The 57,050-nt window shown below is 43.5% G+C and carries 57 protein-coding genes (1 of these 57 running past the window's edge); 38 read left to right on the top strand and 19 right to left on the bottom strand.

Translation table 11 applies throughout. The features are described 5' to 3' along the window. Window positions 1–454, bottom strand: partial view of a LodA/GoxA family CTQ-dependent oxidase gene (locus ACFOEK_RS19415; RefSeq protein WP_386723144.1) — the start only. 1,619 nt of this gene lie to the left of the window's left edge; the window shows 454 of its 2,073 coding nt (coding positions 1–454); it begins with the start codon at window positions 452–454; the stop codon falls past the left edge of the window. 14 nt (window positions 455–468) lie between these two features. Then, window positions 469–1,485: a ferritin-like domain-containing protein gene (locus tag ACFOEK_RS19410; RefSeq protein WP_386723143.1), complete on the bottom strand. Its 1,017-nt coding sequence runs from the start codon at window positions 1,483–1,485 to the stop codon at window positions 469–471. Window positions 1,486–1,735: 250 nt separating this feature from the next. Here ACFOEK_RS19410 and ACFOEK_RS19405 point away from each other — a divergent pair, with 250 nt between their 5' ends. Continuing rightward, window positions 1,736–2,524, top strand: a complete 789-nt coding sequence (locus ACFOEK_RS19405; protein WP_386723142.1) for a YopT-type cysteine protease domain-containing protein — start codon at window positions 1,736–1,738, stop codon at window positions 2,522–2,524. Between the two features lie 152 nt (window positions 2,525–2,676). On the opposite strand, the gene ACFOEK_RS19400 is transcribed toward ACFOEK_RS19405, so the two are convergent. From ACFOEK_RS19400 to ACFOEK_RS19360, 9 genes are all read right to left on the bottom strand, one after another. After that, a complete protein-coding gene (locus ACFOEK_RS19400; RefSeq protein WP_386723141.1) occupies window positions 2,677–4,356 on the bottom strand; it encodes a serine hydrolase domain-containing protein in 1,680 nt (559 codons plus the stop codon). Continuing rightward, window positions 4,353–6,185 (bottom strand): hypothetical protein, encoded by a 1,833-nt coding sequence (locus ACFOEK_RS19395; RefSeq protein WP_386723140.1) that lies wholly within the window; start codon window positions 6,183–6,185, stop codon window positions 4,353–4,355. The genes ACFOEK_RS19400 and ACFOEK_RS19395 overlap by 4 nt, the downstream gene beginning before the upstream one ends. 172 nt (window positions 6,186–6,357) lie before the next feature. Then, window positions 6,358–7,101: a hypothetical protein gene (locus tag ACFOEK_RS19390; protein WP_386723139.1), complete on the bottom strand. Its 744-nt coding sequence runs from the start codon at window positions 7,099–7,101 to the stop codon at window positions 6,358–6,360. 27 nt (window positions 7,102–7,128) lie between these two features. Further along, window positions 7,129–8,721 carry a hypothetical protein gene (locus ACFOEK_RS19385; protein ID WP_386723138.1) on the bottom strand — a complete coding sequence of 531 codons (1,593 nt, stop codon included), beginning with the start codon at window positions 8,719–8,721 and terminating at the stop codon, window positions 7,129–7,131. Between the two features lie 57 nt (window positions 8,722–8,778). Continuing rightward, the gene (locus tag ACFOEK_RS19380; protein ID WP_386723137.1) at window positions 8,779–10,245 is read right to left on the bottom strand and encodes a cytochrome P450; all 1,467 of its coding nucleotides are present in this window, start codon (window positions 10,243–10,245) and stop codon (window positions 8,779–8,781) included. Between the two features lie 56 nt (window positions 10,246–10,301). Next, window positions 10,302–10,832 (bottom strand): hypothetical protein, encoded by a 531-nt coding sequence (locus tag ACFOEK_RS19375; RefSeq protein ID WP_386723136.1) that lies wholly within the window; start codon window positions 10,830–10,832, stop codon window positions 10,302–10,304. A 283-nt stretch (window positions 10,833–11,115) separates the two neighbouring features. After that, window positions 11,116–11,862: a substrate-binding periplasmic protein gene (locus ACFOEK_RS19370; protein ID WP_386723135.1), complete on the bottom strand. Its 747-nt coding sequence runs from the start codon at window positions 11,860–11,862 to the stop codon at window positions 11,116–11,118. 227 nt (window positions 11,863–12,089) lie between these two features. Next, window positions 12,090–12,416: an AzlD family protein gene (locus ACFOEK_RS19365; protein ID WP_386723134.1), complete on the bottom strand. Its 327-nt coding sequence runs from the start codon at window positions 12,414–12,416 to the stop codon at window positions 12,090–12,092. Continuing rightward, on the bottom strand, window positions 12,409–13,227 hold the full coding sequence (locus ACFOEK_RS19360) for an AzlC family ABC transporter permease (protein WP_386723133.1): 819 nt from the start codon (window positions 13,225–13,227) through the stop codon (window positions 12,409–12,411). The genes ACFOEK_RS19365 and ACFOEK_RS19360 overlap by 8 nt, the downstream gene beginning before the upstream one ends. A 136-nt stretch (window positions 13,228–13,363) precedes the next feature. Here ACFOEK_RS19360 and ACFOEK_RS19355 point away from each other — a divergent pair, with 136 nt between their 5' ends. After that, window positions 13,364–13,828 carry an Lrp/AsnC family transcriptional regulator gene (locus ACFOEK_RS19355; RefSeq protein WP_386723132.1) on the top strand — a complete coding sequence of 155 codons (465 nt, stop codon included), beginning with the start codon at window positions 13,364–13,366 and terminating at the stop codon, window positions 13,826–13,828. Between the two features lie 20 nt (window positions 13,829–13,848). Here ACFOEK_RS19355 and ACFOEK_RS19350 read toward each other — a convergent pair whose 3' ends face one another. Beyond that, a complete protein-coding gene (locus ACFOEK_RS19350; RefSeq protein WP_386723131.1) occupies window positions 13,849–14,238 on the bottom strand; it encodes a hypothetical protein in 390 nt (129 codons plus the stop codon). Between the two features lie 250 nt (window positions 14,239–14,488). On the opposite strand from ACFOEK_RS19350, the gene sigZ reads away from it, so the two are divergent. The 7 genes from sigZ to ACFOEK_RS19315 all read left to right on the top strand — a co-directional run bounded on the left by sigZ (window position 14,489) and on the right by ACFOEK_RS19315 (window position 22,645). Beyond that, window positions 14,489–15,031, top strand: a complete 543-nt coding sequence (sigZ, locus tag ACFOEK_RS19345; RefSeq protein ID WP_386723130.1) for an RNA polymerase sigma factor SigZ — start codon at window positions 14,489–14,491, stop codon at window positions 15,029–15,031. Between the two features lie 262 nt (window positions 15,032–15,293). Beyond that, complete coding sequence (locus ACFOEK_RS19340; RefSeq protein WP_386723129.1) at window positions 15,294–17,099, top strand: ABC transporter ATP-binding protein; 1,806 nt, start codon at window positions 15,294–15,296, stop codon at window positions 17,097–17,099. Continuing rightward, window positions 17,092–18,918, top strand: coding sequence for an ABC transporter ATP-binding protein (locus ACFOEK_RS19335; protein ID WP_386723128.1), 1,827 nt, complete (start codon window positions 17,092–17,094; stop codon window positions 18,916–18,918). The genes ACFOEK_RS19340 and ACFOEK_RS19335 overlap by 8 nt, the downstream gene beginning before the upstream one ends. Window positions 18,919–18,975: 57 nt before the next feature. Beyond that, complete coding sequence (locus ACFOEK_RS19330; protein ID WP_386723127.1) at window positions 18,976–20,442, top strand: glutathione synthase; 1,467 nt, start codon at window positions 18,976–18,978, stop codon at window positions 20,440–20,442. After that, a complete protein-coding gene (gene soxC, locus ACFOEK_RS19325; protein WP_386723126.1) occupies window positions 20,429–21,787 on the top strand; it encodes a sulfite dehydrogenase in 1,359 nt (452 codons plus the stop codon). The genes ACFOEK_RS19330 and soxC overlap by 14 nt, the downstream gene beginning before the upstream one ends. Then, window positions 21,780–22,361 (top strand): c-type cytochrome, encoded by a 582-nt coding sequence (locus ACFOEK_RS19320; protein WP_386723125.1) that lies wholly within the window; start codon window positions 21,780–21,782, stop codon window positions 22,359–22,361. The genes soxC and ACFOEK_RS19320 overlap by 8 nt, the downstream gene beginning before the upstream one ends. A gap of 89 nt (window positions 22,362–22,450) precedes the next feature. Further along, entirely contained in the window at window positions 22,451–22,645 is a 195-nt protein-coding gene (locus ACFOEK_RS19315) for a hypothetical protein (protein WP_386723124.1), read from the top strand. Window positions 22,646–22,741: 96 nt separating this feature from the next. Here the strand turns inward: ACFOEK_RS19315 and ACFOEK_RS19310 are convergent, their stop codons facing one another. Continuing rightward, entirely contained in the window at window positions 22,742–23,308 is a 567-nt protein-coding gene (locus tag ACFOEK_RS19310; RefSeq protein ID WP_386723123.1) for a bacteriohemerythrin, read from the bottom strand. Window positions 23,309–23,945: 637 nt separating this feature from the next. Here ACFOEK_RS19310 and ACFOEK_RS19305 point away from each other — a divergent pair. From ACFOEK_RS19305 to ACFOEK_RS19295, 3 genes are all read left to right on the top strand, one after another. Then, the gene (locus tag ACFOEK_RS19305) at window positions 23,946–25,574 is read left to right on the top strand and encodes a cytochrome D1 domain-containing protein (RefSeq protein ID WP_386723122.1); all 1,629 of its coding nucleotides are present in this window, start codon (window positions 23,946–23,948) and stop codon (window positions 25,572–25,574) included. Window positions 25,575–25,785: 211 nt separating this feature from the next. After that, a complete protein-coding gene (locus ACFOEK_RS19300; RefSeq protein ID WP_386723121.1) occupies window positions 25,786–27,636 on the top strand; it encodes a NapC/NirT family cytochrome c in 1,851 nt (616 codons plus the stop codon). Between the two features lie 224 nt (window positions 27,637–27,860). Beyond that, window positions 27,861–28,178, top strand: coding sequence for a plastocyanin/azurin family copper-binding protein (locus ACFOEK_RS19295; protein WP_386723120.1), 318 nt, complete (start codon window positions 27,861–27,863; stop codon window positions 28,176–28,178). A gap of 83 nt (window positions 28,179–28,261) precedes the next feature. Here ACFOEK_RS19295 and ACFOEK_RS19290 read toward each other — a convergent pair whose 3' ends face one another. Further along, entirely contained in the window at window positions 28,262–29,452 is a 1,191-nt protein-coding gene (locus ACFOEK_RS19290; protein WP_386723119.1) for an MFS transporter, read from the bottom strand. A gap of 144 nt (window positions 29,453–29,596) precedes the next feature. Here ACFOEK_RS19290 and ACFOEK_RS19285 point away from each other — a divergent pair, with 144 nt between their 5' ends. After that, a complete protein-coding gene (locus tag ACFOEK_RS19285) occupies window positions 29,597–30,478 on the top strand; it encodes a LysR substrate-binding domain-containing protein (protein WP_386723118.1) in 882 nt (293 codons plus the stop codon). Window positions 30,479–30,762: 284 nt separating this feature from the next. Here ACFOEK_RS19285 and ACFOEK_RS19280 read toward each other — a convergent pair whose 3' ends face one another. Together ACFOEK_RS19280 and ACFOEK_RS19275 are read right to left on the bottom strand one after the other, a co-directional pair. Next, a complete protein-coding gene (locus ACFOEK_RS19280) occupies window positions 30,763–31,368 on the bottom strand; it encodes a nitroreductase family protein (protein WP_386723117.1) in 606 nt (201 codons plus the stop codon). Between the two features lie 215 nt (window positions 31,369–31,583). Beyond that, entirely contained in the window at window positions 31,584–32,492 is a 909-nt protein-coding gene (locus tag ACFOEK_RS19275) for a LysR family transcriptional regulator (protein WP_386723116.1), read from the bottom strand. A 163-nt stretch (window positions 32,493–32,655) separates the two neighbouring features. Here ACFOEK_RS19275 and ACFOEK_RS19270 point away from each other — a divergent pair, with 163 nt between their 5' ends. The 5 genes from ACFOEK_RS19270 to ACFOEK_RS19250 all read left to right on the top strand — a co-directional run bounded on the left by ACFOEK_RS19270 (window position 32,656) and on the right by ACFOEK_RS19250 (window position 37,552). Next, the gene (locus ACFOEK_RS19270; protein ID WP_386723115.1) at window positions 32,656–33,618 is read left to right on the top strand and encodes a DMT family transporter; all 963 of its coding nucleotides are present in this window, start codon (window positions 32,656–32,658) and stop codon (window positions 33,616–33,618) included. Between the two features lie 75 nt (window positions 33,619–33,693). Then, window positions 33,694–34,647 carry a DUF808 domain-containing protein gene (locus ACFOEK_RS19265; RefSeq protein WP_386723114.1) on the top strand — a complete coding sequence of 318 codons (954 nt, stop codon included), beginning with the start codon at window positions 33,694–33,696 and terminating at the stop codon, window positions 34,645–34,647. Between the two features lie 87 nt (window positions 34,648–34,734). Then, a complete protein-coding gene (locus tag ACFOEK_RS19260) occupies window positions 34,735–35,826 on the top strand; it encodes a DUF2157 domain-containing protein (RefSeq protein WP_386723113.1) in 1,092 nt (363 codons plus the stop codon). Continuing rightward, window positions 35,823–36,965, top strand: a complete 1,143-nt coding sequence (locus ACFOEK_RS19255; protein WP_386723112.1) for a DUF4401 domain-containing protein — start codon at window positions 35,823–35,825, stop codon at window positions 36,963–36,965. The genes ACFOEK_RS19260 and ACFOEK_RS19255 overlap by 4 nt, the downstream gene beginning before the upstream one ends. Then, window positions 36,965–37,552 carry a GDYXXLXY domain-containing protein gene (locus tag ACFOEK_RS19250; protein ID WP_386723111.1) on the top strand — a complete coding sequence of 196 codons (588 nt, stop codon included), beginning with the start codon at window positions 36,965–36,967 and terminating at the stop codon, window positions 37,550–37,552. Before ACFOEK_RS19255 ends, ACFOEK_RS19250 begins: the two co-directional genes overlap by 1 nt. 20 nt (window positions 37,553–37,572) lie before the next feature. On the opposite strand, the gene ACFOEK_RS19245 is transcribed toward ACFOEK_RS19250, so the two are convergent. Continuing rightward, on the bottom strand, window positions 37,573–38,385 hold the full coding sequence (locus tag ACFOEK_RS19245; protein WP_386723110.1) for a DUF1223 domain-containing protein: 813 nt from the start codon (window positions 38,383–38,385) through the stop codon (window positions 37,573–37,575). A gap of 471 nt (window positions 38,386–38,856) precedes the next feature. Here ACFOEK_RS19245 and ACFOEK_RS19240 point away from each other — a divergent pair, with 471 nt between their 5' ends. The 5 genes from ACFOEK_RS19240 to ACFOEK_RS19220 all read left to right on the top strand — a co-directional run bounded on the left by ACFOEK_RS19240 (window position 38,857) and on the right by ACFOEK_RS19220 (window position 41,773). Beyond that, window positions 38,857–39,453 carry a glutathione S-transferase family protein gene (locus ACFOEK_RS19240; protein ID WP_386723109.1) on the top strand — a complete coding sequence of 199 codons (597 nt, stop codon included), beginning with the start codon at window positions 38,857–38,859 and terminating at the stop codon, window positions 39,451–39,453. 12 nt (window positions 39,454–39,465) lie between these two features. Next, on the top strand, window positions 39,466–40,230 hold the full coding sequence (locus ACFOEK_RS19235; protein ID WP_386723108.1) for a fructosamine kinase family protein: 765 nt from the start codon (window positions 39,466–39,468) through the stop codon (window positions 40,228–40,230). A 16-nt stretch (window positions 40,231–40,246) separates the two neighbouring features. After that, entirely contained in the window at window positions 40,247–40,564 is a 318-nt protein-coding gene (locus tag ACFOEK_RS19230; RefSeq protein ID WP_386723107.1) for a cupin domain-containing protein, read from the top strand. A 109-nt stretch (window positions 40,565–40,673) separates the two neighbouring features. Beyond that, complete coding sequence (locus ACFOEK_RS19225) at window positions 40,674–40,886, top strand: DUF1289 domain-containing protein (protein ID WP_386723106.1); 213 nt, start codon at window positions 40,674–40,676, stop codon at window positions 40,884–40,886. Between the two features lie 185 nt (window positions 40,887–41,071). Beyond that, on the top strand, window positions 41,072–41,773 hold the full coding sequence (locus ACFOEK_RS19220) for an MOSC domain-containing protein (protein WP_386723105.1): 702 nt from the start codon (window positions 41,072–41,074) through the stop codon (window positions 41,771–41,773). Window positions 41,774–41,804: 31 nt separating this feature from the next. Here the strand turns inward: ACFOEK_RS19220 and ACFOEK_RS19215 are convergent, their stop codons facing one another. Further along, complete coding sequence (locus ACFOEK_RS19215; RefSeq protein ID WP_386723104.1) at window positions 41,805–42,254, bottom strand: hypothetical protein; 450 nt, start codon at window positions 42,252–42,254, stop codon at window positions 41,805–41,807. A gap of 73 nt (window positions 42,255–42,327) precedes the next feature. Next, on the bottom strand, window positions 42,328–43,272 hold the full coding sequence (locus ACFOEK_RS19210) for a carbon-nitrogen hydrolase family protein (protein WP_386723103.1): 945 nt from the start codon (window positions 43,270–43,272) through the stop codon (window positions 42,328–42,330). Window positions 43,273–43,458: 186 nt separating this feature from the next. On the opposite strand from ACFOEK_RS19210, the gene ACFOEK_RS19205 reads away from it, so the two are divergent. From ACFOEK_RS19205 to ACFOEK_RS19135, 15 genes are all read left to right on the top strand, one after another. After that, on the top strand, window positions 43,459–44,193 hold the full coding sequence (locus ACFOEK_RS19205) for an AraC family transcriptional regulator (RefSeq protein WP_386723102.1): 735 nt from the start codon (window positions 43,459–43,461) through the stop codon (window positions 44,191–44,193). 148 nt (window positions 44,194–44,341) lie between these two features. After that, on the top strand, window positions 44,342–44,989 hold the full coding sequence (locus ACFOEK_RS19200; RefSeq protein ID WP_386723101.1) for a class I SAM-dependent methyltransferase: 648 nt from the start codon (window positions 44,342–44,344) through the stop codon (window positions 44,987–44,989). Window positions 44,990–45,351: 362 nt separating this feature from the next. Then, window positions 45,352–45,768 (top strand): GIY-YIG nuclease family protein, encoded by a 417-nt coding sequence (locus ACFOEK_RS19195; protein WP_386723100.1) that lies wholly within the window; start codon window positions 45,352–45,354, stop codon window positions 45,766–45,768. 111 nt (window positions 45,769–45,879) lie between these two features. Then, window positions 45,880–47,568, top strand: coding sequence for a hypothetical protein (locus tag ACFOEK_RS19190; RefSeq protein WP_386723099.1), 1,689 nt, complete (start codon window positions 45,880–45,882; stop codon window positions 47,566–47,568). A 67-nt stretch (window positions 47,569–47,635) separates the two neighbouring features. Continuing rightward, complete coding sequence (locus ACFOEK_RS19185; protein ID WP_386723098.1) at window positions 47,636–48,643, top strand: hypothetical protein; 1,008 nt, start codon at window positions 47,636–47,638, stop codon at window positions 48,641–48,643. Window positions 48,644–48,662: 19 nt separating this feature from the next. Next, window positions 48,663–48,980: a hypothetical protein gene (locus ACFOEK_RS19180; RefSeq protein ID WP_386723097.1), complete on the top strand. Its 318-nt coding sequence runs from the start codon at window positions 48,663–48,665 to the stop codon at window positions 48,978–48,980. A 7-nt stretch (window positions 48,981–48,987) separates the two neighbouring features. Continuing rightward, a complete protein-coding gene (locus tag ACFOEK_RS19175) occupies window positions 48,988–49,443 on the top strand; it encodes a hypothetical protein (RefSeq protein ID WP_386723096.1) in 456 nt (151 codons plus the stop codon). 725 nt (window positions 49,444–50,168) lie between these two features. Next, window positions 50,169–50,453, top strand: coding sequence for a hypothetical protein (locus ACFOEK_RS19170; protein ID WP_386723095.1), 285 nt, complete (start codon window positions 50,169–50,171; stop codon window positions 50,451–50,453). Window positions 50,454–50,475: 22 nt separating this feature from the next. Next, window positions 50,476–50,859, top strand: a complete 384-nt coding sequence (locus ACFOEK_RS19165) for a hypothetical protein (RefSeq protein WP_386723094.1) — start codon at window positions 50,476–50,478, stop codon at window positions 50,857–50,859. A 693-nt stretch (window positions 50,860–51,552) separates the two neighbouring features. Beyond that, a complete protein-coding gene (locus ACFOEK_RS19160; RefSeq protein ID WP_386723093.1) occupies window positions 51,553–52,251 on the top strand; it encodes a hypothetical protein in 699 nt (232 codons plus the stop codon). 59 nt (window positions 52,252–52,310) lie between these two features. Beyond that, entirely contained in the window at window positions 52,311–52,739 is a 429-nt protein-coding gene (locus tag ACFOEK_RS19155; protein ID WP_386723092.1) for a hypothetical protein, read from the top strand. 329 nt (window positions 52,740–53,068) lie between these two features. Further along, entirely contained in the window at window positions 53,069–54,772 is a 1,704-nt protein-coding gene (locus ACFOEK_RS19150; RefSeq protein WP_386723091.1) for a protein adenylyltransferase SelO, read from the top strand. 523 nt (window positions 54,773–55,295) lie between these two features. Beyond that, window positions 55,296–55,715 (top strand): helix-turn-helix domain-containing protein, encoded by a 420-nt coding sequence (locus tag ACFOEK_RS19145; protein WP_386723090.1) that lies wholly within the window; start codon window positions 55,296–55,298, stop codon window positions 55,713–55,715. Window positions 55,716–55,786: 71 nt separating this feature from the next. Continuing rightward, entirely contained in the window at window positions 55,787–56,206 is a 420-nt protein-coding gene (locus tag ACFOEK_RS19140; protein ID WP_386723089.1) for a VOC family protein, read from the top strand. Window positions 56,207–56,355: 149 nt separating this feature from the next. Further along, window positions 56,356–56,553 carry a hypothetical protein gene (locus tag ACFOEK_RS19135; RefSeq protein ID WP_386723088.1) on the top strand — a complete coding sequence of 66 codons (198 nt, stop codon included), beginning with the start codon at window positions 56,356–56,358 and terminating at the stop codon, window positions 56,551–56,553. The last annotated feature ends 497 nt before the right edge of the window (window positions 56,554–57,050 follow it).

The following is a 57,050-nucleotide window of genomic DNA, read 5'->3' as shown; positions in this document are numbered from 1 at the left end:
TGCCGTGTACTTCCGGGTTGCGCATTTGCGGTACTTGATTGTTCGCGTAGGCTTCGATGCCTTTGTTGTTTACTACGTTGTAGGCAGCGGCCTTTTTATTAGCCAAGTGACTCGACCAGATGAGATCGGTTACAGTTCGACCATCGGCCAGTTTGGTTCCTATCACGATTTCAGTACCAGCACTGTTCGGGTAGACGTCTTCACCATCAATGTCATAAGCGTAAATGCGAAAGCGAGCGGCCTGCTTCTTCAGATTGCCTTCTTCGTCTCGTAAATCGTTACTGGTTACGGGATCGTTTTCTGTACCTTTTTTAATTGGAAGACCTCCTGTCACTGATGTGCCTTCTTGCGGAAGACCTGCACTGGTTTCAGGAGAAAGAATGTAGTCTTCACTGGTTCCGAAACGTGCAAAGTTGACGCTCGGATGGACTCTGAATACGGTTTTGTTCGTCATGATTGAATCATCCCTTAACGCTGATTGGAGCCGGTGACGGCTTCACTGAGCTCGCTATTACTGAATTGGGGTGTTACGCCATGTTCCCAACAGTTTCGAATAGCACCGCCCACGCTGGCCATAATCGGGAAGAAATTGTCCGGGTTTTCTCCCTTAAATAGCTCTTCAAGTAATGTTGTGAGTTGGCCAAACTGCTTTACTAAAATCTTCTGCAATTGGATGTCTTCCGGGGTGTAATCGCAGGGAGGTTTAGTCGTGTAGGTTTCAGGCAGCTTGTTGCCATCCTGTCCACCGGCGTCTTTAATTTGATTAAATTTCACAAAGTGATCGTCGTTTGGCTCGGTATCATCCGCAGTATTTTGGAACACCTTAGGGACGGTCGGGTCTTTCTTACATTGGCCTTCGCCCTGATCGGTGATCAGATCTATGAGTAGTGAGACTTGGTCAAAACCGGAAGCGCCTGATTCCGTAACCGTCATATTCGGCATGTTGCGATAGAAAGCTGAGAAGAAATTGACTTGTCTAACGCCGCCTTTGATGTGATTTTTCATCAAGCAAGCACCAAATCGAAGGGCATCATAAAACGCCCCAATGGTGCCGTATTCATTAATCACTGTTTGAAAGACGATCTCTGCTGGGGTCGTCCCAAATTCAGGCAGCTCCACTAAACACATTCCATTGACTCGCAGTAGATCCAGAGGGCCAATCTCTGCGGTATAAGGCATGTAGGGTTCGGTTTCTGAACTTGGATCAAGCGCAAAGTTTAAATGAGGGATTTTAGTTCCACTGTAGACAGGTGGCGTTATCTTTGGGGAAAGTCCAAAGGCGTTGGCCATATTTGCCGCGCATTGCAGGTGCAGCATTTCCTGATTAATGATGGTTCGTATGAGTTGGTAAGCGTCGGTATCACGGTCTTTGATTGAGTACATGGCAGACATGTAAAACGGAATTGTCCATAACTCTAGATCCACTGCGGCTTGCAAGTGTTCATGGAGATGCTCCATGGCCCAATCTGATTGTTTTAGTTTCATGAGGTTCCATCTTCTTCTGGGTGGGTGAAAGCTGTGATCACGTATAGGGTGTTTCTTATTTGAGCTACTTCCTGTGTTTAGAGGTTCCCTAGATTTATAGACAAGCCTAGACGCAATAAAAATTACGCCGGATTACAGAGGGAGAATTCCTACTAAGGTCAGCACTGGTGTAAGCGCCTGTAATTGTTGAGTGAATGTTTGAGAGGTAGTTTTAAGGGTACGAGTCGTTGAAATAGATTGAGGTATATCTATGCGTGCCAGTCGTTTTTCGCAATTAGCAAGGAATTTTGGCGTACAGCAAGCCAGGGTGTTTTCCCAAAAAGCTTGGCGAGAAGAAGAATATGTGTGGGACCCAGGAAAACTATGTGCAGGGTTGTGCCACGCCTGGTTGCAGGAAAAAATTCACGGACGGTGCTTATTGGATGAAATTGAACAGCAGCGGCACGAGATTCATTATGCGAATTTGCTTGATGAAATACATCGTGTACAGGAGCACAGTTATTACCCCGTCTTTCCTGAAGGCTATGCGCCTTGCCTGGACGATTTGAGGCTCTTTGAATCAAAGTACGGCACCGATGATTGGCTGTCGATACAGTGTTTAGTGAATGCACATTATCAGGGAGATTATGTGCTTTATGATCTTTCACAAACTTACGACTACGACAAAGCGGACATTAAACAATTTGAACGCATGCCTCAGTTAATTAGCTGGCCTCAGCCCCCTAATGAATCTGCTCTGTTAATGGTTCTTAGATACAGTAATCAGGGCCGACAAAGAGGGCATCGATTCAGTGTTTATTTTGATTCCGATGCTCGATACCACTTTTTTGATCCCAATGCAGGGGAAGTTATTGAATCTGATAAACAACGATTCTTTTGCTGGCTAAATGCCTTTTTTGAAGAAGCAAAATATTCAAAGAAACACGCGTTAAATGGGGAGCCGTTTCTTACTTTGTATCAACTTCATGGCGTGTCAGCGAAGGCTGAAATGGATTCATACCTTTCGTTCAAGGTGTGTTCAGAAATCTCTGCGGTTTAAGGCAAACGCTTGATTACATGAGGTCGTGTGCTTTTCAGCCATGTATATACAGGATTCAGAGCTTACGGAATTCAGAGTAGGTCTTTAGGCGTGTTGTAAGGGATGAGAGCAATTAAATATGTCCACTTCAAACAGTGGCTAGTGGTTAGTGACTAATGGCAAGCACCTTGGAGTTCGAGCTCATCTTCTTTAGATGAAATACATCGACTGGAGGGTTCCTTCCTGAACACCATACCATTCATGATGAATGCAAAAATTTCGTTAGTATCGGGTGCTTGTAGAAATTGAACGGATTCATAACGGCAAGGGCCGGACTTTTGTCTAAAACAGAGCGGGGTTTTAGGAACCAATAAGGTTTCATACACGACGCCATAACTTAGGTAGAGACTGTTGCTTCTAAGAATGACTTCTACCTTTCCAAACGACTCATAATGGTAATAGCCGGTGAGCTCTTTAAAGTGTTGTTCAGAATCACTTATTTGTGACTCTGTTAGTCCTGAAGCTTTTAGCCTTGTATCGTTCGTTACTGAGACTGAGTCATTGAACTGCTGCTTAAACTCGTCATTTCCAAGCTTAAGTTTGAACTTGTTTTTCTTAGAACCGCTGATTCGAAGCATCTGGTTTTGGCTGTACTGATCCAATAAATAATAACAATTTGCAGAATGGGGGTAGAGGTTGATCCTATGGTTTCCCAGCGTTAATTTGGGTATTGAATCGTCATCGCCTTTTAGCTCAGCTTTGTCGCCCTGTTGATTAAAGGCGGTGATATTTAGCTTGGGGAGTTGATACCCAAAGTTGGGTACATCATCACCGAGTAAATGATGGCAGATCTGAAAGAGCATATCTTTCAGTTCGCTGTTGCAGGTTCCGTGATTACACAGAGCGATACCAGTGAGTTTGATCTCGGGAAGTAGAAAGATAAAACCTGAGAACCCAGAACTGCTACCAGGAAAGAAGTAAAATGTTTTGCCATCTATGATTTCGGCAAAGAGTCCGAAACAACTGAACTTGTTGCGAGCTTTTTGTTTTCCAGCTTTAGGTTGCTGCAAGCTAAGCATCAGCTTATGAACTTTTTGTATTCTCCCTTCATAGGTACTACTCAAAGAAACTAGGCTTTTGAGCCAATTCAGATAGTCCTGTGTGTTGGAAATCATACCACCGGCACTTACAGGTAAAGGTGTGTAAGGGCATACCGTGGAAGGCGTATTTAAGTCTGGGCAACCAAATCGCCAACCCTTCCAATAGCCTGTAGACAACTTTTTGTGTGCGACAGACGTTTCAGAAAGTGAAGAATTTAGCATCCGGTGTGGTTTGAAAACGGTTTGATCAAGATATATTTCAGGCGGAACACCGGTCACTTTTTCTATGATTTTACCCAGTAAGAAATACCCCCAGTTGGAGTACTTATAGTCTTCACCTGCATTAAACAGCCGCTTTGATTGTTGAATCTTATTTAACACCTCGTTGTCAGACTGGGCCTGAAGTGGGTAATCCCCTCGAACCATGCCTGAGCTATGACAGAGCAAATGGCTAATAGTGACATTCTGATAATCTGGGGTATTTTTTAGCTTGTCTATGTAATCAGAGGTGGGGTCATCAAGATGTACTAGCCCTTGTTCTGAAAGCATTAAAATGGCGTACGCTATGATGGGTTTTGTTAAACATCCAACCCGAAAAAGGTGATCTTCCGTCATGGGTATCTGAGAAGTCAGATCACTGACGCCTAATGTGTGTTCAAAGATTTCTGAATTTCCCAGCGCAATACGAATACTTACCCCGGGTATCCGGCGAATACGCATTCGTTGTTCAAGCTCGGAAATTAAATGCCTCACAGTAAGGCTTCCTCTTTAATCGCAGTTTGAACTGGTGTTGTATCAAATAAACTGAGGCTTTCAACAGCTGCAAGATACGCGGTGATGGCGTGTTGATCTCTGTCGTTGCGTAGTTGAAATGAGGTTAATGTCCCGGATATTCCCCCTACGGATTTAGTCGGGTCTAGCACTAAAAAGGCTTCTTCTTTCTTGATCTGAAGTCGTCGTAAGAAGGCTAAACCTTTCAGTGCTGATTTTCGATACCGTTCTACATGGCCTCTATCTTTCCTTAGGGCGGCCAGTTCCGTGGCTCGGATGATTGCTTCAATATAGCAAGATGAAACGCTGTGGGGCGGTTTATCATTAGGAAAGCCACCGACAAACTCGGGAATGTCGGTGTTGTCTTCGTCATATTGGTGGCGAATGATCCAATCCGTTTGGTCGTAAACAAAATTGGCAACATCATGAAACAGTAGTTTGTGATTTTGAGTGATTGCATGTAGCTCTGGTTGATGAAGCATAAGGTTGTAAAACTTGACCCAAGCGCTGACTTGCCAGAGCACAAACGCCGTATCCGGTGTTTTGCTGAAATGTGCGCGATAGTACTTGAAAGATCGAACGATCACCTCAGCAATATCCGCTCGAAACCCGTGTTCCAGCTCATAACATAAGGCCAATAGTGCTTCGCCGGGGAAATAGTTCTGAGAAGAAAGCTTAAACCGAGGCACCATTGAAAATTCGGTAGGCACATAAGTGAAGAAGGCGCCATCTGACCTCTGCATGAATAGTACGGTTTCAATTAATGCCTCTCGTTCTTTTGCGTAACGGGTATAAAAATCACCAAATTGGAGTGCGAGCAGGGTGAGAGCAGTCGTTCCTAATTTGCCGGTATGACTGTTAAGCCCAAAGGCTTCTTGAGGGATGTAAATCCCATTTGGGATATAAGGTGTGGTTTTACTTAGATACAGCAAATAGCGTAAACACGCATTGGCACTGGCAGCAAAAGGTTCACTGTTGTGAGTATGCTTCAGCTTATTGGAGAGCATGGAAATTGAAAATGCAGTGCCAGCCAGTCTGACTACGTTGTAGTTTTCATTGCTTTGAAGGTTTTTCCATGCTTGGTAGGAATAGAGATAGGTGCCATCCACCGCTTGAGTATTGATAAGGCGTGTACCGCACTCAATTGCTGCATCCAACATCGAGTGGGTTGATAGTTTTTCGAAATACTCCAGGCGATGCCGTGTAAGTGTTTGCGGATTTTCAAACGATGCTGTTGAATTTGCGTGCCCGACAAAGTGTCGCCACTGGGTTTCAAGCAGCGAGGTTTGGCTATCTTCAAAAATGGAGCGGTCGAGACTAACACGTTCGAGTAAAGCCTCAATTTGTTGGCCTAGCGTCTTTAACTGTTTTTGAATGATTTGAGCGGGTAAGAGATCAAATGCATTGTCAGCCGTTTTGATTCGAAGGCCATGTTTATATTCATTGAGACTATTCTCTGCACCGAACACATAAGGTTTTTGGATTGTTATTTCAGATTCTTTGATGGCGACTTCAATGCTTAACTGATCTATCTCGCTTCTAACAAGTTGACCATCAACACAAGAGACATCAAGGGCAAAAATGGTGGCCTGATAAACTGCTTTATGAAGTGATGTTTGATGTATAACGCCTGTTGAGCGAGGGCTTCCCTTTACCCATAACTGAACATACACGTCATAGAGTGTGTCATCGGTTTCTTGAAATTGATCAAAGAGATGAATGATGTTGTCTGGTTGAAGCAGTAGGCGGTCTTCAAGTGCTTTCTTGGCCGGTAATAAAACAGTTTTGAATTTACTGGAGATACAGCTCATTTATCAGTCCTATATGAATCAATTCTTTAGACATCACTTAACGTCTTGCTGATTTTTCCTTCAATGAATGGATGAGCTCAAAGTCCGGAGTCACTACAACAAAACGATTGAATGACTCGCGGAACTTTGGCTCTTAGTCTTGGCTCTTAGGCTTGCTTTTTAGCCATGGTACTTAGGTTGGAAATTTAAAGTTGCCCGCTGAAACAACGACGGCTGAGCCACAAATGAATGGCGGTGTTCCCAAACCAGACACTGTGTACGTTTCCATGTGTTCGGCCATATCAAGTACTGTATCTAGCTTCACTAGATCCATTTCTAAAGACTGTTTACTGCTCGAAGGCCACTTTTTGTTAAAAGCTGCGGACTTGGATACAAGATCTGCGTTCTTTTGTAACGCAGTTTGCGCTTCAATGATCATGCCTAATTGAGCATGAGCCACATCGCTCGGACTGCCTACGAAATCTGCCTTCTTCATTCGATCGACAAGCTTCTGCCAAGGCTGTTTCTTGCCTTTTGGCGAATCTTTAAGATCCTTAATCCAGCCTGCAATCTGGGTTTGAATTTTCTTAATGACTTCCGCCGTTAACGTGAATAGGATGGCGTTTTTGATGGTTTCTGGCGTACCGCCACCCGGCGACGGATTATCATCGTCGTCGTCATCGTCGTCATCGTCGTCATCGTCGTCATCGTCATCGTCATCGTCGTCATCGCCTTCGATCTTCCAGATGGTGGAGTCAGCGTTATACAGTGCTTCACTGTTAGATTGAGTGGAACCCTGTTCGAGCATGAACAGCAGTTCGTCTTGATCTAGCTCGGTGAGCACAGCGAGTAAGTCGATGCCTGATGCCGTATCCATGGTAGGTAATAACACGCCAGGAATTGGTGATGGGGTGAGTGAATCATTCCGTATTAACATTGTTTTCTCCATTGCGTTGTTGAACTTCTAGGCACTCGTAATTGAGCGGTGGTTGTGTATGGCAGGGCCAAATCGTTCTTGAAGGAGGGTTAATAGGGCCTCACCAAGTTTGCGATTCTTTGCAAATCTTCGTTTTGCTTTCTCTTCATTTTCAATATCTGGAAGGCTGTAGTCTTTGTCTCCATTCATTCTGAAGTGGCGATTGGCTTCCCAGAAGACATAGCTTCCATCCGGTTTCTTTGCATAATCCAACGCGGTGATTTCAGAACCGCTGGCAAGACCCGCGTTTACAAGTAATTCCGGTTGGGGTTCACCTGACGTTAAAAATTCGTGATTGGCTTGTTTTGAATCTTCAAAGGCTTCTTTAGATGCAAAATTCACAAGCCAGTGATTGCTGATCGTGAGGTGCCTTAACAGCAGCTGATCTCCAATCACATAAGCACGTCGCTTCTGGTATTGGTGCTGTTGATCTGAGACATCAATGAACTCAACGGCGAGATTGGGTTGCGGCCATACACGAGTGCCGCTAGGTGCATTCAGAAATTCGCAGCGTATTCTGTTGATGAGTTTTGTTGCTTCTTGAGCGCAATGAACCAGATGCATTTGCTGACCTCGGTGAACGCCATCCACTCGAAGAATCAAAGGGTAGTTGAGTTTGATGTCTTTAACCTGAGTAAACTTTTGGAAACTCGGGCAGGGGATACCCGCAAAGCGTAGATTCTCAAGCACTGTGGAATGTCTGCTATCCCACCCTTTGATGATGCTATTGATAACCGGAATGTTCTTTCCTATACAGGCTTTTTCAACAGCCATTGCATGGTGAACATAATCATTGCGTCTGTGCCGATAGCTCCAGAAAATTACACCTTTGGTTACGGCTGAATCGAGTACGAGAGTTTTATCCCAAGGTTGTTTGGTTAACCAACTGAAGCCACTGTTTTCTAGTGCCCAAACGAGCTGTTTGGACGAATTGAACTCGAGAAACTCTGCGATGTTCTCATGTGGCGTAATGACAAGGATATCTGGTGCTTTAGAGATATCGGCAATCGTCGAATGATCACTGGTAAGTTGTTGTGAGTGGTTTGTTTTTGTGTCTTCCGGTGAGATCAAGGATAACAAGGTTGACGCAATCCCACTGAAAGGAGGCATTATACGGCGACAGACGGTCCAGATTTCACAATAACGGCATAGTTCAGCCCAGCTCATTCGCTGTGTGTTCGCTAAGCCTTTTTTTAATAAATTATGATGCTGCTTCTTCCAACGCTGTTGCCAATGCAGCGTGTTTTGGGCTTGTTCTGCATTCTGAAGGCGCAACTTCATCCAAGTTTGGATTAGGTGTCTGCACTGTTGATCCGACCATTCTGGATGCTTGTTCATTAGCCGGCTAAGCATGCCCCAAAGATCGGCGTCGTCTGAATTAATCCAGGTTTTAGCGATGGTTTTAGCCTGCTCGATATTTCCATATTTAAAGAAGCTAAACTCTTTAATTTGCTCATGAGTAAATTCGTTGCTTGGTGATGAAAGTAAGGTTTCAACTAAGTGTGCTGTCGCTGGTGAAATAATGCCGTTTACACCAGGATGGCAGTCACATAACCAGTTAATTTTCTCCGAAATCTTCATGGCGTATATCCTTATATGTCTTACCAACGTCGTCTGGGCACAGATCTAAATTAATTCTTACGTGGGCCTTTTTATATTTGTCGTTCTCTTGTGATTTACTGCGCTCTCGCGATTAGCACGCAGTTGTTGGACGTTATCTTTATGCTTAGCTAATCGGTTCTGATCGCTACTGTAGGGGCACCTTTGTACCTCTTGTGTGTTGCTCATTGTATTGCTCATGGTATTGACCGTTGGCTCATCCATTGAGGGGGTGGATCGAGCCTCGGCGTGAGGCCAAGAAAAGCAAATTCTGTCGTCAATGGGGAAGGACACCAGACGGCCACTGGCGCCTTCAGGCAGCCCCATATAGTCAGCTTCGAAATCTTTAGGTAGAGACAAAGTGAGAGCGGTTTTCTCCGAACATACATACTTGAGCACTTCTACGAGCAACCTCATTGAGTACAACCGACCAACACAAGAACGTTTACTCATTCCGAAAGGTAAAAATTTACAGCCACCTGCGGAACCTGGGTTTAAGAATCGTTCAGGTTTGAATTGGTCTGCGTCTTCCCATATATCTTCATTTCTGTGCAAGCCATAGACGGTGACCATAAAGTCCGTAGCTTCCTGATTTGAGGTTTTGCTTTTTTCGCTCCAAATCCCTTTTTCTTCATAACCAAATTGACGAAACGGAGGGTATAAACGAAGTACCTCATTTACGAAATGTTTAGCAAACCCCTCGTTGAGTTGTATGCTTCTGATGTATTCAGGCCTTGCAGCCAGGCAGAGCAACATGGACGTTAGGGCGGATGACAGGGCAAATGCTGAAACCAAAGTGCTGGTTATTTCACCTCGAAATTGCTCTGATGTGATTCGTTTGCTGGTTTTTAAATCCAATAATGTGGCGTACCAGCTGTTGGGTTTAGCCGTAGAGAAATCGAAGACCATTTGTTCCAGTGTTTGAGCAATTTTTCGGGTGTAGTGATCGCCTTTAAAAAATACCCAGTTAACCAAGGTTCTCATTGGCCCGAAACCGGGTAACTGTAAGCCAAAGGCATACATGATTCCGTCCAAATGCATTGGACGGGTACCAGGTTTGAATTCAATGGTGTTGATGTAATCGTGCAATGGCGTGAGGACGTTAACGCCTAATAGATTGGAAAGTAGGCTGATATATACCTCTCGAATCATCTCACCGGATAACGGCATGCATTCAGTTGTGTCGACAGGCTCTTTTGCCTTGAAGACCTGATCAACCAGTTTCTTTGCCATATCGGGATAGCATTCTGGAGCAGGCATTCGCTCTAAGAACAAAGCTCTTAGAAAGTGAGCATGCTCATCGTGACTTACCACGATTGAATTATTGCTTAGGTGAAACCGAGTCAGCATGTCCATGGACAGTTGCGAGCGCGTGAACTTCTTGCCCTTGAGATAGGCGCGGACTCTCTGCGGATCCGAGCTGTACTCAATTCGGTTTCTTAACCAGGGCACACTGTAAACGTGTTCACTGCCTTTCCACAGAAATTTGTCTATGAGCGGTATCATCAGCAATACTTCCTCAATCCATTAATACGAAGAATGTTTAGAAGATTGAATCTCGATTAAATATCGAGAACTTCAGCATGCTTTCTTTTGGCAAAGCCAAGACGAACCGATTGGTAAGACAACCCGGCAAAGAAGGCTGCTTTAAGTAATGCGTAACGTACAGAGTAAGGAAGCCAGCTTTTACCTATGCCTTTTAGGCCGTAGTCATAGACTTCGTTAACCAGTTCGACATCTTTATAAGTTGCGGCTTTTTGGTTGATGAGAGTTGCCGTTGCAAAGGTATAGAGTTCTTTTGCAAGCTCATGCTCACCTTTTTTCAGTAAGGCTGTGATTTTGCTCATGTGATCACGCCAGAACGCGTGCCACTCTTCGTTGGTTGAACGTTCAACTATGACTGGCGCGACCTTGTAATAGAGAGCCACGGCTGCCTGATCTTTCTCACTGTTCATTTTCTCATCGCGGAGCTGACGAGCTAATTCAAGCGGTTCGCAATTGTCGGGTAAACCTAGGGCATCGACGGTAGCCGTTGTCAGAAAACAAGCGTTGGCATGGTTTGGCTTTTTTGGGTTTGTTTTTTTATCGCTCATTATATTTCTCCTGTTCGTCCATTTGATTTGGAGTTATTGGCTAAACAACGAAAGGTAACTTCATCGGAGCGGGTATAAGGTGTTGCAAACCGATGCTGTTTACGTTGCTTGAAACCGCTTTGAGTAAGCTTATGAAGAAATCTGAAAATTGTTATTACGCCCAATTACATGCACATTCTTCGAGTTATGAATGCAGTTAGAGGTATTGGAATTAAGAAGAGGCGAGATTAGGAAAAACAGGAAGTGTAAGGTTTTGATAGAACAATAAAGGAGAATAACTAGATTAATCCACGTTAGATATTTTTAGGATTTCATTATAGCGGCCAGAGGCTTTGAGCTTGGAGAAGCCGGACTCGAATGCACGCATATATTTTTCCGAATCTTTGGCCTGTTTGCTGAACAGTATGTGGTAAATGTCAGTCGTGTAGGGTTCTGGGTGATTAGTAAACTGTTCCGCATCTTCAGGGCTGAACATCGATTTTATCATTGCGTAACCGACGCGTTTTGATGCGCCGTAGACTTCAATCCGGCCTTGGAGAATCATTTTAAAATTCAACTCTTCGTAGGGCACTACTTCGGCTGGGATCTCTAATCTTTTGTATATTTCTTGGTTTTTATAGCCCAAGGTTACGCCGACTCTATACTTCTTTAGGTTTGTAAGGGTTGCCCATTCAAAGTCCGTGTCTTTCAGATGAAAGTAGACCGATGGGTCCTTCAAAATTGGGCTGGGATTGATGTTGAAGTCTTCTTCCCGGCTTCTTAGGTGAGTCCAGGGAAAGGTGCCGATATACCTGCCTTTCTTCGTGTAACCATAACTTCGTTTCCAGGGGAAATAACTATACTTAACTTGTATTCCTTCCAGTGCATAAGCTTCGGAAACAATTTTTTCTAACGGTGAACTAGGGTCTTTTTTGGATATGTAAGGAGCCCATTCACCCACAGCAAACTCAACGACATCTGCATGTACCGGTAACATAAAGAAATACAGGCAAGTGAAACAGCATAAGATACGTTTGATGAGCTGGGGCATACGAGGCTTTTTTATCTAATAATCAAATACTAGGATGTTATTTTTACATCATAGTATATAGATTTACGCTGCTCGTATATTGATTGCGTCACTTACTGATAAGTATGTCTACAAAGGCGCATTGGTTTGTTTGTGCGTTAGTTTGTCAGTGCGACGGTAGTCGCACTTAAATGATTGATAATATGAGTATATGGGGCAGTAAGAGCACACTGGTCGTCTATCTATCTTTACAGCACCTGACGAAGCAGTCCGGTTGAGACGACGCCTATAATCACTGTCGGCAATAAACTCAGTCGCATCGCGGCTATCAGAGTAATCATTAGTGCCAGTAAATCGGAGGGGCGATCCGACACGAATGAAGGTGCGATAACAGAGATCAACACACAACCGGGTACGTTTTCCAATACTGCCATCAGCTTAGGGTTCAGCGTTCGGTTATGAACCAGTGCGAATCCTAAGACGCGGGTTAAGTAAGTCGTCAGAGCCATCAATAAGATGGTTACCAGAGTTAATGAATCAATGCTGAAGGCATTGGTCGGCAATGCATCACTCATGAGTTGTTACCTGAGCCGTTTGTTCAGCTTTGTTTACTTGATAAATCGAAAACAGCAATCCTGAGATAGCCCCTGCAGCTACATACCATGCGCCAGGAATCAGCAAATAGGTAAGGGCAGCGACCACTAAACTGACAAACCAAGGGCGACAAGCTGAAACACCTTTCCACATGCCTTTCAGCAATACCAGAAACACTGCCGTAAATGCCATGTCGAAGCCAAACTGATCCAAGTCGCCTAAAGCTGGGCCAAGCGCTACCCCCACGGTAGTAAAAATCAACCAGGTTAGATACAAGCCACTTGCTGTACCTAGGTAATAAGGAAAACTGATTCGGGATTGTCCTTTCTTCTTGGCATCGGCAAGCGCCATAGCCCAGCTTTCATCGCACATCAGAAAGAGGCTTGGGAAGGCTTGCTTTCTGCTGAGGTGTTTCATGTAGGGAGCCAAGGCTGCGCCCATTAAAATATGACGGCTGTTCACCAACATCGACATGGTCACGATTAAGAGAATGTGTGGTGGTGAAGTCCATAACCCCATGGCGGTAAATTCAGAGCCGCCGCCAAAGTTCAGACCTGTCATAAGAGGCACTTCTAGAAGGCTTAAACCTTTCGAGCTGGCTTGTGCACCAAGAACCAAAGCTACCGGTACAAAGCCAATCATGACGGGAATCGCGGCTATCAATCCTCTAATGTACTCTCGTTGTTTAATCGCATTTTTTGACGGGTCGTTACTTGGAGTAAAGTCGCCAGTTAGCGTTTCAGGAGCAAGCGCTTCTGGTGTAAAAGGTAGCGTAGCAGTCTCTGTATTCATGACAGTGCACTTATCAAAAGGGTTAAGTTGAAGTGTGAATTATCTGCTAAAGAGAATAGAATTGGCTTGCTTTGTTGCTTTTATAATTAAATAAATTGAAACTAAATTACTAAAATTAACTTTTATTTGGAATCTAATGCTAATGAAGTTGGATGCGATAGATCGACGTATTTTAAGAGCACTACAAAAAGATGGGCGTATTCAAAATAATGATCTGGCCAAGGAGGTTGGTTTGTCTCCTTCGCCCTGTTTGCGGCGTGTGCGGATACTGGAAGACAGTGGCGTGATTGAGCGCTATGTCGCTTTATTAAATGCCAGCAAAGTGAATAAAGGGTTAACCGTGTTTACTCGGGTGTGGTTGAAAGCTCAGGATCTGGACAGTGTTGACTACTTTGCTGAAGAAATTAAGCAATTTCCACAAGTGGTGGAATGTCACTTGATGGCTGGCGATTGTGATTTCTTTTTACGTGTTGTGGCTGCCGATATTGATGATTATCGACGATTCCAGGTTGAGCACTTAACCCGCATTAAAGGAGTTCAGAGTGTGAAGAGTGAGATTCCTATGCAGAAGATTAAATTGACATCTGAGCTTCCGGTCTAAATCTACAGCACGTCTGTTGTTCAAACAGACGATGCTTGTTTTGGAAGTACAGCACTGAGCCCTTTTTCAAAAGGTATGAAAGCAGCAATGAAGAACATGATGGCTGTCACCGTAATACCGACATAACCTTCCACTAAATAACCGTCGATGTTCGCAAGTATTCCTTGCTCATAAAGTAATTTTTCGATCAGGCATATTCCAATGCCTAATCCTAAGAGCGTGTATTTATTGGCATGTCCCTTGGCGCCTAACAGTCGTGCTAACCCGTAGCCCATGACAGGGAAGAACGACCAGATCAAAAACACAATCACTGAAAAGACAATGGTTAGAAAAGGAATACCTGAGGTGTAGATGACCTTCACGACCGAGTAAGTGTTGGCTAATAAGAATCCCAGATAAAGATAGAGCATAGTTCCTCTCTCAACAATTAAACCTGTTAACGCCAAAATTCAGGACTGACTCTTATCTTATGGTTTGTTGCGTATTAGGTATGAATCTAAGTCAATAAACTATGCTGTTTTATAAAGAATCGCAGCTTCATTGGTGTAACTTGGTGAAGAATGATCAAGAGAAGATATTACAAAATATTTTTGCGTCTTTTCTGTGTTTTATACGTCTAGCTATGAATACCTGAGTAATTTTTTAAATAGGGCGTTTCAAATGCTTTCTGAGTGGCAAGATCACAAAACCCATCTTCGGAATTATGTTAGCAAACGAATAGATGATGTTGATGCGATAGATGACATCCTTCAAGAAGTCTATATCAAGGCGAGCACCAATTTACACAAGTTGCAGTCCAAGGGAAGTATCAAAAGCTGGCTGTTTCGAATCGCGCATAACACCATTATTGATTTTTATAGAATGCGTCAACCTTATGATGAACTTTCTGATGACTTGATTGCTGAAGAAGATAATGGTGCTCATGCTCGTAAAGAACTGGCGGAATGTTTGCGTCCATTAATTGATAATATGCCAGATAAATATGGCGTTCCTTTGCGTATGGCGGAGCTAGAAGGTATATCTCAACAAGAAATAGCAGATCGGCTTGGTATATCCCTTTCTGGTGCCAAAAGCAGGGTTCAACGAAGCCGTGTAAAATTTCGTGAGCAATTAATGGCTTGTTGTGATTTTGAAATCGGACAAGATGGTGTAATAGGGTATACACCTAAAGATCCTACTAAATCTCCTAAATGTCCTTCTTAAACTCATTGCATTGTTTTTTCTAGGCACTCTGTTCTGAGAGTGCCTTTTCACTTTCTCATAGTTAATTTAATTCAACTTTTTTGCGTCTTTTTCTTTATATGCCCGTCTTTCATTTGTAAACGGAGGTTTGTGGTGTAGGCAAATGAACACGTGTGGATTGAACTTGGATGAATCTGAAGATAGTTCTTTTTGTCAAGTAAGGAGGAACTTAAAAACTCTCTGTTTAGAGAGCAGCAGTTAGTAATAACCTAATGAGTTAGTGATGAGTATTCTTTGGAAGTTGCGTTCATATATTAAGCAGTTTGCACGTCAATACATAACGGCCATTCTAGTCTTACAGATCGTTGCATTGTTAAACCTGATACCTTCATGGCTGATTGGGCGCATTGTAGACAGCATCAGTAATGGTGAGCTAAATGGTGTGTATTTAGGTGTCCATTTGGTTGGGATATTAATGGCTGCTTTAACAATGTACGGGTTGCGCTACGTTTGGCAAAGTAAGCTATATGGCGCATCAGTTGCCATTTCTTGTGTTATACGCCGAGAACTGTTTCAAAAGTTTTCTTCCTTATCCCCCTCATTCTACTCACACCACAGCACAGGGGATATGATGGCTCATGCTACTAATGATCTGAATGCAGTTGAAGAAGCAACAGGCATAGGAATCATGACTTTAGTTGATTCTCTTATTGCCGGATTGACCGTGATATTAGGGATGATCTTTGTAGTTAGTGGTCAATTGACTATTGTTGCTCTGTTGCCATTTCCGCTGTTGATTTATTTCACTCATCGGTATGGCTCTAAGTTAAATTATGCCTTTTCAGGCGCACAGGCTAGTTTCTCTAATTTGAATGAAGAAGCTCGGGAAACCGTTGCCGGAATTCGTGCTGTGCGTTCTCATGGAATTGCAGCGCGCCAGGAGAAACGTTTCTCTCGAGTGCTTGAGGAATCTCTGAAAACTAATCTGTCCGTAGCCAAGGTAGATGCTGCCTTTGCTCCAACAATTCAGCTTGTGTATGGCTTATCTTTTGCGATCACACTTGCTTATGGAGCATGGTTAGTTGAACAGTCCAGCATTTCTGTCGGCCTGTTTACTACTTTCACTCTTTACCTTGCACAATTATTAGGCCCTTTTCTTCAGTTTGGGTGGCAATTCAATGTCTTTCAGCGTGGGAGCACATCATGGCAACGATTAGAAACTCTTTTTTCTGAAAAAGAAGATATAAAGGACGGTGAGATAACGTTGCCAGATTCTTCTGAAACTAACCTCAACATTAAGATCTCTTCATTTCGTCATTACTTATCTGATCATTACGCATTACAAGATATCGATCTTGCTATTCCTCAAGGAGCCTTGATTGGAATAACCGGTCCGACTGGTAGTGGTAAAAGTACATTACTGAAACTGCTGATGAGGCAATATCCTCTTAATAGCACGTCGAGTGTTACTGTAGGTGGGTATGATATTAAAACCATTACTCTGGATTCCTGGCGTAAAAAAGTTTCGTGGGTGCCTCAAAAGCCATACCTGTTTTCAGGAACGATTGCAGAAAACATAGCTTTAGCAAAGCCTGATGCCTGTGATTCAGAAATTGAGTTCGTAGCTGAAATGGCATCAATCAAATCTGAAGTTGAACGGATGCCTGATGGCTTTAAAACAAGATTAAGTGAAGGTGGTTCCAATCTGTCTGGAGGCCAACGTCAAAGAATTGCATTAGCACGAGCTTTGCTTTCGGATGCAGAAATTTTGCTATTGGATGATCCGTTCAGTGCGCTTGATATGAGAACAGAGCTTAATGTGCGTAAGAACTTGAAAACGCATTTTCAGGCTAAGACCTTAATTTTGGTGTCTCAACGCTTATCTAATCTAAGCGATGCAGATCTTATTGTTGTACTTGATCAAGGCGTTATTTCAGAACAGGGAAGTCATCAAACACTGGTTGCCAGTGAAGGTTGGTATTCAATGGTATATCAACGGCAGAGTAAGTTATCCAAGGAGACATCAAATCAAAGAATAAGCCGTCAAGATAAAGCAACAGCGTTACAAAGGGATGAAAGCCATGCCTAGAAAAGTGCGCATTTCGTCCAGTGAAACAGAAAAGAAGCGGTCTTTGATTTCTCGGTTATTTACCTATTCTTTGCCTCATAAAAGTTGCTTTGTTTCAGCGTTCTTTATGTTATTTGTTGCTGTTGTATCAGAGATGGCAATTCCGTGGTTAGCTAAGGTGATTTTAGATGAAGTTATCGTTCCTCAAAAATTTGATTGGGCTCAACTATTAGGGTTGATAGGTGCTATTTTTGCGTTCTATTGCATTGCATCATGCTTTAGTTATTGGCAGGCGGTTACTTTCCGGCACAGTGCATTATTAGTGGTAAATGACATTCGAAAAGAGCTATTTAGCCACGTCTTAAATTTCCCAATAAAGACATTTGACAGACAGCCTGCTGGTAAGCTGGTTTCCAATATTACAAACGACACAGAATCTATGAGAGACATGTTTGTCTCAACATTTCCAGCCATGGTACAGGGAAGTTTACGCATAATAGCGATCTTTATAGCGATTGCTCTTCTTGACTGGCGATTGATGCTGCTAAGTTTAGCCCTGATTCCTCTTCTACTCATAATAATGCATTTATATCGCCGAATATCGATGCCAATTTTTGATGGGGTTCGAGTTCAAGTAAGTCGAATCAATAGTCAGCTTAATGAATATCTACAAGGGATGGACTTAATACAGGCTTTTCGTCGGGAGGCGTCTTTTCAAGAGCGGTTTGAGAAAGAGAATCGCAGATGGCTTAAGTTCAGATCCAAAGCAATATCAATTGATAGCCTTATGCTGATACCCCTGACTCGATTAGTGGCTACGTTTACTGCTGCTGTAATTGTCGCATGGTTCGCGGTTGAGTCTTTTCACTCAGTCATCGAAGTTGGTACTTTGTTCGCTTTTCTTAGTTATATAGAGCGCTTCTTTGACCCATTTCGACAATTGTCTATGGAGCTTCGAAAGCTACAGGTGGCTACGGTCGGATCGAAACGTGTTTTTGAATTGCTGGACTCAGAGTCAGACCATGAAAAGCACCTCCAATTACCTGTTGAACTGGAGAATTCTCGGAACATCGAATTTCGAAATATTTACTTCAGTTATGATGAGGGAACCCCTGTCCTTAAAAATGTGAATTTTGTAGCCAAAGGTGGTGAATTTACTGCAATTGTTGGCCCTTCAGGTAGTGGTAAAAGTTCCTTAGTAAACCTATTGATGCGTTTTTATGAACCGCAATCCGGAGAAATTCTCATAGGCGGTCAATCACTTTATTCAATCCCTGATATTCAGCTTAGAGAATTAGTTGGGTTGGTATCTCAAGATCCGATCATCTTCAGTGGTTCTATTCTGGAAAACATCGATTTATCAAATCATGTATCGGATTTAAAAACTGCGAGTTATGCCGCGCAGCAGGTCCAGGCAAATCAGTTTATTGAAAAACTAAAAGGTGGTTATAACCACACGCCTGGCCACTCTGGCACGTCCTTGTCGATTGGTGAAAAACAATTGGTGGCGTTAGCAAGAGCACTTTCTCATGATCCTGATATTTTTCTATTGGATGAAGCAACAGCCAACATTGATAGCGAAACTGAAGAGTCAGTTAAACGGGCTATTGAGAAATTTAAAGACGGCAGAACAGTGGTATGTGTGGCTCATAGGCTCTCAACTATTCGAAATGCAGATCAAATTTTAGTTATGAACAAAGGTCAAATTGTTCAAAGGGGGACTCATGATGAGTTAGTTACTCAGATGGGTAATTACAGAGATTTATATCTTGCTCAAAAGGAGCAGGAAGAAAATGTACTTCTCGATAGCTCATTTGGTCTATCCACCTCCACAGTATGAATCCTTAGTTCAAGATAAACACTTAGTTATACCCGCGAATGATTTGAGAGAGATGTAATGACAAATTTTCAGAATGCGCGAATCCCACAGCAAGTAATTGAAGACATCTGCGAATGGACAATCATGCATGGTGTTGCATTCCGCCAAACAGATAATTCAGCGAGGCATTGTCCCTTCAGTATTGCTCCTGTGGCAATTGAAAAGATGACCTTTGACCATTTGAAGAAAGTAACCCCCGTTATAACTCAGTTGATCAGTAATATTTCAGAGGATCATGACTTTTTGCAGGCGTCTTTAAGTGCTGTAGCCAAATCCGATCCGTTTTTTGGGCGCTTAATGGAGCTTCATCAGCAAGTCCATGGAGTCGCTGAAAACAGAATTCCATCAATAAGAAAGCCACTATTAATCATGCGTACTGACTTTATGGATGACCGTCGACAAGGTGCAAAGATTATTGAATTTAACGGTATAGCGGCGGGAATGGCACCTTTTGGTCAACGAGCAACAGAGCTTCATCGCTACATTCAGGATCAGTGGCCGGAAATTTATCAGCATCTGTTGGAAAATAAGGCATCTGTACCTTCGGAAAATCAGGGTTTAAGACAGCTCGCAATTGGTATTGCAACAGCTGCGAGAAAAGTTAGAGAAGACTTTAAGGAACCCGGAAAACCAATCTTTCTTATGGTTGTGCAAAAGAATGAAGACAATGTGTATGACCAGCACATATTAGAAAGTGAGTTACGAACCATCGGAATCACTACAGTCAGACGGACATTTGATGAACTAAGCACACAACTTTCTACCGGAGAGAATTCTCGACTCATTCTTAAGGGGGTAGGTGGAGTTGATGTTGTATATCTTCGCGCTGGCTATCAATACTCGGATTACTGGGCGCCAGAATTAGATGACCTAATATGTTGCCAAACACTTAGCCAGACGAGAATGTTCATTGAACAGCATCATGTTGCTATGAATGCCACGATTAGTCAGCAACTGGCTACCAGTAAAACAATGCAAATGCTACTAACCATCATGCCGCCAGAGCAATTCGAACGTTGGGGATTAGATTTGGATGAAGCACAACTCGTAAAGAGTGTTTTGGCGGATATGAAGCCAATCAATGCAGATACAATTCATTGGTTTGATGAGGAAGCTGTGAAAGAGGAATGGGTGCTAAAAAACCAAGGGGAAGGTGGCGGCCATTGTATATTCGGTGAAGACATCACTGAAAAATTGAAACAGCTTAGCCCTGATGAGTATGGAGCCTGGGCCTTGATGGAACGTTTATACCCTCATGAACGTGAGATCCCGACGATAGCTGTGCGTGAAAGTCACCAGACTCAAATTGATGATCTGGTTAGTGAAATTGGTTTGTTCACCGTGTTTTATCTTGGTCAGCCTGTTACTGAATTTGATGGATATGCAGGTTACTTAATTCGGAGTAAACCCGCGAGTGAAAACGAAGGTGGTATTCACAGTGGCAAGGGGATTTTAGATTCTCTGGTGTTGGTTGATTCTCTTTGATATTGCCGCAACAGAAATTTTTTCTAACAAACAAGCACTGATTTTTGATCTTCTGGGGGAGACGAAAGTGAATAAGTTAAGTGAACAAGTTGAAGTCGCAAACGGTGGATTGGTAGAACGACGAAAGTTTCTAAAAAGTGGAGCAACTTTTTTATCTGTATTGGCTGCCTCATCTGCTAGTTCTGCCGCTCAAACGGACGTATTTGACGATCATCCAAAGCATATGAAAATACCTGGAGTTGCTAGTGAACTTTATGGTGAACCTTCGAAATATGAATCCCATGTGAAGCGCCTTCCTGAACATGTATATGGATCGTCAATCATAACTGCTGCATTTACACCTATAGATCAACTTAATGGAATCATTACGCCGGCTGGCCTTCATTTTGTGGTGCATCACAATGGAATTCCAGATATCGAGCCCAGTGATCATGAGTTTAAAATTCATGGTTTAGTTCATAAGCCGCTTAAGTGGTCGGTTGAATCATTGCTTAATTATCCAATGGTTAGCCGAGTTCATTTTTTGGAGTGTGCAGGTAATTCTGGCCCTAATGTCATCGCGGATGCTCCGATGGATATGACATGTGGTCAAATTCATGGACAGATCTCAGGTTCTTTATGGACTGGTGTGCCTTTAAAATATTTACTAGATGAAGTTGGAATAAAACCTAATGGAAAGTGGGCTATGTGTGAAGGCGCAGACTCAGGTAATCACGTACGTAATATCCCGCTTCAGAAGCTCTATGATGATGCCATTATTGCTTTGTATCAAAACGGTGAAAGAATTCGTCCGGATCAAGGATACCCTATGAGGCTGTTTGTTCCTGGTTATGAAGGAAATATGAACGTTAAATGGCTCCATAGAATGGAAATATCGGATATTCCTTCACAAAGTAAGGATGAACAATCTTTATACGCCGATATAACGGCTGATGAACGAGTAAAGCAATACAGTTTTAATATGGAGGTTAAGTCTGTTATTACCAAACCTTCTGGGAAGCAACAACTTCCTATGTCGGGTTTTTATGAAATCTCTGGATTTGCTTGGTCTGGGCGAGGAAAAGTCCAAAAAGTAGAAGTTTCTGCTGACGGAGGTAAAACCTGGGCGTTGGCTCACTTAGAAGGGCCGATAATGAGTAAGTCTTTAACTCGATTCACCATACCCTGGCGTTGGAATGGCCAGAAAGCGATTATCTTAAGTCGTGCTATGGATGAATATGGCAATACACAGCCTACAAGACAAGAGTGGGTTTCTCGATATGCACGGTATTCACATGGTCACAATAACTCGATTAATGCTTGGCTAGTTTCAAATAACGGAAGAGTGAGTAATTTTTATGTTTAAGTTAAAGCTGGGGCTGAGCTTTTTAAATTTGTTACTCATGTTTTCTTCACAAACTTATGCTTTTGATGAGATTCAGACGAACAGTGGTAAGACGCTGGAGCAGAAGGAAATTGATAGTTGGTCAATAACTGTTTATCCGAATGGTCGTAACCTTCCAGAGGGAAGTGGTAATGCACTTCAAGGTGAAAGGATATATCAAGATAAATGTCTTATGTGCCACGGTCCTAATGGAGAGCAAGGTGTAGCTCCGCGCTTAGCGGGCGAATTGGGCTATCCAGAGTGGAGTAATCATCCCTTGCTTGCACTAACTGTGGGCGCATGGCCTCATGCAACGAGCATTTTTGATTATATAAGGAGGGCCATGCCTCATCAGTCACCTAAGACATTATCAAATTCAGACGTCTACGCCTTGACGGCATATATATTAAGCTTGAATGATCTGATTGAGAAAAGTACTGAGATGAATCGTGAAACGCTTTCTAATATCGTTATGCCCTATAAAACCAAGTCATACAATGCTTGGGAGGTAGAGGAACAAGGTAGATTGAATGTTATTGAGCCTCCTCAAGAATAGAGAAACGCTTAGAGTCTCTTAACAATGAAATCAGTGAACTTCGTAATCAACAGCAAATTGTTGTCAGTCTGTTAGGTAAAGACTCTCTCTTGCGATCCACTAAAACCATGAGCAAAGATCAATGGGTCGAGATTCTTAAAGCCTGTGGCATGACAGAAGATGATATGCACCGTTGGCACATTGAATTCGAACGTAGTTTACCTGAAGCGCATACGGATTTTCTTGAATCGTTGGGGATTGATGATGAGGAAGTAGCGAGGATCAAAGCGTGGTCGAAAGAGTAATTTGGTCTGGGAGCTTCCTTTATCTGCGGGCTTCCTTTAGTTGTAGTGTTGTTCTAGTAGAGGCTCTAGGGAGCCTCTACAGAGTCACAATGGTATTCAACTAATCCCATTCTGATTCAGATGTTTGCTGTATTGCTTATCCGTACCATTGATGTGATTCAACAGCCAATGAGTGAGAAACTCACTGACTTCGTTTAACGAGTCATGGCCTTCGCGTTTGTATTTTTCAACGAAGCTCTCGACCTGGCTGATCATGGTCTGGTGCTGGCGTTTGTGGTTTTCGAGATCCGGGTAGCCGGTTTCTTCCATGTATTTCTCTTCACGTTCAAAGTGGAATTTGGTGTAAGCCACCAGTTCTTCTAACGCTTGGCGTTCAAACTCTGCTTCTGTGTAGTAGTCATACGCTGTTTTGAATTGGTTTAGCAGAGAGATCAACTTCTTGTGGTCGTTGTCGAGGACTTTGACGCCAACACTGTAGTCTTCTTTCCAGACGATGGCGGGCTTCTGGTTCAGTCGTCGGTAGAGCACAGGTGCCAGAATCAACACCAGTAAAAGAATCCACGGAATGGGATTGTTCAGTCCGATCAGGAATCCCAAGCCAATGGCTACGATGATTAAGCCTATCATGCTGGCTACTATTAATGCGCTAAGTCTTTTGTTCATCTCGCTACCCACTTTTATATAGTCTTGCTGAAGAGATTCTTTCCGAATTCGTTTTTTGCTAAAAGCTGTGCTTTTAATAGGTAATTCCACTGTATCTGAGTTGTAATGAGTTATTGCTGATCTGGCTCAAATCGGGCTCCTTCTATCTTTGGCAAAGTACCTTCTTTTCCAGCCCTTAACGTCATTCAGAACTTTCTTTTTAAGTACATTGCTCGTTTTCTCACCAGATCTTTTTTCCGAAGTTGGGTTATGAAATCTTGAACCAAACGCAGAGAAAAGCCGAGTAAAACGCTCAGCTTTTTACTTGATCATTGAGCTAGGTCAATTCGATTCTGATTAAATTAATCGGTTTTTTCTCTATTGATCGAAGTCATTATTTTCTTTCGCATTTCCTTCCATAGTTCACCCAAGCAATCACCGCTGAACACGTCGTTCAGCAATTGCTTTACTGATGATCTCAGTGGTTTAGGTTTTTGAATTTGTTCTTCATAAGTTAAGAGAAAAGCAAGCGGGAATCTAAATGGTTGGGCTGATCAGAACAGAGAATCACCTACAGGAAACAGCCGGAACAGACCTTGAATACGAAGCTGATGAAACCTGTAGAGTGCACCTTGAAAGCACTGGGGAGAAGTGTCCTATGAAAAAGCTTAAGTTTGGATTGTCAGCAATCGGTTTAGCTGTGGGTATGGCAGCAACGGGTATCAGTTTACCTGTTGTAGCAGGCGGCCCATCGTTATCCGAGAAAGACTTTGAAGAGGCTAATCTAATGTACTTCCAGCGTTGTGCTGGTTGTCATGGTGTTCTAAGGAAGGGGGCGACAGGTAAAAACCTTGAACCTAAAAACATGCTGAAGAAGGGTCAGGCTCGTCTTGAAAAGATCATCTCCTATGGTACTGAAGGTGGGATGAACAACTTTGACGATATCTTCACCAAAGATCAGATTTCTAAAATCGCCACCTATATCCAGATGGACCCACCGGTACCGCCTGAAATGTCTCTGGATCAAATGAAAAAGCTAACCAAGCAGTTTGTTCCGCTAAAAGATTATCCGACCAAGCCTTTGCATGGTCGCAACTGGGAAAACTTCTTTGTTGTGATCGAACGTGATGCGGGTAAAGCTGCCATCGTTGATGGTGATACCAAAGAGGTAATCGACCACATCGATACAGGTTATGCAGTTCACGTAATTAAAGGTACTGAGCACCATAAGAAAGATCATGCGAAAGATGTTGGCCGTTTCTGGTACACCATTGGTCGTGATGGCAAGGTAAACAAGATCGACCTATGGCAGAAGCCTGGCAAGATGTTGGTTGCTGAAACTCAGATGGCCTATGACGCACGTGATATTGCAGTATCAGGTGATGGTAAATATGTCATTGCGGGTGGTTACTGGCCAGCGCACTTCGTAATCATGGATGCTGAAACGCTTGAACCGTTGAAAGTGGTTTCTACTCGTGGTTACAACACCAAAGGTGAGTTCATCAACGAAGCCCGTGTTGCTGCTATCTATACCGCACCAAACGAATCTGCGTTCATCGTGGCGGTTAAAGAAACAGGTAAGATGTTGCAGGTTGATTACTCAGACCTTGATAACTTAACCATCACTGCCATTGAATCTGCAGAGTTCTTACATGATGGCTTCTTCGATCCATCTGGTCGTTACTTCCAGATTGCTGCTAACGCATCGAACAAGATGGTAGTCGTTGATACCAAAGACGCCAAACTTGAGCAGATGATTGATGTAGACAAGCTTCCTCACCCTGGCCCTGGTGCTAACTGGATTGATGAAGAATGTGGCCCTGTAGGCGGTACAACGCACTTAGGTGTAGGTCTGGTGTCTGTTTGGGGTAATGACCCAATCAATCATCCTGATCAAGCGTGGAAACTTTGCTACGAAGTTGAAACGGACGGTGCCGGTGTATTCATTCGTACTCATGAGAAATCTGATTACGTTTGGGCGGATCAGTTGAAACATCCAGAGCCAGAAGTTCAACAGTCTGTACAAGTCTTCGATAAGAAAACACGTGAAATTGTGAAAACGATTCGCGTAACGGAAGATGAAGGTAAAGCTGCACTTCATATGGAGTTCAACCAAGACGGTACAGAGGTTTGGGTATCAGTCTGGAACCGTGCGGATGCGAAGAACCCAACAGGTGAAATCGTGGTTTACGATGCGAAAACTCTGAAAGAGAAAACTCGCATTAAAGGCCTGACTACACCAACTGGTAAGTTCAACGTGTTCAACCGTGCGAACCACAAAACTTAATCATCAATTTGATTAATGAAATAGAAGCAAAGCTAGTGCTTCGGAGGAGAGCGGGAAACCGCTCTCCGGAGACTGAGTAATTCTTGTTTAGTCGATGAGTAGTTTGCGTAGTCTCCTTCCTTCCATAAAAAGCACATTAAGAAATACGCAGGAAAGGGCAATTAAAAAATTATAAGCCCTGCTTGGATTCACCCTGGTTAGCGAGTTCACTATGAAAGAACAAAATTCAGCTGAAGAGATCCTACATAAACCGGGTTTAATGAAACGTCGACTCATTCTCGGTACCACCATTGGTGGTGCAGTAGCCTTCTTTATCGTCGGCATCATCTTCTGGGGCGGTTTTAACACGGCCATGGAAGCCACTAATACATTGGAATTCTGCATCGGCTGCCATGAAATGGAAGCCAACGTTTACCAGGAATACACCCCGACGATTCACTACTCGAACCGTACAGGTGTTCGTGCTGGTTGTCCGGATTGTCACGTTCCAAGGCCATGGATTCATAAGATTGTCCGCAAGATTCAAGCGTCTAAAGAAGTGTTCTCTTGGCTAACCGGTAAAATCGACACCAAAGAAGAATTTGAAGAACATCGTTTAACCATGGCGAAAAGTGTGTGGAAAGCGATGAAAGAAACCGACTCTCGTGAATGCCGTAACTGTCACACTATTGAGTCTATGAACCCTGAATATCAGAAACCACGTGCTCGTAAGCAACATATGAATGCGTTTAAAGAAGGTCAAACCTGTATTGATTGCCACAAAGGCATTGCGCATAACAACGTACGTCATATGTTAACGGATGAAGAGCTGGAAACGCTTGAAAAGCCGAATCCTGAATATGTGCGTGAAGTTCCTCAGATGTACATCGATGGCTTAGCTCGTATTGAAGAGAAAGAAGCCATAGAAGCTGAGGAAGAACAGAAGGCTAAACAAGCCGCGAAAGAGAAAGAGCAGAAACGCATTGACAGTGCAGTAGCTGACGCGCTGGACAGCTATAAAGCGGAACTGGAAGCTAAGGCAGCAGCACAAGCTCCTAAATTACTGAAAACTTCTGCGAATCCTCAAGCAAAATCTGCGGCTAAGAAAGCTGAAAAAGCATCAAGCATCAATGTGAATTGGTCTAAAGCTGGCAACCGAGAAATCACGCTATTCTACCCAGGTCAAACCTCGATTGAGTGGATTCAAAACGGTCGTGATCATGGTGGTGCTCGTCCTTTCGTAAAAGGTGGTGATCGCTGTGTAACTTGTCACGACAAAGAAACAGCCGACATGGGCGCGAAGATTGTCAGTGGTGAGAAAGCGGAAGAAACCCCCATTCCTGGTAAGCGTGGCAGCATTGCAGTGAATGTTGACGCAACGCATGATGACGAGTTCTTATACATGCGCTTTAGCTGGGAAAACGGTGAACATGCGCCTGTGCCTTTCGTTGATGGCGGTAAGATGGATCCAGAAAACCCAATGAAATTGGCCTTGATGTTGTCTACGGATGATGTGGAGTTTGCTGATCGTGCCGGTTGCTGGGGAACGTGTCACCATGATGCTCGTGGCATGCCGGATGCGCCAGAAAAAGATGCCTTGGCCGTGAGTGAGTTTGCAAGCCAGATCAACTTAGGTGAAGGGGTTACTAAGTACCTGAAAGAAAGCCGTACCAAGCTTGAGATCAAAGGTCGTCGCGGTAAGAAACGTGGTGGCTGGGACAAACTTAAGTCTGCGGATGAAATCAAAGCTGAACAAGATGCTGGTAAGTACATGGACATCGTTCGCTACAAATCAGGTAAGAATGTTGTAGAAGATGGCCATATCATGGCGGATCGTACTATGACTGGCGGTCAAGGTGCAGAGTTTGATGCCAAGCTGAAAAACGGTACTTGGACTGTGCTTGTGAAGCGTAAGCTGAAGTCTGATAAACCTGGAGACATCTCTCTTGAGAAAGGCAAAGTCTACAACTTCGGGTTTGCAATTCATGATGACTATTCAAACTCTCGCTTCCACCATGTCTCACTAGGCTACAAGCTGGGTATTGGTAACAGCGATGCAGACATTAATGCTGAGAAACAATAAACAGGTATATTCGTAAGAGAGACGGCCAAGGCGATCAGAAGAATAATTCCGGTCCCTTGGCCACAGAATCGCAGAGCACCAATCGGATTGGTATTTACTTTTCAGGTAAGCGTTGAAACGTAATATTTTTAGGGATTTTTTCTTTAATTAAATATAAAGAGACACTTGGTTTTATGATCAAGTGTCATTTTTTGTTTAAGGACTTTTATATTTAAGGAGAGCCTATGAAAGTCTTTGGTATTTTGGCTGGTTTGATTTTTTTATCTCAAAGCCTGGCCGCAGAAACTCACCATGTAGAAATCATAAAATATCAATTCATTCCGCAGCACATTGAGGTAAAGCCCGGTGATACCGTGGTGTGGACGAATAAAGAGAAACGCCAATATCACAGTGTATGGTTCAAACGCTTGAACCCTGAAGAACCTGAGTACTTCTTTCCTGATGAAACCTATACGATGACGTTTAATGAGGCTGGAACCTTTGACTACGAATGCGGACCACACCCGGAAATGAAGGGGTCAGTGAAGGTAAGACATCAGTAGCATTTATTCATAAAGACAGAACAAAACGCACTTCTACTGCATGAGGCAGTAGAAGTGTTGAATTTTACTATTGAGCTTAATATTTAGGCTGCTTCTGTTACTTGTGATTGAGACGCCGTTTGCTTATCAAGTAGGCCACTGAAACGTGTCAAAGCAAATGCAAGTAAGACGACAATTCCGCCAACCCAAGGGGTATTTATTAGACTGGATTGCTCAACAATTAAGCCTCCAGCCCAAGCGCCGAAAGCAATTCCTACGTTGAATGCAGCAATGTTGAGGCCTGATGCAACGTCGACTGCGTTAGGTGTGTAGGTTTCGGCAAGTTTAACAACGTATACCTGTAGACCCGGTACGTTACCAAACGCGAATGCACCCCAAATTAAAATAGTGGCTACCGCTGTAATTGGGTTAACTGCAGTAATACTGAACGTAACCAGAATGACTGCGAGGCCAAAGAAAATCACGCTTAGAGCTTTAATTGGGCCTATGCGATCAGCCATCTTGCCTCCTATGATATTCCCAGTTGCAACAGAGATTCCGTACACCAACATGATGATGCCAATGGTATTGGATTCGAATCCAGTTACTTCTTCCAAAATAGATGCCAGAAATGTAAAGGCAATGAAGGTTCCGCCGTAGCCCAGTGCTGTGATCAGGTACACAAGAACCAGTCTAGGGTTTGTTAGTACAGCCAGTTGTTCAGTCAGTTTAGTGGGCTTTGGCTTTTTTAAGTTATTTGGCACTAAGAATGCGCTGCCAATCATTGCGATGAATCCTAACGTGGCAACTGTAAGAAAGGTGGCTTCCCAGCCAAAAATTTGACCAATATAGGTGCCTATCGGTACGCCTGTTACCAAGGCAACGGTCAGGCCGGTAAACATGAACGCAATAGCACTGGCCGCCTTCTCTTGGGGCACTAAACTTGTAGCAATCGTTGATCCAATAGAGAAGAAAACACCGTGGGCAAGACCCGTCAAAATACGTGCTATAACCAGAGTTTCATAGTTTGGTGCTTGCCACGCGAGCAAGTTGCCAGCCACAAACAGTGACATGACGGATAATAGAACCAGTTTTCGATTCCAGGTTCCTGTCAACGCAGTCAACACCGGCGCTCCGATTGCAACACCGAGCGCGTATAAGCTAACAAGTAAGCCCGCAGAAGGCAGAGTTACGTTTAGATCCTGAGCCATCGTCGGTAATAAACCAACAATAACAAATTCTGTGGTTCCAATAGCAAATGCACTGAGAGCAAGTGCGATTAATGCAATAGGCATAGGGGCTCCTACAAGACAATATTAATGATGCTCTTAGAAAGCCACTGGGTGGCCTTTCTTTGATGGGCAAATTATTGTTAGATATACCTTTGTGATAAATATGGGTTATTGAAAATAACTTTTGTAAAAAGTGGTGGTAATTTGTTGAAATGTCGATCAGATGATTTGGAACTGCTGTTAGCTGTGGTGGATTGTGGCGGTTTCTCTGCAGCGGCAGACAGTCTTGGGATTCAAGTAGCGCGGGTGTCTCGAGCGGTTAATAAAGTTGAGAAACAGCTGTCAGTTACCTTGCTTAACAGAACGACACGTCGAATCGAGTTGACCGCAGAAGGGCGGACGTTTGTAGACAATGTTCGTTTAGGACTTCAGCAGATTCAGCAGGCGGAAGACGATGTTATCAATCGGGGGGCTTTACCGGAGGGGCGTTTAAGAGTCGATGCGGCCAGTCCATTCATTTTTCATCAATTGATCCCTTTGATTGAATCGTTTAAGGCTATGTATCCTGCTATTGAGTTAGAGCTAAGTTCAAATGAGGTCTTCGTGGACTTAATTGAAAAAAAGACAGATTTAGCCATTCGAATCGGCAAGTTAGAAGACTCCACTCTACATGCCCGTGCCTTGGGGCGAAGCCCTCTATATGTAGTGGCTTCTCCTGCTTATTTAGCTAAACGTGGGCTTCCTGATTCTCCGCAGGCATTGAACCAGCACGACATAATCGGCTTTTCCGGTCAGGAATCTCTTAACAAGTGGCCATTGAAAGCTATTGAATCTCTAACGCCAACGCTGGCTGCAACCAATGGAGAGTCGATTAGGCAGCTTACTTTGGCAGGAAACGGAATTGCTTGTCTTTCAAATTTTATGATTCAGCAGGATCTTGAAGAAGGGCGATTGGTTTCCGTGCTTGACGATTTCCGTATAGGAAATACGGATCGAGAATTGATTAATGCCGTCTATTATAAAACTTCCTCTGTAGCTCGACGTATCTCTGCTTTTATTGATTTTATTCAACCTAGGCTGACATTGTGATGGGGGGATAACCCGTAAAATTTGACTATTACTCTATTAAGTCATCGCGATGTTGATACTCTTGACTGCATTAATTGCTTAGATAATTGTTTTGAAAAAGCCCCTTATTAACAAGGAAACACCATGTACCACTTAACTATTGGAAAGAGGTATTGGAAAGGTCAGGAGAACAATAAGGGGCGAAAGCGGTGTGGTTCAGCCCAAAGAAGCAGGGCTGAACCGCGAGTTAGCACTTTGTGAAAACTAGTGTTTAGTGAACATTAGTACTCAGTAAAAATTAGTACTTAGTGAAAGCGGTTTTCAAACAACAACTCTTCCAGTGGAAGCTGACCACCACGAGGATTCGCCGGTGCCGCAGCCTTGCCGATTGCAATCATTAAACCGATCACATGATTCTCTGGCAGACGAATAATGTCTGCCATGGCATCTGCATCAAAACCAATCATTGGGTTGGTGTCGTAACCCATCCCTTTGGCTGCCAACATCATGGTTTGTGCGGCCATGCCTACGGTGCGGAAGGCTTCTTCACGCTGTAGTTGTGGTTTACCTTCGTAGAAGTTTTTCATCATGGGTAGCAACATGTCTTGCGCTTCTTTCGACGCATCGGCCCAGTAGCGCTCTGGGCGATCTTTCCAGGCATCCACATCCGCACAGATGATGATAACTTCAGAGGCATCACCGACCGGTCTTTGGCCCCAGGCGGCGTCTTGAACTTTTAAGCGGGTTTCGCGATCAGTAATGCGAACAAAACGCCAGTGCTGAACGTTGTACGAGGTCGGTGTCAGGATGACGGCTTCCATCAGCTTTTTGAATTCAGCATCGCTCATGACCGCTTCGGTATCAAATTCTTTGATTGAACGACGTTTTTCGATTGCATCAAATAGTTCCATGTTCATTTCTCCACTTAGGTGACTGAGATTAAAAGTTGTTTTAACTATGACGAATCTCAGTCTTGGTTTGTGACGTTTGGTTCGATTTGAGATGCAGTGTATGTCGTTTCTTTGCGTGTGATAATCCTGTTAAATGGAAAACATTTGTTGAGAAAAAGTTGACAGTGGTGCTTCGGTTAGAATTATGCCAACTTAAGAGTAGGGGTATGACTAGGTCATACGTTGTCCCAGTAGGGAATATCGCCACCAAAATTCTCGCTCATAAAATCCATAAAGGCTCTTACTTTTGCGGGCAAGAACTGGCGTTCCGGATAAACTGCATACATGATCTTTCCTGGCATCTCGTATTCAGGGAATAGCTTAACCAGACGTCCTTCTTTGATCTCTGGATTTGCAGCAAAGGTAGGGAGTCGACCAATGCCAACGCCTTGAATCATTGCCTCTCGCAGCGCTTCACTGTTGTTTACCTGATAATTACCAGAGATTTCGATGGCTCGGGTTGTGTTGTCTTTAATGAAATACCACTCGCGCACGTCTTGCGAGTAAGAAAATGCTAAGCAATTGTGCTGTTTAAGTTCTTCCAATCGTTTCGGCATACCGAATTCTTCTATATAGGAGGGCGATGCACACAATACATTCTTTAAATGGGTGAGTTTCCTGGCAACCAAGGTGGAATCTTTCAAATCTCCAAGCCGCAGTGCCATGTCAAAGCCACTGCCAATCAAGTCGGTAAACTCGTCGTCCATCACCAGTTCGAGATTGATCTTAGGATAACGTCTTAAAAACTCGGGGATCACAGGCGCGACATAGAGTCGTCCAAAGGACATAGGAATGCTGATTCTCAGGCGTCCTTGAGGTACACCTTGAAGTTGTGCGACAGCGTCTTCTGCATCTTGTGCTGCTTGGCTGGCGATTCTGGCGTGTTGGTAAAAGTGTTCACCGGCTTCCGTCAAACTGAGTTTTCGAGTGGTTCGATGCAATAGCTTCACGCCAAGATGCTCTTCTAATTGGGTAATTCGTTTACTCACGGCAGATTTTGAAATGCCGAGTTTCTTTGCAGCCGGGGAAAACCCGCCGGTTTCTATTACAGTGACAAATACAGGGTAGGCGCCAAAACTTTCCATGATTGAGAGATCCTGATTACGACGAATATTGGTTATGACAAATATTGCATGATGAATAGTTAACTTTTGGTTAACAGTGTTTGTTCTATTTTACGGATTATGGAAATAAAGGAAACAGAGTAGGCTTATGCAAAATACGACAAATCACTGAAGTGAGGAAGTAATGCAAACGCTTATAAAGGACTCGATACAGGCAGAATCAGAGAATGATCTTCCGATGTCAGAGTCTAAAACGACCGATTCAAACTTTTATGTTCATGCCCTAATGGTGTTGGTGATCGTGCTGGTCGCCACATCCTTTCCAATTGGCGAAGCCATCACTCACGGGTTACCGCCTGATGTGATGATGATGTTGAGGTTCTTTTCTGCGGCGCTGTTATTCGCGCCGTATGTGTTTTTCAAGCATGGTTTCGCACTTCCGCCAATTAAATCGCTGCTTGGATACAGTTTCCTGAGTATACCGCTGGTGACCTGTTTCTGGACCATGTTCGAAGCATTACGCTATACCTCAGCGGTTAATACGGGCGCGATTTACACGATAGTACCAGCGATTACGGCTGTATTCGCTTTCCTTTTTAATAAGGAAAAGGTCAGTGTTCGCCGAAGTATCGGTCTGGTACTTGGAACTGTTGGTGCGCTTTGGATTGTCTTTCGTGGGGATGTTCAGGCGCTTCTAGGGCTTGAACTGAATTACGGCGATTTGATCTTCATGTTCGGTGTGACCTGCATGAGTTTTTACAGCTCAATGATCAAGCGTGTCTACAAAGGCGAACCTATGGTAGTGATGACGTTTTGGGTGATATTAACCGGTGGTTTGTGGTTGCTGATGTTATCCGCGAGTACGTTGAGCAGCATCGAATGGACTGCTGTGGAGCCAAGCGTCTATGCCGGTGTATTGTACTTAGCTATCTTTACGACGTTAGCGACTTTTTTCTTGATCCAATTCGGCACTGTAAAATTAGGGCCAACCAAGGTGGCCGCGTATGGCTTTCTGAACCCCATCTTCGTGTTGATTATGACGGCGGTGATTGGAACTAATGCGTTTGAGTGGTCTTACGTGCCGGGCGTGCTGCTGGTGTTGCTTGCCATGCGATTCATTCAAACGGATAAAGGTGTGAAGACTTAACCTGTCTGACACTGGGAATCACAAAAAAATCCTGTATGCTTTCAGCTCGTTTTTGGAAGATTACAAGGATAGATGATGGCCGGTACAAGCCTGTTAACCTTAATTGATGACATCGCCACTTTATTAGATGATGTGGCTGTGATGTCGAAAGTGGCAGCAAAGAAAACGGCAGGGGTATTAGGAGATGACCTTGCCGTTAACGCTGAGCAAGTCAGTGGAGTAAAGGCCGATAGGGAATTACCTGTGGTCTGGGCAGTTGCCAAAGGGTCGTTTAAGAATAAATTCATCTTGGTTCCTGCTGCATTGGCAATCAGTGCTTTTATCCCTTGGCTGATTACCCCGTTACTTCTACTGGGTGCCTGTTTCTTGTGTTACGAAGGCACAGAGAAAGTGTTGCACTGGTTGTTTCCTCATAAGGAAGAAGATAAGAAAACACACGATGAACTGGTCAATGCCGTTAGCCATAAAGAAGTTGATATGGTGGCCTTTGAACAGAAAAAAATTAAAGGCGCGATTCGAACTGATTTTATTCTTTCCGCAGAAATTGTGGTCATTGCGTTGGGTACCGTTCAAGCGGTCAGTATTCAAATGCAGGCGCTTGTAGTGTCTACCATTGCCTTGTTAATTACGTTTGGTGTGTATGGCTTAGTTGCCGCCATTGTTAAATTAGACGATGCAGGTCTATTCCTGTTGGATAAAAGCGAGCAGCCAGGTGGCAGTAAAATACTAGGCTTATTAGGAAAAGGCTTGTTGAGCTTTGCACCTAAACTCATGAAAACATTAACGATCGTTGGTACTGTGGCTATGTTCCTTGTGGGCGGTGGAATTTTCACTCACGGTGTGCCTTTCCTTCATCACTTCACCGAAGAATCTTCAGCGGCATTCGAACATTTACCTTCCATGGGCTATATCTTAGGGGAAGTAACGCCTATCTTTATCAATCTTGGTGTTGGTATCGTGGTTGGTTTAGTGGTGCTTGGTGTTGTGCATACGGTTCAAAAAGTCAGAGCCCCAAAGACAGCTAACTAAGGTTGATTGAAGTTAAGGTTGATTGAAGTTAACGAATCAACGCTGAAAGATTGAAGCCAATACTGCCATTCTGAAAAGGAGTTTTAGATGAGTCCGCAGGTACAGAAAGACAAGGAGCGTCTTCATTTACGTGCACATTTATTAGAATTCGTCGAAGAAAGTAAGATACCAAAGCATAAGGTCGATCAGGCCATTCAGGTATCCAGTCTTCGGGCGGATGCCAATACTTGGTTTCAGTTCACAGATAAGCTACTGCTCATTTTAGGTGGTTTAGCGCTTAGCTTTGCTCTGCTTTTCTTCATTGCTTACAACTGGCAAGAGCTGGGACGTTTTGCCAAGTTCGCTTTAATTGAAGTGGCGGTTATTTTAGGCTCCGTCGCTTTTATTGCTAGAAAGTCCAAAGATCTGGTTGCCAAGATTGCCTTACTCTGTGGTGCTATGTCGTTAGGCGTTTTAATGGCCTATTACGGCCAGACCTATCAGACAGGGGCGGATGCTTGGGAGCTTTTCTTTAATTGGGCGCTACTCATTACACCATGGGTCTTGATTGCTCGCTTTTCTGTCCTTTGGCTGCTCTGGCTGGGGCTCTTCAATCTCTCGTTGGTGCTCTATCACCAAACCTTTGGATCTCTGTTTTGGACGTTATTTCGTGCAAATGACCTTCTTTGGTTGCTGTTCGGATTCAATCTTCTGGCATGGTGCTTGTGGGAATACATGCAGCCCAAGCTAAGTTGGTTGGATGACGACTGGTCTCGGCGGGTTGTTGCGACCGTAACTGGCTTTTGCATCACTTGGTTGTCGATTGATGCCGTGATTCGCCCCTTTGGCTTAACCGGCTTCTGGGTGTGGTTAGTCTGGTGTGTCGGTGTGATGTTGTTCTACCAATACAAAAAGAAAGATCTCTATATGCTGGCGGGTGGTTGTTTGTCCGCGATTTCTGTCATTCTCGCTACCTTGATTGAAAATGTGTTCGAATTCGATGAAGCCGGAAGTTATTTGCTTACCTCCGTCACCATGATTGGTTTGGGTGCGGGGTCAGCAATGTGGCTAAGAAGTGTGCATAGCCGCTGGTTAGCTGAAGCATTAACTGAAAAACGAGCTGAAGAAAAAGCTACTGTTGGTGATTCACAGAAGACGCAGTCAAAACAGGATCAATCAAACGATGGAGGTGAGTCATGAACCATCACATCCAAGAACGAATCGACCTTTGGAAGCGCTTATCTGATCAGAACCTTACCGAAGGCGAGTTAAGCGAGCTACCGAACCAAATCAGCCCGTGGTATGTGAAAACTCTGATGGCCTTTTCTGGCTGGTTGGCTGCGCTATTTTTGTTAGGCTTTATAGGCGTTGGTTTTGAGTTTATTATCGAAAACTCAATGATTTCCTTCTTTGTCGGTAGCGGCATGATTGCTCTAGCCATGGTCATGCTGGCCCACATAGAAATAGAACGTCGTACTCACCGAGTTTCTAAACATGAGTTCCAGGAGCACTTAGCTTTAGCCATCAGTTTGGCTGGGCAGTGCTTGGTTGCTTTTGCCATTTTTGATCTTTTTGATAACCAATTCGGCTGGAAAATGTTTGCCTGGATTGCCTTTGGTGGTGTGCAGGCCTTTTTGGCAGTAATCATGCCTAATTATCTTCATCGTCTTTTATCTGCGCTGGCGGCAGTGATTTTATGGTATTTGGCGTGTGTTCTTCGAGGGGCGGAAGTCCGAGGATTTGAATATCTATTGGTGCCTGCCTTTTTGTTCATCGTGTGTTGGCTATGGATGAACGAATTTAAGTTCACCCAGCACATCCGTAAAGTAGAGCCGATTGCCTATGGCATTACCTTGGCTTTGGTGTATATCAAAGGCATGCTGATGTTCTCACAGCATCGTGTGGTGTGGTACTCAAGATCTTCAGACGTGGAGAGCATTGCAAGCCTGTGGGCCGGAGAACTGCTAACCAGCTTTGTATTGCTGTATGTGGTGTTCAAGCTAGTTAAATCTGCAGGTTTTGATGAAACCTCTCGTCAAATGATAGCGGCCATTGTGGGCTGTGTGCTTGTGGCTGTTGTGTCGTTGGAAAGTTATGGCTTTAGCTTAGGTGTTCTGATTCTGTTGGTGGGGTTCTACTGTGGGAATCGATTGTTGATGGCGCTGGGCATCGTTTCATTGCTGTTCTATATCTCGTCCTACTACTACTTCTTGGAAGTCAGTCTGTTATATAAGTCGCTCAGTTTGTTTTTGATTGGCTGTGTTCTGTTGGCGGGCCGTTGGTTCATGCATCGAGCCTTTTCCGACATAGAGCCTGTGCAAAGTGGGGAGGGCAAATAATGACGCATTCCGAAAATGGTCATACGAACAACAAACTCTCTACTGGCTGGGGCTTCGATTGGTCAAGGCGTACGAACCTAATCGCCTTGGCAGGTTTAGTAATCAGTTTGATGTTGGTTAATGTTTCGATCTATCAAAAAGAGCAGCATATCGCTCATGGTAAACCCGTGTTATTAGAATTGGCGCCGGTTGATCCTCGTTCGTTGATGCAGGGCGATTATATGGCGCTGCGCTTTGCGCTTGAAAACGAGATTTATAATCATCACCCTCGCGACGAAGAAGACAGAATCCAATGGGGAAACAATCTTAAACCTGGCGATGGTATGGTTGTGGTTGAGCTGGACGAAAACGGAGTAGGAATCTTCAACGCTCTTTACGACGGTCAAGCCTTAACAGAGAATCAAGTATTGATGAAATACCGCATCCGCAATGATCGTGTGAAGTTTGCGACCAATGCGTTTTTTTTCGAAGAGGGTCAAGCAGAGGTCTTTGAGATTGCAGAATACGGTCAATTTCGCGTAGACGATAACGGAGAGTTATTGTTGGTCGCGATGTTTGATAAAGACTTTCAAAAGCTAGGGAAGTGACTCTAACCTCTCATTTCAATTTATAGGTTCCCTGATTCAATCCAACCTCCAACGGCTTGGATCGGGCTAGGGTCATTCTTCTCTGACACCCAAACTGCAACCGCATAGCGTTCTGCTTCATGCTTACTTGTATCGGGTAAGGAAATAGACGTGATGCCCTTACTGATGCTCGTGGATGTGGTTGTGGATGTGTAATCGGTTGTTTGCTCTTCAGATTGGCTTTGTAAAAAAAGCGGCTGGCGGTCATAACCCAGAACCACAAAGTCCTGAACAAAGGTTTTGCCTCTGTTTTCACCGCGTTTAATGTAGTCCTCCAAGCCAAAGCCCATGACCACTAAATTGGCCATTAAGGCGTCTGATGTTCCTGAATTATTCGTAAATGTGATTGTGATTCGATCCGATTTTTTTAGATTGTCAGGGAATTCGATGGACAAAATACCTGCATTACTTAAGCTTTCGGCGGTGATGCCTCTGCGATAGAACCAGCCATTCCAACCTTTACCGTTTACGATAAACCCTGGTGTGGCTACTGTTCGGCTGTGCCCTAAGCTTTGATAGCGTCTTTGCCGTGCAGAAAAGAGGGGATTGGAGTAGTGATCTTTCCAGCCCAAATAATCCCAATAATCCACACGAAAATTAATGGGGATGAGTTTGTCCCAAAGTTTGTCGTCTTCAGTGAAACCTGAAATCCATTTCTCTGCCGGTGGGCAGCTACTGCAGCCTTGGGAGGTGTATAGTTCCAGCATGACCGTTTGATGGTTTGAACTGGTCAGGGTTTGCCCTTGTGCAAACAAGGAAAGCAGGAGTAGGGATAAGAAAAAACCGAATCGCATGGGGCAACCTTTTGTTTTCTTCACTCGTCATTGTGAAAAGTGAAACAGGGTGTAAGTGAATATTAGGGAACCTCTGAACAAGTCCGTTCTAGCTCAGCGGGCGCTAGAAGCCTTGTCAGCCCGAAAACGTCAAAACAAGGCGAGCTTCGTAGAGAATGTCTAGACCTTCAGTCCGAGACCTTTTCAAGAAGTTCAACACATAACGTGGTTACCAGTTATAACGTTTTTAAAGCCCCGCCCTTCGGGGCCTTAAGAGAAATGCCTCTTTTTTGTTGCGGCTTTTTGACGTAACCCTTCGGGTCGAACCCGTTAGCCTTCAAAACCGCGCCTCAAATAGACATTTCTTTTATAGGCCTGAGCAGAGAGAGACTTGTTCAGAGGTTCCCTAGGTATTTAAACGATTCTGGCTGTACTTTGACTGCAAAAAGATGCAAATTCAGCGTTCTGGTTTCGAGACTATGAGGGAAGTTGATGAAGATTTACGGAGATATCCAGTCGGGCAATTGCTACAAAATTAAATTACTGGTTGAGCTACTAGGGCTTAACTATGAATGGGTGTCGGTTGATATTCTGGCGGGTGAAACCCAAACTGCAGAGTTTCTGGCGAAAAACCCGAACGGTAAGATTCCTTTGTTGGAATTGGACGATGGCCGTTGTCTTTCCGAATCCAATGCCATTCTCAATTATCTGGCGGAAGGCACTGACTTCATGCCGGATGATCTTTTTCAGAAAGCCAAGGTGCAGGAGTGGCAATTCTTCGAACAATACAGTCACGAGCCTTTCATTGCCGTAGCACGTTTTATTAATAAATATCTCGGTATGCCTGAAGATCGCAAAGCCGATTATGAGAGCAAACAGGAAGGGGGTCATAAAGCGCTGCAAGTGATGGAGAAACAGTTATCTTCGACTCCGTTTGTAGTTGGCGATTCCATGACCACGGCGGATGTGTCTCTTTACGGCTATACCCATGTGGCAGATGAGGGTGGCTTCGATTTATCGCAATACCCGGCCATTGAAGCCTGGATTAAACGTATTCAACAATTGCCAGACTATGTCGGGATGGCATAGGGCTGCTTTCTCATGACAGCCTGTTTCACAAAGGAAAACACCAGTGGTTTTAAGAATGCCTTGATTATCGAAGCTCGGGGGCTAGAACTTCTGCGATCAACGCTGGTTTCTTCTGGCATTCAGGAGCTAAAAGTACCTGAAGTTCAAAGTGTTAATGAACAGACATTAACTATTGAATGCATTCTTTCGTCCACGGCTTCTCCTTCTCAAATGGCCCAGTTCGGTCGAGGGCTGGCTAAGCTCCACAAAGTTGAACAAATGGCTTTTGGTTTGGCGTACGACAATTACATTGGATTAAACCCTCAGAAGAATGAAGTCACGGATAACTGGGGGCAATTCTTTGTCGACCAACGTTTGGGTTATCAGGTTTCATTAATCCACAAGGCTCCAATTCGGGATGCGTTTCAGTCGACTCTGGAACAAGTTAAAGAACCGTTGATTGCATTTCTGAATGAGCATTGTGCTCACCCTAGTTTGGTTCATGGCGACTTATGGTCAGGCAATGCTTTGTTTGATCAAACGGATTGTTGGCTGATCGACCCAGCGGCTTACGTAGCGGATCGGGAGGTGGATCTGGCGATGACGGAATTATTCGGCGGCTTTACTGCTGATTTTTACCGGGCCTATGACGCTGAATACCCAAGATCAAAAGCGTACGCCTCAAAGAAGATCATCTACAACCTCTATCACTATCTCAATCATTACAATCTCTTTGGTGGTTCGTATTTGAGTGATTGCCGTCATGGGTTTGAATGGCTGGAATCGACCTTTCGATAAGCGAGCAAAAACACATATGAAGAACATGTTTCAGAACATTCCGAACGATCTTAGCTCAGAAGTTTTCGAGGATCTCATTAAGCATAACGATGTTCGTATTGAACGCATAATCTCGAAAGGGCACAGCTCGCCAGATCAAGGTTGGTATGATCAAGAAGAACATGAGTGGGTGATGGTGCTACAAGGGGCTGGAACGTTAGAGTTTGAAGATGGAAGCACTCAAACCCTTAAAGCGGGTGATTATCTCAATATTCCAGCTCATACAAAACATAAGGTCAGTTGGACCGATCCAGATCAAATCACCATTTGGTTGGCCGTTTTTTATCGAGATTAAATGACTGTGATCCGTTTCTCGCACGTGGTTTATCGAGATTGGTGCTGATTCAACTATCTTTAAAGTAGAGCGAAGTCTTCCTTACACAACTCACAAGAAGTAATGCTTTATGAAAAGCGGCCATGCTGAGTTATCTATTCCATCGCCTTGCGTTCGAAACTGTTGTTTGGATGGACAAGACGTTTGTATCGGTTGCTTTCGAACTTACGAAGAAATTCTTGAATGGTCGGGTGCTTCTGAACAACGAAAGCAAGAGATTCTAGCAAGGGCGTCTGAACGACGTTTGCATCATAAGCCTTATCCTTGGGCATCAAAGCAATGATCTGTGTAGAGCTATTGGTCGAGAAGTTCATGGTCTGAGAAATACAGGCCCACCTTCTGTACCGATCAAATAGCTAAGAATTGTGTCTTTTTTCTCTAGGAACTTTTTGGATAATGCCTTCTCTGACGTAACACTCGTTACTTTATTCAGAAATTCCCTCGGGCTTCAGAAAGGACGCTTCACTTATGGACAAGCAATCGTTATCAACCACCATCTCTCACGTTTTTGTCGGTAAGGTTCGTGCCTTTGGCCCTAAAGAACAAACCAGTGCCATTAATAAAACTTTGGTTTTAGGCGCTGTTAAGGTCCATTCATTAGGATTGGAAGGGGATGAACAGGCGGATTTACGTGTTCACGGCGGCGTGGAGAAAGCCATTCATTATTACCCAGCAGAACATTATCAAAAACTTCAGGAGACATTCCCGCATATTGAATTTAATGCAGGTAGCTTTGGTGAGAACTTATCATCGGTAGGCATCACTGAAAAAGAAGTGTGTCTGGGCGATATTTTTCAATTAGGTTCGGCCAAAGTTCAACTATCTCAAGGGCGTCAGCCGTGTTGGAAGCTGAATCATAAGTTCGGTGAGAAAACGATGGCCAAGACAGTGCAGTCGCTCGGTGTCATCGGTTGGTACTATCGCGTATTGGAAGACGGTGTTGTTAAAGCAGGGGATAGCCTAACCTTGTTGGAACGCCCATGCCCAGAAGCCAATCTTGATCGGATTTTTAATGTACTCCACCGAGATACCCTGAACTTTGATGAACTAGAGGCCTTAGCACCGTTGGAAATTATCCCTGAAAATTGGCGTCGAACCTTTGAGAAACGTCTGGCAAAGCGAGAGGTCGAGGATTCGAGTAAGCGACTTGAAGGGCCGCTTAACTCATAGACGTTGCCGGTTGATATTGTCTAAACATTCTCTAAACAAGAGCCGCCATCACCGCAATCATCACGTAGCCAAAGCCAATGGTGGTTGGTAGGAAGGCGGCGCAGACAATGATTTTCCCAACCAGGGTGTCGCTTTGACCGGCTTTTGGGTTGATGGATTTCAGTAAGAAACCAAACGGGTTATAGATAGCCCCAAAGCACAACAAACCGATGATGGCTTTAGGAATATCCAGCTGTAAGTGCACAATACTGAAATAGGCCACACCTAACAGCGCCGTCATGATGGTGTAATCCACGTGCGAACGAATCAAATGTTGTGGTGCTTTGAACACCTTCTTGAGCGACTTAACACCGCCGTAGTAGATCAAAGTGGCAATCCAGGCCTCCACCAAAGAAATAACCAGAATCAACGCTGCCGTGAATAAAATCCAGGTGTTGGATATTTCAGAAAAACTAACGCTGGGTAGATTCGATTCAACCATTCAATGTGCTTCCTTTTACTGTTTTACGTACTTTTTGAATAAGTGCTTTTAATGAATTTGTTTAAGGTGCTTTTTAGGTTCTTTTTATATATTTGTGATAATAACGTCGACCCAATAGGCCGTGATAATGCCAGGAAAACGCAGGAATTAATCCTCGTTTTCTTAACCAGTAACGGGTTGGTGTAGGTTCTGAAGCGGTAACTGATCCCAGTGTTATATCCGTAACTACAAAACCTTCGCCTTCTTCCGCTGTTCGTAACGCCAGAATCTCACCGTTTGCATCAATGATTGCCGTGTTGCCTTCCATCTTGCCTTGATAGCGTAATGGTAAACCTGGCATTGGGCATTCAAAGCTGTTGCAGTGGGCCGCATGAAGTATCGGGACTCCGATGAGTCGTGCGGTGTCTTGGACGCATTGAATGCTGTTTTGCCTGTTTGCGTTTTCCATTCCAGAGGTTAACCAACGGGGCCAATTATTAGGAATACTCCACCAGTTCGAACCGCCCATGAGTAGATCAATCTTGCCTTTGAGTCGGTTTGACGTGGCCGTTCTCATAAACTCCCAACACACGGCGCTGCCGACTCGGATCTCATCTACACGTCCTAACTCTCCGGTGTCTGAGGCATCACCGCCTTCATAGAGTGTGCTTTCCCACATGGTGGGCAGATCTTTGTCATGCACGCCGATCAAGCGACCACGGCTGAAACAGAAATAACGGTTCCGAACGCTGTCTTTTGACACTCGACATAGCAAAGAACCGCCAATGACGATGGACAGTTCCTCCGACAAGATTTGAAGGAAACGGACGCTTTGGCCATTGGGCTCTTCAATGGTTTGTTCTAGTTCTGGCTTCCAACAGAAGCCGGTATTAAAAAACTCGGGGAGGGCAATCCACTTGGCACCTTGATCATGTGCCTGCAAAACCAGCTGTCGGCACCGCTCAAGGTTTCGTGGTACATTGCCTATGTCTGTATCAAGTTGCACGGCGGCAACTCTAAGAGTTTGAGGTGTCGGCATGGGTATTCTTCTTATCAGTTAGACACGTTGTTCTTATTCATTAGACGTGTTGTGCTTATGAGTTAGAGATGATGTTAAGCGCAGGGAAGTCTATCAAGCCGGGCGACCGTCAATCTTGTAAGATTAGGCTACTCGTACTTTATATATTCACTTAGTTCGAGTTAACCATCGTATGGATTACCTTGTATGAATAAAATTCTTCACATTCGACCAGAGCACGCGGTTTTTATGGGCGACTTTGGGTTTGCGTCCAAGCATCGTCATGGGGCTTTGGTGCTGCTGATTGGCATGTCAGGGCCATTTCGTGTTCAGATCTCAGGTGAACCAGTGATGACCTGCCGAAGTGCTTTGATTGATGCCAATGTTGAACATACGGTGGATTGCCAGAGTGAGCACCTCGCGACGTTGTATTTTGAGCTCTCTTCACCTTTGGGGCGAGCCTTAAAGCATACCTTTCTGGATGACGCATCAGCGGCATTTGACGTCGTGAAAGCGACTTACTTTAACCAGCGGATTGAACGCAGACTGTTGGCTGCAGATTTGCCATCGTTACTTTGCAAGCCGTTGGAATTTCCAAGTGTTGATGTGGATTCACGGATTATCCATTGTTTATCCATGATGCAGGATTCAATGTACCTTGAGTCTTCTCAAACCGATGTGGCCGACATGATAGGGGTGTCCAACTCCCGATTGAATCATTTATTCAAACAAAGCGTGGGGATTCCGTTTCGGCACTATAAATTATGGTCAAAGCTGTCGTTGTTTATGCACGACTACCATGCAACAGAAAGCCTCACGGATTCTGCGCTGAACTCCGGCTTCTCGGATGCCTCTCATCTCAGCAACAGTTACCGAAAGGTGTTTGGTATCACTCCATCTAAAGTGTTAACGGACTTAGACGAATTCGTCATCTCCAAATAGTTTATTTATTCCCATGTTGTGCATATTCATCCTTTGGATGGGTTGTCTTTGTTCTACAGTTTTTATAGCCTAATTCTTCTCAAGCGGGATGGGATAAGATCAGTCCGCGATTGAACATGATAAAAACAACAAAAATGAAAGAGATGCCATGGCAGACAAGTATAAATACATAGGGCCTTTGTACGATTTTCTAAGCACCATTTATGGTGGTGAATCGATTCATAACTGCAAACGAGCAATGCTTTGCGAAGAGCATGTTAAACCCGGCGATAAAGTCTTAATTGCAGGTGCCGGGCACGGTAAAGACGCCATTCGCGCAGCAGAAATAGGCGCAGAAGTGACGGTGGTTGATCTTTCCAAAACCATGCTTGAAAAACTTCAGAAAGCTTTTGATAAACACCCGAAAGATCTCAAAGTAAACGTCGTACATGCTGATATCTTGAAGTTTGAAGAATACGACAAATACGACATGGTCATAGCTAACTTCTTCCTTAACGTCTTCTACAAAGACACCATGCTCAACTTCATGGATCACCTGATCAAACTGACCAAACAAGGTGGCAAGTTTGTAGTAGGGGACTTCGCCTTCCCGAAAGGCAATGTCATCAGCCGAACCATCCAAAAAGGCTACTGGTACATCGCGGCGATCATCTTCTACTTCGCCTCCGACAATGCCGTTCATGAAATCTACAACTACCCGGAACTAATGAAAGAGCGTGGCTTGGATATCACCGATGCTCGCCACTTCCGTTATCTGGGCATGAACTGCTATACCTCAGTGTTGGGTGTGAAGTAGCAGAGAAATAATCCGACCTAGAAGTCTACGTAAAAGATAACTGCATAGATCCCAGCTTCGGCTGGGATTTTTTGTTTTGGGGGGATAGGAGAAACGTCCTGATCACCGACTTGGAGTCGCATTTTGGCCTAGCTTGATTATAACTTATTGAAATTAAACAGGGCTTTTGGTTTTTTGACGCTTTTTGGGAATACTTAAATCAAACGCAATAGACGCATTTTGGGAAAATAGACCAAATGATTGCGTGTTAAGCTGTTGTTTTAATAGTGAATACGTCGGAGAATGGTTCGCAAAATTGGAAAAACTGATCTGCGTCCATAGGGACGCAGAATTCGCTGTTATGTGATATTGGAGTCTCGTGAATGAAAGAAGGGTATGTTTATATATTAAGAGATCCGATGAATAACAACGTAATAAAGGTCGGGTTTAGCATTAATCCATTTAAACGTGTGAAGCAGTTGTATAACACGAGTACCCCGCTCCCTCTAAATATCTACCAAATATGGTGGGTTCGAGATATGAGGCTGGCCGAAAAAGCTGCTCATGAATGCCTTCGTGGACATAGAATTAATGACAGGCGTGAATTTTTTGAAATTGCTCCGTCAGAGCACTTTGACGAGTATGAGTCGAGGGATTATGACTTAAGCTGTGTTTATCTCGATACACTGATTGAAATCATAGAAGAGGGGTTTAGCTACATGAATCTTGAGTTCATGTCGGTTGATATACGTAAGCTCTATCAACTTTACCTTGATCAGGGAAACCTGTCTCTTGACTAGCCAAAAAACACATAACAAGGCCAGGTACAGCGACGGCTTTTTCGTTGCGGCTTCGCCTCCACTACAAAGCCGCGCGTGCTGGTAGCGTTAGCCGCCCGAAAATTTATCATCATGTCAAAGCAATCTGAAAATTTAAAAATCGGACTTCTGGATAATGGATCTCATTCATTAAAAAGAGGTTTTGAAATGTGGACACAGTGGGAAGAAAGCGAAGATGCTTGGCTTTTAAAAGAAGCCGTTATTTGGGTCCATCACGGTATAGAACTGGTTTTAAAACAGCTATTAGTTCAAACAAATGAGTTCTTGGTATTCCAGGATGTAAATAAAGCGGTTGAAAGGCTCGGAATTCTTAGAAAGAAGCGCGGAATGAAAAATGCGGGTGTTCTGGAACTATTTGACCATGATGAAAAGGTTATGTCAGTAGGTTTTAGAAGCTTAATCGAACGCGCAGCAATAACCTTGTCAATCAGTGAGCTTGAAGAAGGTGGGGTATTAAGATCGAAGATTGATCGTTTGACTCGGTATAGAAACAAAATTGTCCATTTCTCTCTAGAGTTGGACGTGATAGAAGTTTCAAGTTTATTGTCCGATCTTCTTAACCCATTATTGTCTGTATTGGCAAGAGAGATAAATGATCACAATTTCAAGCAAGTGGTTATCCCTGAAATTATGAAACTGGCTCAGCCGATACAGAAGTATTTAGAGTTTGTTAGAAGTAATATTGTGGAGAGTGCTATAGCTGCTACTAAACAAGCTTTACCCCCAAAGGGTAATGGTAAAGCTGGGGTAGTGGTTCAAGCAATGGGTAGTGGTTTGAGTGTTTCCCTACTTATGTATCTGAAAGAAATAAGAGAGCTGGGTGCGCTTAAAGATTACTCTGTTGTTATTCTAGTTGACAGAAAAATTTTAGAGAGCCAGTTGCTTAAAACCATTGCGGAGAATAGTAATATTTGCCCGATGGTTCCTAGCAGCAAAGGTGAATTAATTGAGTTGCTAAATTCAAATTTATCTAATGTCATAATAACGACAATTCAAAAAGTTGACCCTAATGATTTAGCCGATAAATATACCCTCTTCATTGGTTATAACTTGCTTCCCGGAACAGAGAAATTGCTTTCTTTTTCTTCTATTGGTGCTTGTATATTGTTCACCAATGTCCTTTCATCTAAAGCCGTTGAGGTTTATGGTGACGTCGTAGGTATGTATGATCTTCAGCAAGCAATACTGGATAGTGTGCTTAAACCTATTAAGATTGAAAAAATCGAATTTCCATTAGATCAAGTTGATTCTTATAGACAGATCGATAAGGAGATACACGAACTAAGTGGTGGTTTCGATTATATACATAGAAGTCTACCTTTTTTAAAGACTTGTGCTCTAGAAATTATTCAGCATTTTGAGTTGCGGAAGGAAGTGGTGTACGGAAAGGCTATTATTATTGTTAGAGATCTCGATTCAGCGAATCTACTGCTAGAATGCATATTAGAGTTACGACCTGACTGGCGAGAAGAAGATATTCGAAATATGGTCGTCAGTACAATATCATCTCGTAATTCATTTGATGAAAGTAACTTTATACTCAATACGTTTCAGGATAAAGACAGTTCTCTTTCATTATTGATTGGCACAGGAAGCTACCTGGCAGGTTATGACAATCGTTATATTAATACGGTGTACGTTACTTGCCCAATTTCCAATCAATTGCAGTATAGACTCGCAGGTTTAGCGAGTCGGTACGACGAAGGTAAATCTGAAAGTATAATCGTGGACTTTATTGGTTTAGATTGGTCGATCAAATAATCCGGCTAACAAGTTGCTGCACGCGTTAGCCGTGTATGTTGCCCTCGAATTTATAAAGGAATCACAATTGAAAGATAAAAAATTATACTTCTACTTGCTTCTTGTGATAGCTATTGCATCAGTTGCTTTCGTAATGGATCTTTATTCATCTAGTGTACCGGTGGAGCTTGGTACAAAAACCATTCTTGATAACACAGGAAAGCCTACAACCACATTGGAGGTGGACTTTCCGTTGTGGCAAAAATTTTCAAACCTTTTAATAAATTTCCTTTATGGTTTGGCTGCTGCTGTATTTATTACCGTTTTTGTTGCAAATCGACTACAAAAGGCACAACAAGATGAAAAAGAAGAGGAGTTGAAAAAACTCAATAACGCTATCAACGTTAATGTTTTTGACAGCCTTTTCAAAACCATAATCCCTGAGGAAATATTCAAAATAATTAAACAGGAAATTATTGAAAGCAATATTGTCCGGAAAGAAGCAAAGTGGATATATGACTTCACTTTAGATGAAGCCACCGGAGAAATTGAATGTAGAATGACTACCCGCTATGAGTTGCATAATCTAAGTCAAAAAGACGCCGTTGATCCCATTAAATTGGAACTTGATACGCTCGGGGGTAATGAATATAAGATAGAGGAGGCTGAGTGTAGAGATGTTTCCGATAAGGTACTTGTACACTTCGATCCTAAGGATAAGGGCAATAACAAGAATGTGGTTGTTAATGAAAATGGTTCGCATACCACAGTAGAGTACTCAGTAAAAATTCCGCCGGAAAGTCATGTGGTATACAAAACAGTATTTATCCGTCGGTATGAAGGCAATATAGTTGATTCACAAGCTACTAAAGTTCCTGTAATTGGTGCTGATGTTATTGTCAATTTCCCAAAGGATTATTGTTTTGATATTAGCCCCACGATGTCAACGAAACCAAAATTAATTTCCAAAAGTGATATGCAGAAAATCTACAGAGTTAATGGTGGAATACTTCCTTGGCAGGGGTTTACCTTTTACTTGGTAGAGCCAGCGGCTAACAAGTCAATTCAGCCGACCGCTGAAGCGTCGGCTGATTGAGGCGTTGGTTTGAGAGAGTATGGATAAGCTAGAGAGTCTCAAATCCCAGATCACGGAACATGTAGACTTTGTGAATTTTGATTCAGAATCGTTACGTTTAGAAGTAAGTTTTAACTTGGGCCCGGAAGATTGGAGGCCAGGAAACAAATTGGTTTTCTCCAATGTCTCCGATTTCTATCAAGAGATTCTTGATGATGAAGATCAACTAGGAAAAGACAACTTTACGGACTTGGTTCTAGAGCTTTCAGAGTCAAATAACAGTTACTATCTGCATTTAACAACGGTAGCATTTAGCTTTAAATCAAATCAGGTTAAAGTCTGTGCGGCCACCGTATAACATCTATATGACCATGATTAAATATCTCCGAACACTACTACCATTATTAATATTTTTTTGCTCTGGCTATTGGTTTGGAGCTCAGGATGCTGGAACTCAAACTGCTAGAAAAATAACTGAAGGTTCAGCAAATACTTGGGCCTCTGCACTGTTAATCTACAAAGACTCCCAAAGTGGCAAACATGCCGACTACTATCAAAAAGGTTATCAAACCGTAGTGGAAAATATGCTTTGGACCGACATTGAGTTTTATGTAGAACTGAATGAAAAGCTAAAAGAACAACCTAGAGGTGCGATTCCCTACAATCCAATTTATAAATTTGTTCATAAATATGAAATCTCAAATGTATTAACTAGTCCGAATGTCGTTGATCGTTACTTTAAGGTTAACCCACCTCAAAACGAAAAAAGAAAATATTTGTTAGGCAAGTATCGTGAGTTCTATCAAAACCATAAAATTTAACAAAAGGGTCAAGCTCAGCCGCGGGGAAAGCTCCCGCGTCTTGGACTCGCGACGAGCACTCGCCGCTTACCCTAAGCGCTAAATTCTAATTTGATGAAATATACACTAATTATTTGTTTACTTATTTTTGGATATCTCTTCACAGAGCAATACTTAGAGGATCATCCTTATTATTTTTTGGAGCTCCAGTTGATAGGTAAAGATTTATTAAACCCCGAAGTTGATGCTAAGCGTGATTTAAGTAAAGGTTATATTAATTGTTATAGTATTAAGACAAATTCACGTATGTTTACAGGGATGAGAAGTAAAGAGGAGTCCTCATTCTGTGAACGAGCAAATGCAATTAAGTTTTTGGGTAATTCATGTGTTATAAGAAATGAGCGTCATAAAGTGGCATATGAACGGACAGTGAATTATGCAATGAGGTACAACCGCTTTGTTTTGGCTAACTCCGATTTAACAAGCCAATGAAATTCGTTCAGGCTAAGGACAAAAGACGGCCTTCACTGGACGCCACTGCTGGCGCCATTTATTGAAACGCTATGAGTTTTAGAGGGAAGATAGTACTCACGATTTGTTCTCTGTTTTTGGCTTTCTTTATTGGGTTGCCTCTCTACGTTTATAACGAATCCTTATCTTTACTGAACATATATCCTGAGCCAATAGTTGGAGCAAATATTTCCAATCAAGAGATTTCTGCTTTCTGGAGAGAACATGAACCCAAAGTGGATCAAGTAAGGTATTCGCAGATCACGCCGTATTGGGTATATGACTGGTTGGTTGCAGCGGTATTACACGACTACCTCGGTATCAACAAATCTGATCCGTATTCAAAAATATCAATTATGGCTAGTAGTATTGCTATTCATCATATGCTTATGGGCTCTACTATGGATAAGCCTAGCGGTAATCTGTGGTGGCATCTTTTGCATGTGAGTCTTGGTATCTATATACAGAGAAACTGGTCAGCTAAAGACATAGTGGTTAAATATCGTGCAATCAACTCATAACATCTATATGACCAGGGTTATCATGAAAAAGAAACCACTATTTTTGCTAAAACTGAGCTTTATTCTGGTCGCTATCATATCTGCGGTTCCCCTACTGGAGTTGGGCTATTGCCGCTACGTATTGGCGGGCGCAGTGGATGCTGATCAAGTCTTAAATTATAGAAATGGGATTGCTTTTACCAAGGGCGAAAACACACCTTTCACTGGTGCGGCCTATAGTCCGGTGTGTGGAGGGGAGTGCGGTTTTGCAGGTTGTTCTTCGCTGCATTGGTACTCTCAGTTTGAAAATGGCAATAGAACTGAGAGTCTTTTACCTGAGTCAGGTAATACCAATGATTTTTTCAGTATTTCGCTGTTCGGTGGGTATCAGCGTGTTCAGTATGACTCCAATACACACGGCACATAACCTGCTGTTGTAGTCCATTCAGAGCCTTCCCCTGCACTGGATGCTCATTACGCAGTGCTCCATGGGCGCAGCTAAACAAAAACGTTAGAAAATTAAGGAGAGTTAAGTGGTACTCGTAGCGTGTAAGGAATGTAACCATGAGTATCAACAACTGCCAAATTGTGGTGTTAAAAATCCAGGAATGAAACCTAAAGATTATGTAATTGGTTTTGGAGCTATTATTTTTATAGTTTTTTGCTTTCTCAATGTTCCAATTGACGATTCCAAATACTGGAACACCAACGTAAATGATTATGAGCGAATCAGCTAATTCTGTATTTTGTATTTATAGTGAAAGTGACTTTAGTTTTGAGAGTATTTCTCAGGCTTTGGAAATGATCTTCGATCAGGCTGCTGGAGGTAAACGGGATACTGTTTGAAAGCTGTTTACTTCACATAAAGACTCCAGCTTTGAGGAGCAGTTAGAAAACAGCGCAAACCTAATTACAGAAATTAAGGCTATAGGGTTTGTGCAAAGCCTAGGATAAAAATGGCGATGACCATTTTATCGGGGGAAGATCACTGGTTCGCTTTATGCGTCGGTGAAGCGTAAATCTCCGGCATAAGATAATACCTCTGGCCTCCCATGCCGCAGCCGATTAAACTGGCAAACCTCACGCTAGAATCTGACGTAATAAGTAGCGAATACAGTGTATGGAAACATCAATCAACAGCGGTTATCAGCAACTGCCAGAGCCGGTCAAAAGGGTCGTTCGCCTGGATGCGAACGCTGCCATCAGCTTCAATACCAACAAAGCGATTATCATCAGACTATTGGCAATGTTTTTGTCGGCTATCACTATGTTTATGCTGTGCCTGGTGCTGTTCAGTGGCGAATTGTTTCACTTGATCTTCTTAATCGTGATGGTGCTCGGCGCTTTTATTTTATTCAGCCATTCCAATCGTATTGTGGTTGATCCGCACCAGTGCGTTGTTTTGCGTCAGGAGAGCTGGCTATGGCGCTCAGCGAAGGTTGTCCAACAGCAGGACATTGAACACACAGAGGTAGTGATGACCCGGACCGGAAACAAAGACGGGCGGCGTATTGAGGTGTTGGGGCAGGTGCTGCAGTTTGAACTGGCCAGCGATGCTGAAGCACTAATGACTTTTTTGAAGCAACAATTTAACGTCAATACGCTGGAGCAAATCAGCAACTGGCCGAACAAAACGCCCTGGTTCCCAGCCAGTGATAAAGGCTTACATGCGGATCACGAAGCGCCGGGTGATGCTGAGCTGCCGTTATCGGATGATATTGTGCCACTGTGGTCACTGCGGGATAAGTTAATGCTGCTTATTCCTGTGTTGGTGTTTTCGTTTGTAGCCGCGGTGCTACCCTGGGTTAGGTCGTTATGATTTTTAAACAACACTCATCGCAGCGTGCGAGTTATCAGTCGTCGGCGCTGGTTAAGCTTTTGTTGAAGTCATTCGGCGCCATTATTTTACTGGTCGGTTTGTTAAATATTTATTTTGCCGGTGGCGAAAGAAGCCTGCCGTTTTGGGTCGTGGGTATCATTACAGCCCTCGGCTGGCATGCTGTTTTTGGTAGCTTTCGTGTGCGAATCGATCTGGCCGAGCAAATCATTGAACTGAAAGCAACGGCACTGATGCCGATTTTTAAGCGTCGTTACAGCCTCGCCGGTGCACGCGGTTTTCGGGTGGTTAGCACCGGGGCTTCAACCCGACCTTATTCGGTTGTGCTAGTTACCCGTGAGGGTCAGCAGATTACGATCAGCAACGCTAAGCATCAGGGCGATGCCGTCATCACGGCGCGACAGTTTGCTGAATTTTGTCGTCTGCCGTGGATTGATGATATCAACTCATCGGCCAGTACTGGCAGTTAATATAACGGCTTTACCAGTTTTCATAGGTGGTGAAGGTAATCACGAACTAGGAATTAGCCTTCAAGATATTGACGACTCGGAAAAAGACTCCCTTACTGAACTTGCTACTGATCGCCCTAACTAAAAACAGTATCCTTTGGCGCACGCCTACTGTCTGATGAAGGCGTCATTCAATTAGTTAACGAGTTTAGAGCTATGGTTGAGTTACGCTTGAAATCGGTTCAAGTTTGATTTGATTCAATATATTTCTCCCTAACCTACCTAGCTATACTTATGATAGACGGGTTGTCTAACACCTCTCTTTTTGCATATACAGGTTCATCACTACCATGACTCATCGCCAGACCAATGAAATTCCCGCTAAAGTGACGTGCCTTGATGACCTTGCCAGGTTAGTCGACTATTCGTTGATGAATAACCTTAGGTGTGACCCTGATGCGACGAAGAATGGTGAGGATTACGCACCAAGGCAAGTGCGCTCGGGGCATTATGTGCCAGTGAAACCTACGGCTATTGCTGAGCCTGAGTACGTAGCTCATAGCAAAACGTTATTTGACGAGCTGGGGTTTGATGAGCAACTCGCACATACTGAAGACTTCCGACGATTATTCTCTGGTGATACCTCTCAAGTGCCTGAACCGATGAGCCAGCTCGGTTGGGCGACAGGGTATGCGCTTTCGATTTACGGCACAGAGTATAGACAGCAATGCCCCTTTCAAACGGGGAATGGTTACGGTGATGGTCGGGCCATATCCGTCGTTGAAGCGGTTATGAAAGGGCAGCGATGGGAGATGCAGTTAAAAGGAGGAGGGCAAACGCCGTATTGTCGAGGTGCTGATGGCCGAGCGGTATTGCGATCAAGCATTCGGGAATTTCTCGCACAAGAACACATGCATGAATTGGGGATTCCGACCACGCGATCGCTTTGCTTGTTTGCTTCACAAACCGAGACGGTAGATCGACCTTGGTATTCAGAAGGCTCTTACTCTCTCGACCCCGATATTCGTGTTTCTAATCCGGTTGCGATTACGACCCGTGTAGCGCCTTCGTTTTTACGTGTGGGCCAGATTGAACTCTTTGGTCGCCGAGCGAGAAGCAATGAGCACTCTAACGCTTTGGAAGAATTAGAGATGATCGTTTCACATGTGATTGAGCGTGAATACAAATATGAGATCAGTGATGATCTTTCAATGCCAGATAAACTGCTCGCTTTGGCGAATGCATTCCGTGAACGCTTAACTTCGCTGATTACCCACTGGCTACGCGTCGGTTATTGCCAAGGTAACTTCAACAGTGACAACTGTGCTGTGGGGGGATTTACCCTGGATTATGGGCCGTTCGGTTTTTGTGAACACTTTGAACCGTTTTATCAGCCTTGGACGGGAGGAGGGCGACACTTCTCGTTTTTAAATCAGCCCGCTGCAGCTGAAATCAATTTTGGTATGTTTTGTACGGCGTTAAAGCCGTTACTGACATCAGTCCCTAACGCGTTAGCAGAGCTTGAAGCAATACGTTTAGGGGTTGCAGATGTGATGCAAGAGAAGATGGAAGCTATGTGGGCCGCCAAGCTCGGGCTAGAATCCTTTGACGCTGATTTGTTCCGTCAGCTGCTAAAACTCATGATCGACACTTCCGTTGATTACACCATTTTCTTCCGTGAACTCTCTCATATTCCGGTCGATGTATCGGCTCTCAGCAAGAGTTTTTATGCTGAGCCAAGTAATGAATTAAACGCACAGTGGGGAGAATGGTTGAAACACTGGAGGATGCTTGCGCTAGAGAATCAGGATGCTGAAACGCTTTCACAAATGATGAAACGTGTTAATCCAAAATACACATGGCGAGAATGGCTTGTTGTCCCTGCTTATCAACAAGCAATGAAAGGCGATTACTCACTGGTTCAGGAATTACAAGAGGTACTGACCAACCCCTATGATGAGCAATCACCAGAAGTAGAAGCAAAATACTACTGTTTAAGGCCTCAAGCGTTCTTCCAGGCCGGAGGAGTGACGCACTATAGTTGCTCTTCTTGAGTAATCATACCGTTGTTTTAATAGTGAATAAATTAGAGAATGGTTCGAAAAACAGGAAAACTGATCTGCGTCTTTGGGACGTAGAATTCGGTGACAACACTCTACAGGAAGTAACATGTAGTACGTAAAAATCGAACTTACCCAGGGAAATATCAATAACAATCATCTGTACTTATCGTCGGTCATCGAGTTCTTTCCTGAGAGCTCGATTGGTGGTTCAAACACAGAAGCACAGGCAGGGACACTACTTGAAGTTCATAGCGGTATTGAACAGCCTGTTCTCACTGATATTGCGGGTGATAAAAAAATATTTCGTAAGCGCTCATGGGTTAAAGAGTTTTTCAAAGTACATGAGCTTAAAGCCGGTGATTGTGTAATCATCGAGCAGACTGACACTAATCGCTATCATGTATACCCTGCACGGGCGTAATTCAGTGTTAACAAGTTTAGGCATGAGACGCGCAAACCGCACGCGCCTATGCTAAAGGCGGCTATATTTTACGTGGATCTAAAAGGATGTTTTATGACTACGAACTATAAATTTGAAAGATTGAATGCAGGCAGGGATTACATTGCTGATAATTTTCAAGCACCGCTGAGCCTATCCGATATAGCAAAGAGCTCGTATATGTCTCCATATCATTTTTTGCGCGTTTTCAAGGATACTTATGGAGAAACACCTAACGAATTCTTGATTCGCCTTAGAGTTGAAAAAGCTAAGAAAATGCTTATCACGGAAAATTTTAGTGTCTCAGAAATATGTGAGAAAGTGGGTTACACAAGTCTTGGTAGCTTTTCTTCATTGTTTTTAAAGCAAGTTGGTGTCGCTCCTACTTTATATCGTCGTAAGCTTTGGGCTTTGTCTTGTGAACCATACCGTTTTCCCTCGCAGGCTATACCGGCATGCTTTGCCTATCATTTTTTGGGGAAATTGGCCAATTGAGCAATATTGGAGAAATCTCATCTTGATTATTTCTATAAGATAGAGATGAATTAACAAAAGGGAATATACAAATGATCACATCCATAGCACATTCAACAATATACGTACTGAATCAGGACGAAGCTCTTGAGTTTTACAAAAACAAGCTCGGTTTCGAGGTTGGTGATGACATGAAAGTGGAAGGAGATTTTCGATGGCTAACTGTATATCCAAAATCTAATCCACAACTTCAGTTGGTATTGGCAGAGCCAAAAGAGGGGCCAATGTTCACTAAAGATTCCGCCGAGAAAATCCGAAGTTTAATCAAAGAAGGTGCATTTGGAGCGGGCGTTTTCGAAACTGAAAATTGTCAAAAAACGTACGAAGAGCTTGTGGCTAAAGGCGTGGAATTTAACCAGCCACCCACAGAACAGCTTTATGGCGTCGAAGCTATGGGCATAGACAACTCTGGTAACTGGTTTAGTTTGGTTCAACGTAAAAATAATATATAACAAATAAAGCCAGCAGGACTTCACAAGCAGTTCCCCTGCTGGCCAGCGTTCGGGCTGTAGAGCCCCTCTAGAACTGATCAATTTTTTCCAATTACAATCATGCTGAAACTGGCTGTCCTGTCCTCTATGATCCGCCTTCCCGAAAGGTAATGTCATTAATCAAACGATCCAAAAAGGCTCTTGGTACATCCGCGGCGATCATCCTATATTTCGCCTCCGACAACGCCGTACATGAAATCTACAACTCCCCGGAACTGATGAAAGAACGTGGCTTGGATATCACCGACGCTCGTCACTTCCGTTATCTGGGCATTAACTGCTATATCTCGGTATTGGGTGTGAAGTAGCAGAGAAAGATCGAGCTAGAAGTCTACGTAAAAGATAACTGCATAGATCCCAGCTTCGGCTGGAATTTTTGTTTTGTGGGTTTGATAGAAGAAATGTCCTGATTCCTGGCTCAGAATTTTCATCAATGGATTTTTACAATCATTGGGGAAGGTCATGGGATGCTTAAAAATCAACTCGTGATATATGTACTGCGTACGCATATCCAGAATATAGTTTGTAACTCACTGAAAGTAATAGGAATTTAAAAAGGCAAAAGCGTACCGTGTTCGCTTTTGCTTTTTTATTTTTGAACTGCTGTTTGTTATCTCATTGATTCGTGTGAGTTTCCATGAATAATAGTACGTAAAATACGAGAATGGATATGCGACATCGTGTCGTAGAATTAACTGTTGAACTAAGCCGCTTCGCGGCAGCTTTCTAGTCCGATTTCCTCACTCAAACTCCACTCATAACTCACACTTATCTATAGCCATTCTGGCTATTCCATAGGAGATAA

Origin of the sequence: Litoribrevibacter euphylliae (assembly GCF_042646085.1) — a bacterium.
Lineage (GTDB): Bacteria > Pseudomonadota > Gammaproteobacteria > Pseudomonadales > Litoribrevibacteraceae > Litoribrevibacter > Litoribrevibacter euphylliae.
Note: the sequence above shows the minus strand (reverse complement) of the source record. Positions and strands in the feature narration are given on the sequence as shown.

Excerpts from the sequence above, each read along its gene's own strand:
- ACFOEK_RS19160 (WP_386723093.1), top strand. The coding sequence starts at position 51,553 with ATGGAAACATCAATCAACAGCGGTTATCAGCAACTGCCAGAGCCGGTC.
- ACFOEK_RS19240 (WP_386723109.1), top strand. The coding sequence starts at position 38,857 with ATGAAGATTTACGGAGATATCCAGTCGGGCAATTGCTACAAAATTAAA.
- ACFOEK_RS19385 (WP_386723138.1), bottom strand. The coding sequence starts at position 8,721 with ATGAAGATTTCGGAGAAAATTAACTGGTTATGTGACTGCCATCCTGGT.
- ACFOEK_RS19305 (WP_386723122.1), top strand. The coding sequence starts at position 23,946 with ATGAAAAAGCTTAAGTTTGGATTGTCAGCAATCGGTTTAGCTGTGGGT.
- ACFOEK_RS19265 (WP_386723114.1), top strand. The coding sequence starts at position 33,694 with ATGGCCGGTACAAGCCTGTTAACCTTAATTGATGACATCGCCACTTTA.
- ACFOEK_RS19390 (WP_386723139.1), bottom strand. The coding sequence starts at position 7,101 with ATGTTAATACGGAATGATTCACTCACCCCATCACCAATTCCTGGCGTG.
- ACFOEK_RS19165 (WP_386723094.1), top strand. The coding sequence starts at position 50,476 with ATGAAAAAGAAACCACTATTTTTGCTAAAACTGAGCTTTATTCTGGTC.
- ACFOEK_RS19340 (WP_386723129.1), top strand. The coding sequence starts at position 15,294 with ATGAGTATTCTTTGGAAGTTGCGTTCATATATTAAGCAGTTTGCACGT.
- ACFOEK_RS19290 (WP_386723119.1), bottom strand. The coding sequence starts at position 29,452 with ATGCCTATTGCATTAATCGCACTTGCTCTCAGTGCATTTGCTATTGGA.
- ACFOEK_RS19375 (WP_386723136.1), bottom strand. The coding sequence starts at position 10,832 with ATGAGCGATAAAAAAACAAACCCAAAAAAGCCAAACCATGCCAACGCT.
- ACFOEK_RS19330 (WP_386723127.1), top strand. The coding sequence starts at position 18,976 with ATGACAAATTTTCAGAATGCGCGAATCCCACAGCAAGTAATTGAAGAC.
- ACFOEK_RS19145 (WP_386723090.1), top strand. The coding sequence starts at position 55,296 with ATGACTACGAACTATAAATTTGAAAGATTGAATGCAGGCAGGGATTAC.
- ACFOEK_RS19405 (WP_386723142.1), top strand. The coding sequence starts at position 1,736 with ATGCGTGCCAGTCGTTTTTCGCAATTAGCAAGGAATTTTGGCGTACAG.
- ACFOEK_RS19295 (WP_386723120.1), top strand. The coding sequence starts at position 27,861 with ATGAAAGTCTTTGGTATTTTGGCTGGTTTGATTTTTTTATCTCAAAGC.
- ACFOEK_RS19200 (WP_386723101.1), top strand. The coding sequence starts at position 44,342 with ATGGCAGACAAGTATAAATACATAGGGCCTTTGTACGATTTTCTAAGC.
- ACFOEK_RS19270 (WP_386723115.1), top strand. The coding sequence starts at position 32,656 with ATGCAAACGCTTATAAAGGACTCGATACAGGCAGAATCAGAGAATGAT.
- ACFOEK_RS19320 (WP_386723125.1), top strand. The coding sequence starts at position 21,780 with ATGTTTAAGTTAAAGCTGGGGCTGAGCTTTTTAAATTTGTTACTCATG.
- ACFOEK_RS19135 (WP_386723088.1), top strand. The coding sequence starts at position 56,356 with ATGTCATTAATCAAACGATCCAAAAAGGCTCTTGGTACATCCGCGGCG.
- ACFOEK_RS19335 (WP_386723128.1), top strand. The coding sequence starts at position 17,092 with ATGCCTAGAAAAGTGCGCATTTCGTCCAGTGAAACAGAAAAGAAGCGG.
- ACFOEK_RS19175 (WP_386723096.1), top strand. The coding sequence starts at position 48,988 with ATGACCATGATTAAATATCTCCGAACACTACTACCATTATTAATATTT.
- ACFOEK_RS19250 (WP_386723111.1), top strand. The coding sequence starts at position 36,965 with ATGACGCATTCCGAAAATGGTCATACGAACAACAAACTCTCTACTGGC.
- ACFOEK_RS19360 (WP_386723133.1), bottom strand. The coding sequence starts at position 13,227 with ATGAATACAGAGACTGCTACGCTACCTTTTACACCAGAAGCGCTTGCT.
- ACFOEK_RS19395 (WP_386723140.1), bottom strand. The coding sequence starts at position 6,185 with ATGAGCTGTATCTCCAGTAAATTCAAAACTGTTTTATTACCGGCCAAG.
- ACFOEK_RS19410 (WP_386723143.1), bottom strand. The coding sequence starts at position 1,485 with ATGAAACTAAAACAATCAGATTGGGCCATGGAGCATCTCCATGAACAC.
- ACFOEK_RS19150 (WP_386723091.1), top strand. The coding sequence starts at position 53,069 with ATGACTCATCGCCAGACCAATGAAATTCCCGCTAAAGTGACGTGCCTT.
- ACFOEK_RS19370 (WP_386723135.1), bottom strand. The coding sequence starts at position 11,862 with ATGCCCCAGCTCATCAAACGTATCTTATGCTGTTTCACTTGCCTGTAT.
- ACFOEK_RS19215 (WP_386723104.1), bottom strand. The coding sequence starts at position 42,254 with ATGGTTGAATCGAATCTACCCAGCGTTAGTTTTTCTGAAATATCCAAC.
- ACFOEK_RS19310 (WP_386723123.1), bottom strand. The coding sequence starts at position 23,308 with ATGAACAAAAGACTTAGCGCATTAATAGTAGCCAGCATGATAGGCTTA.
- ACFOEK_RS19260 (WP_386723113.1), top strand. The coding sequence starts at position 34,735 with ATGAGTCCGCAGGTACAGAAAGACAAGGAGCGTCTTCATTTACGTGCA.
- ACFOEK_RS19225 (WP_386723106.1), top strand. The coding sequence starts at position 40,674 with ATGAAAAGCGGCCATGCTGAGTTATCTATTCCATCGCCTTGCGTTCGA.
- ACFOEK_RS19300 (WP_386723121.1), top strand. The coding sequence starts at position 25,786 with ATGAAAGAACAAAATTCAGCTGAAGAGATCCTACATAAACCGGGTTTA.
- ACFOEK_RS19235 (WP_386723108.1), top strand. The coding sequence starts at position 39,466 with ATGACAGCCTGTTTCACAAAGGAAAACACCAGTGGTTTTAAGAATGCC.
- ACFOEK_RS19190 (WP_386723099.1), top strand. The coding sequence starts at position 45,880 with ATGTCAAAGCAATCTGAAAATTTAAAAATCGGACTTCTGGATAATGGA.
- ACFOEK_RS19210 (WP_386723103.1), bottom strand. The coding sequence starts at position 43,272 with ATGCCGACACCTCAAACTCTTAGAGTTGCCGCCGTGCAACTTGATACA.
- ACFOEK_RS19140 (WP_386723089.1), top strand. The coding sequence starts at position 55,787 with ATGATCACATCCATAGCACATTCAACAATATACGTACTGAATCAGGAC.
- ACFOEK_RS19230 (WP_386723107.1), top strand. The coding sequence starts at position 40,247 with ATGAAGAACATGTTTCAGAACATTCCGAACGATCTTAGCTCAGAAGTT.
- ACFOEK_RS19255 (WP_386723112.1), top strand. The coding sequence starts at position 35,823 with ATGAACCATCACATCCAAGAACGAATCGACCTTTGGAAGCGCTTATCT.
- ACFOEK_RS19365 (WP_386723134.1), bottom strand. The coding sequence starts at position 12,416 with ATGAGTGATGCATTGCCGACCAATGCCTTCAGCATTGATTCATTAACT.
- ACFOEK_RS19280 (WP_386723117.1), bottom strand. The coding sequence starts at position 31,368 with ATGGAACTATTTGATGCAATCGAAAAACGTCGTTCAATCAAAGAATTT.
- ACFOEK_RS19180 (WP_386723097.1), top strand. The coding sequence starts at position 48,663 with ATGGATAAGCTAGAGAGTCTCAAATCCCAGATCACGGAACATGTAGAC.
- ACFOEK_RS19245 (WP_386723110.1), bottom strand. The coding sequence starts at position 38,385 with ATGCGATTCGGTTTTTTCTTATCCCTACTCCTGCTTTCCTTGTTTGCA.
- ACFOEK_RS19195 (WP_386723100.1), top strand. The coding sequence starts at position 45,352 with ATGAAAGAAGGGTATGTTTATATATTAAGAGATCCGATGAATAACAAC.
- sigZ (WP_386723130.1), top strand. The coding sequence starts at position 14,489 with ATGCTTTCTGAGTGGCAAGATCACAAAACCCATCTTCGGAATTATGTT.
- ACFOEK_RS19350 (WP_386723131.1), bottom strand. The coding sequence starts at position 14,238 with ATGCTCTATCTTTATCTGGGATTCTTATTAGCCAACACTTACTCGGTC.
- ACFOEK_RS19205 (WP_386723102.1), top strand. The coding sequence starts at position 43,459 with ATGAATAAAATTCTTCACATTCGACCAGAGCACGCGGTTTTTATGGGC.
- ACFOEK_RS19355 (WP_386723132.1), top strand. The coding sequence starts at position 13,364 with ATGCTAATGAAGTTGGATGCGATAGATCGACGTATTTTAAGAGCACTA.
- ACFOEK_RS19220 (WP_386723105.1), top strand. The coding sequence starts at position 41,072 with ATGGACAAGCAATCGTTATCAACCACCATCTCTCACGTTTTTGTCGGT.
- ACFOEK_RS19275 (WP_386723116.1), bottom strand. The coding sequence starts at position 32,492 with ATGGAAAGTTTTGGCGCCTACCCTGTATTTGTCACTGTAATAGAAACC.
- ACFOEK_RS19380 (WP_386723137.1), bottom strand. The coding sequence starts at position 10,245 with ATGATACCGCTCATAGACAAATTTCTGTGGAAAGGCAGTGAACACGTT.